This is a genomic window from Pseudomonas asplenii, assembly GCF_001293465.1.
In the GTDB taxonomy this organism is placed as follows: Bacteria; Pseudomonadota; Gammaproteobacteria; order Pseudomonadales; family Pseudomonadaceae; genus Aquipseudomonas; species Aquipseudomonas fuscovaginae_B.
In genome coordinates this window covers 1-50,356 of sequence record NZ_JSYZ01000034.1, presented here as the reverse complement: position 1 = coordinate 50,356, position 50,356 = coordinate 1, and the positions used below count along the sequence as shown (strand labels likewise).

Here is a 50,356-nt window from a genome sequence, read left to right as displayed (position 1 = left end):
AAGTAGTCATTGTCATCGAACATCCCCAAGAAGACGTCGGCATTGAAACCAAGCATCGACAGCGCTTTCTTGATCGCATCTGTCAGCGACTTCTTCGGTGCCTCGCCGTCAGTTGTCATGCCGTACTTTGTCTTGTACTGGTACCGCGTGCAGCCGTACTGCTCGATTTCGCCGCGCTGATCGCCACGCATGAACCAGAGAACGATCTTCACGGTGTGCCCGATCTCGCGCCCGATACAGCTACGCTTTTCGCCTTCACCGATGAAGATTTCGTGGCCTTCATCAAATCGTTCTTCAACAACCCGCCAGCCCCAGCCAATCCCGACAGGACCAAACACCTCGGTCGCCTTCATGACGACCGCTGTTCCGTTCAGGCTGGTGATCTTCTGGCCGTTTACCTCGGCAGCTTTGGTGTACCTGGTGTCTGTCTTGGCGACTTGATCCCAGATCTGCATGTTCGTAGACATGAGGATTCCTTGCCGCGTCTAGCGCAGCGATAGAAAGGGTTGGTTACTGGGTGACGCGATCAGCGAGAGCGCTGAGCAGCATCAGGAATGTGAAGAGGGCGATGGCGGGGAAAGAACCGCGCCAGATTAGAAGGCGCCGGCGGCGCTGAGCCTGAGTCATTTCTGCGCCTGAACAGATGGAAATTGCCGAGGCTCGCCGTTTTCTCGGAACAGGCTGTACTGCGTCAGCGCAACCACAAGCCCCCAGGCAATGACCCACCAGAAGACTTTCATTGCGATCTCCGGTATGCAGTGGGCATGAAGACGAAGTGGTCTGGGATGTCTCTGATCACGCACCAATTCCCGCTGACGAGACGATCCATCAGTTCAGCGAACGTGTAGTGGCGAGTTTTCACAGTGATCTTTCTCATGCCTTCACCTCGTATGCGACGGTCCACTCACCGCACAGGCATGCCCGGCGACTCCATGCGTGGACGTTTTCGATGCCGGCGTCGTAAGCAAGCGACAGTGCGCCAAGCCAAGATTTGTGGGTGAACGCCAGGATCATGCTGTTCATGCGCCATCCTTGAGCGTCATCAGGCGCTCGCCCAGGAGCTGCAGGGTGCGAATGCGGCCCTTGTGCACGCAGACGATTTCGGCCGTCTCGCGCACCGAAACCCCTTCGCTGCGCAGCTTGGCAACGCGCTTTGCCAGGGCCTCTGCGCGTTTGTCTGCTCCAGATCCGCTCATGCCGCCTCCTTGCGCCACTGGGCAATCATCAGGCGCTTGCAGTAGTGATTGAACTCGTCGGCGGTTATCGCACCGTCGGTGAACAGCTTGGTGATCAGGCGCTGTACCGTAATGTCGCAGTCCGTCTTGCTGGACGGATCAGAGAAGCCCTCAAGGGCTTCGTCGATGAGAATGTGAGGGCTCATAGATCACCGTCGACGTCGTCTTCCTGGGCTTCGCGCTCGGCAGCAACTGCGTCGGCTGCGTAAGGCCTGAGAAGATCCCTAGCGATTCGCTCAGCGGCTTCGATGGGGTGCTGCTGACCGATCAGGTCCGCTGCATGGGTGCGGCACTCGCTTTGACTGCCGACGATCGAAGACAGGAAAAGACGTGCGAGCGAGTCACGCTCGTCCAGGCCGTCTTCCTGCCGCTTGTTCAAATGACCTTGAAGGTAGGTGCAGTACTGATCTGCGGTCACCTTCTTGATCTGGCCGTAGCGGCGCTTCCAAGTGACATCGTTACCGCACACCAGCTGTTCAGCCGCATGCTCAAGCCACTCAGCCTCCGCTGAGTCATCGTTGACCGGCGGTGGCAACTGCGCGTCGTACATCGCTTGGCAAATCTTCAGTGCTGCGTTCATGTTGACCTCCAAGATTGCTGGTCACCTGTATTCGTCAACGCTCACTCACGGCTGTCTGCCGGTGGGCGCCGGGGAGCGCTGACGAATAGAGGCGAAAAAGAAAGCCCCGCTGGACGTCGGGGCTTTCACCGTGTGTAACCAATGCATGTCGTTACAGATTTTGGGCGGGGCCTTCAGCGCCAGAACACCGGGACCCCGATTCGCAATCGAGGTTTTTCGCGGACTCTGGTCGGCCGATCGGCTGGCAAGCGCTCTTCAGTTGGCGGTTCTGGCCGCACATGACTGAGCGCTGCGCCGATCAGGATTAAGATGAGCATGATTTTCTCCGATCTTGTGACTGATGCGGATTGCATCGACCGGGAACTCCCAGTCCTTCTGCTTTCTGCATCGGGGTGTGATCTGGCCGGCGCTGATCTCCGGCTTAGTCTGTTAATCCGGATGTCGTTCCGGAACCGATATGTCCACCGCCTCACTACGGCGCAGGGGTTTCACCTGCATTCGGGCGCATCAGCCTGCGCATTCAGATCACACTCCGATTCAGCCTGCGCTTCGGCACGCAGGTGACCGGGCCGGTCTTTCCCGGCTGTCAGGGAAATCGAATTAAAGGAATGAATTACTGAATGAGTAATCTGCGGACGGGGCGGACACGGAACTCGTCGTACTTGCCGTGGTTGAGCTGAAAGCCACCTCCGAAACCCAGAATGAATGCGTTGATGGCGGAGCGCTGCGAAGATGACCAGACCCACCCAAAGTCGTTGCTCCCCAGGTTCAGCCATGCTTCGTACAGCTCGGCGGCGGCCGGCAGATAGAAGTCGGCATGACCATCGGCTTTGTGCTCGTACGCGGCTACGGCGGCAGGGTAATTGGCATCGGATTCGACCATGGCCTGGGTGTTCGCCAGGCCGTCGATCATGCTCTTGGCCGGCGAATCCTCGCCGTAAGGGCCCCATTCGAAGCGGCCCAGCTCGTCACCAATGATCAGGTGATATGCCTGGGCGCCGTTGCGCGCAGGAACGATGCCGGCGTAGATGCCGCCCTGGCCCTGCCAGATTTCGCCGATTGCTGGGGGAGTCAGTTTCTGTTGTTCGGTCATTGCAGTGTTCCTATGTCGGGTTGATTTCCCGATTGGCCCTCAACCTCGAAGGCCAAGCAGTGAAATCTGTTCTCCTCCCCATGCGCGGCGCCGGAGTCCTCTCTCTGGCCGGGTCACACATTTCGTGGACGGTGTTCTTCCCGACTGGCTTGCATGGTTTGGCGTACCTCAATGAGTGAGGTCCGGCAGGTTCCAGAGCCTGCATGGGGATCGAAATTTGTGTTTCGCGCTGTACCTGGTTCCAGGGATCGATCCGCGAAGATTTCAGGTTTTTAAAGAGCGGTGGCCTTGAGGGCCTGGCGAGGGGCTGTGTAGCGCCTCGTTGAATCAAAATATAGGGTAGCCTTTATTTGGAGTCAACAGGTTTGCCTTTATTTTTTTAAAGGCACCTATGCGATGGCGAATTGAGGGAAGGGAAATCGGCTCAGGAGGGGCGGCGCAGGTCTGCGCCTGCAATGATGGGCGTCAGGCTCTGGGAAGGATGGGGAGGGCGGAAACAAAAAGCCCGGCGCTGGGCCGGGCTATGGATTCCTATCAATCAGCTTGTGGGTTCCGACGTTTCGCATGATTGCTTTGTCAGACGACATTTCAAAACTGATTTTGTGGGAGTTGTTCCCTGTAAAGTGAATCGTATAGATATCTGGACGCTTGTAGCCCTTGAGCTTCTCCAGCTTGAGATATCCAGGCTGAGGGTGCTTCAGCAAGTCCTTCAGGGCCTGCTTGGCCTGAGCCTTTATGCCTTCAGGGAGCTTTCCCAAGGCCTTCTTGAACCTATCGCTTGAAACGTCCAATGCTCTGATTATTAGATTCACAGGTTGCTGAACAGATCATCAATGTCTTCGTCAGTGGTCAGCAATTTTGATTCTTGGCGACCTTCCATGTCTGCGTTGTGCTCCAGGATATTCCAGCGGAGCTGCTCTATCGCGGCGTTATAGCTCAAAATAGAATTGATGGCTTGCGCATAAGCATCATCTACACCGTCCTCGGAACGCAGTTCAGGAGCTTTCCTAGCGGCGACCAGGCGTTGCTCAAGGTCTGAGTGGATTTTTGCCAAAATCTCTTGAGCCTGCTCAAGGGATGGAATGATCTCTTCTTCTTTAAAGAAGCAATTTTTTGCGCTCAAGACTGTCGCGTTCAGGCTTTGAATTGCCTCGTGGAAAGCGTCCATTTGTCGGCGCATGAGGACCAGTGCTTCGATAGTCCCGTCGATTTGGCGCAGCAGATCAAGCGATCTAACGGCTTCGCCTCTCAGGTAGTCACTCATCCGCTCCATGCGGTCATTCTGAGTGATGATGTGCATCAGCTTTTCCTCCCTCCTTAGGACCTTGCCGCCTCGGAATTAAGTGCGGCTCGCGATTATGGTCTGCACCATATGGTTGTCAAATGAATTCTCGCGCCACGAAATCCGAAATTACAAAACGTGGCGCGCAACGTCACTATAGATCAGACGAACCCAGATCGCGCAGGTTCAGTCATGCTATCGGTCAATAGCACGGATTGCTGAAATCAATTTCAGAAAAATAGTCGGAAACGCAGGCTAATCAGAGCAGAACCGAGTACCAGAACACCTTGCCCAGCACGCTGATCGACTTCTCGGCCAGGTCATCGGCGGTGTATTCCTCGTCTGGGTGCTCATCCTGGTTGAAGCTGCGAAAACGCAGTCCCCCGCCAGGGATGCGGTAGAGCGTCTTCACTCGCAACTCGCCGCCGTGGTCGATCGCATACATCTTGCCGTCCTTCACCGCGGTGCACGATCGATCAACGCCGACGGTGCTTCCGTCAGGAAGGACCGGCTCCATCGAGTTGCCATGGACTGTGACGCATACGGCCTGGTCGGCCTGAACGCCCTGGTTGCGCAATGTCTGCTTGCCGAACCTCAGCTTCCTACTGCTTGACTCCTGGATCACCGTCCGGCCCGAGCCGGCCGACAACTCGACTTCCTTCAAGAACGGCACATAGACCTCATCGTCATCCAGCGGTGTGTCGTCGTCCCAGACTGAGATCGGGCCCAGCATCGTTGCATTGCTTGCTGGTCGAGTGGGTTCAGGCGCTCCAGTCCCTTCGGAGAGCCAAACGGGGTCAACGCCGCAAACCTGGGCCAGCTGGACCAGGTACCCGCTTGTCCGTGTAAGCCCGCGCTCGATCTCAGAAACCGAGGCCTGTTTGATGCCGACACGGTCTGCAAGCTCGGCCTGAGTAAGGCCGGCGTCTTTTCTTGCCTTCTTGAGGCGATCTTTGAGTTCCATGGTCGCCAATTTAAAGGTCAGCCTTTGTTGTTGCAAAAAGGTGTTCCTTTCAACTAGCATAAAGGCATCCCTTTATATGGGCGGATAATCATGAACAAACACTTTGACGCGCTGGTGAAGCATTTCGGCTCACAGCAGGCCACCGCAGAAGCCCTTGGCGTAAAGCAGGGGACCGTAAGCGGCTGGGTTCGCGGCCTTCATGGCTGCACTGCGGAGATCGCAATCAAGGCAGAGATCGCCACCAAAGGCGCGATCAAGGCCCGCGATCTGCGCCCAAGCATCCCTCAACAAGCTGCCTAATCCACTTTTACAGCCACAAAGGAAACCTTGCATGTACATGGACCCAAGCCAAAAGCGCGCCATCCCAGTGAAGGTGCGATTCGAGCCTGTTCTCGACCGAATCCTGCGTAAGGCAGCGAGCAAGACCCGCATGCAGCATGCGACCTACCTCTACGAAATCATCGAGTGGGCAGTGGCGAATGGCGTTATCGAGGAGCTGATGCAGGACAAGCAGGAAGATATCGCGGGCTGAAGCCCCTTTGGAGGGCCGAATGCAGTTTGAAATCGAGAAGTTGTCGCCCGAAGCCAGGCGACAGGTTGAGGCCCTGATGAGGGCCAACGGAATGACGCTCAGCCAGGGCGTGAACCTGATCACGGAAGCATCGATTGCCGAAGGTGCTTTGTCGGCAGTAGGCCGGAAGAAGGCCCAGGTCCTTCAGTTGGTTACCCCAATGAGGGCCTCAGGCAGGGACTCTTAAGGGACACCCAGAGGGACTCTGCCGAATTACAGGCACAAAAAAGCCGACGGACGAGGTCGGCGATTTCGTTACAGCAACATGTGAGGAAAATCATGACAAAAATCGTCTCCATTGACAAGTCCAGGGGGTTCACCCGAATGGACAATTCCGTTATGGAGGCGCTTTCCACAGTAGATCTGCCGGCCCGTGAGTTGCGGGTTGTGATGGCTATCGCCCGTCAAACCATTGGGTACCAGGTCGAAACGAAGCGCCTTACCGCCGATGATCTCGGCAAACTGACAAACATGCGCAGGGACGTCACGTCGAAGGCTATCAGCCATTTGCTGGAGCGCCGGGTTATCTACCGGATAGGTGGCAGTCGCGGCGACATCGGTATATCGCCCGTGTCGGAGTGGATTTTCTTTGAGGAAAAACCAAAGAATCTCACTGAGACCAAATCATCTCACTCAGCCCAAATTGTCTCACTGAGAAAAGATCCGAGTGAGACCGAAACGGCAACTTCCCTTCTCTATTCAAAGAAAGAAACCCCCTATGTAAATCTTCCTTCGGAAGATGTTACATGCCCCCCCAAGGTTCAGGCCGATCCGGTTTCCGAGCCAAAGGCTGATCGCAAGACCCCGTTCGGACTGGCCCAGTTGCTCGCCGACAACCCGCACCAGGTGCCAGAGCAATTGCTGGCCGACTGGCTGGCCCAGCGCAAGGCGAAGAAGGCCGCTGTCACCGCGACAGTCTGGTCGACCGTGAATTCCGAACTCACCAAGTGCGCCGAGGCTGGTATCTCCGCATCCGACGCAATCACCGAGGCGCTGTCCGCCGGCTGGCAGGGCTTCAAGGCGCAGTGGGTGATCAACCGCATCCGTGATAGCCGCTCGCAGCCAGTCACGAACTCCCGCCACCACGGTTTCGACTTGATCGACTACGCCCGTGGACGCACCCAGAACGAGGACGGTTCGTATGATTTCTAACGCCATCGACTTGGAAGTGAACGACATCGAGCGCCGCCTGGGCGTGATCGCCAAGCAGCCTGGCAAGTGCGACAAGCACGGCGAGTTCGCGGTGATAATCCGCAAGAGCGGGCAGAGCGGGTGCCCTGAATGCTCCCGCGAGGTCCGTGAGGCCCAGGACTTGATCGATCAGCAGGAAGCCCAAGGGCGAATGGCGGCAGCGCGCCTGGAGCGCAGGCTGGGGGCTTCCCTGATCCCTCGCCGGTTCATGGACAAGACCTTCGCCAACTACCGGACAGAAACCGAGAACCAGCGTCACAACCTGGCCCGGTGCAAGCAGTACGCCGAGAACTTCCGCCAGCACCGTGACGATGGTCGTTGCGTCGTCATGACCGGCACCCCGGGCACTGGCAAAACCCACCTGGCCGCCGCCATCGCCGGCTCGATCATGATCACCACCGGCATGACCGCCGTGTACCGCACCGTTGCAGGAATGCTCCAGTACATCAAGGGCAGCTACGGCGATAAGGCCGAGTACAGCGAGGCTCAGGCGTTCGCCAGCCTGGTCGACCCTGACCTGCTGATCATCGACGAAGTAGGTGCAACCAAGCCCAGCGAGTACGAGTTGGCGACCCTGTTCACCGTGATCAACGGCCGCTACGAGGACAAGCGCCCGACCATCGTGATCTCCAACCTGGATTTCGACCGCCTGGGCGAAGTGCTTGGCGAGCGATCGGTAGACCGTCTGCGGGAAGGTCGCGGTATCGGGCTTGTGTTCACTGGTGAATCGGCGCGGCTGCGCAAGGATGGTGTGTGATGTCAAGGCCAGCAAAAGCAATCGCAGCCGGTACACCAGATGATCTGGTCCGCCTGCGGGACGAGATCGCTATGACCGCTCTGAACGCGATGGTCATCTCTCGTGGGTGGGGCTGCAAGGATGAGGATGGGAATCACCGCGCCTACCGGAACATGAAAGAGTACTCCGAAGCGGCATACGAGTTCGCAGACATCATGCTTGAAGCGCGGGAGGCCCGCTGATGGTCGAGAAAATCAGACTAAACCAGATCAGCGACCTTGCCGAACTGCAGGCCGCCATCCGGAAGAAGGGCTTTCCCTGCAATGTGGCGATCACCGGCGCCGGCCGGAGCCTTCCGCAGAACGCCCTGTTCCACAAGTGGTGCGAGGAGGCCGCCCAGTTCTTCGTGCGCATGGGCAAGACCACCTTCGCCACCGGTGCACCCATGAACATGGAGAACATGAAGCGCAACCTGAAGCAGACGTTCCTGGGCGAGGAGGTGATCCGCGACATCAATCTCAAGACAGGCGAGATCACCGAGCGCTACGAGCTGCGCCACACCAGCGAGCTGGACAAGGGGGCCATGCACAACTTCATGACCTGCGTCGACATGTGGGCCAACGAGCACGGGATCTACCTATCCCACCCTGAGGACAGTGAGTACATGAAGATGCGCTGCAACATGGGGGAGGCGGCATGAGTATCTACAGCGAAGACATTCAGAAATGGATCAAGCGCAGCAACCGCAAGTGCGCGAAGCTCATCCGCGCCGAAAGTGGAAAGCACCACATCGTCTACTTCGACAAAGGGAAGGCTCGCGTAGGGGTTGTGGTCGACGGCATGTATTGCCGCTACGGAATCTCTTGCCGTGGCGCCATGCATAACACTGACCCCATGAGCCTATGGCAGGCCGGACCGGGTGCATGCACGCAAGCTGATGTGCAGATCATGGTCGACTACCTGAACGATGCAAGCACGCTACCCGATTTCGATTTCGGCTCGATCAAGGAGATGAAATGGTGATCGCTGCCAAAAAGCCACGCCCGAAAAAGTGCAAGAACTCCGCATGCGGGGTCTCATTCGTCCCGCAGCGCCTCGGTCAGGCGGTGTGCAGTCCAAAGTGCGCACTCGCCACGGCTAGCACGAATCAGGAAAAGGCCCGCAAGTCCCTGGCCCAGGTCGAGCGGAAAGAGATCAAGGTCCGCAAGGAAAGGCTGAAGTCCCGCGGCGACCACATGCGCGAAGCCCAGCAGGCGTTCAATGAGTACATCCGCGCCCGTGATCAGGCTGCCGGCCACCTCTGCATCTCCAGCGGGAAGCCACTGGACTGGAGCGGCAATGCGGTGGATGCAGGCCACTATCGCAGCGTCGGCTCCGCGCCGCACTTGCGATTCGATGAGCGCAACTGCCACGCACAGAGTAAGCAAGACAATCGCTTCCTGTCCGGCAATGCCGTGGACTACCGGATTGGGCTGATTGCCAGGATTGGTCTTGCAGCAGTTGAAGCGCTCGAAGCTGACCAGAGCGTGCGCAAGTACACCGTCGATGATCTCAAAGCCATCAAGGCCACTTACCGGGCCAAGATCCGCAAACTGAAGAGTGCTGCAGCATGATGAAACTCAACTCGGCCCGCTTGGCCTGGCACGACGCTTACTACACCGCCAGGGACAGCCAGGGCGCGGTCATGCAGGAAATGGGGTTGCTGGGCTGCATGGTGCAGCGCACGGAGCGCGGGAAGACTGCAAGCCACGCAGCGCACCAGGCTATCGCCGGCCGGGTGCAGCAGGCCGTCGACACGCTGCCGGCCCACCTGAAGGCATTCGGCAATCACATGTACAGCCCGGTTGCTACCGATGACGACCGGGAGGAAGCAGAGGAGGCCCTATTCAGGACTGCCTACGCCATGGGCCAGCGCATGTACGCGAAGAAGTTCGAGAAAGCACAGCTTGTCTCCAGGGGGGTGCTGTTCCGGTACCGCCGGATGCACCAAGGCGGGCAGAGTGAAGGGGTTGATCCGTGCCCGACACCGGAAGCGTTCCGCGGCTGGCTGCTGAACTGGCTAGGACTGGAGCTTTCGTCTGAGCAATGGGCCAGGGAGTGGGAAGGGTTCATCGACGCATGCTTTGCGGCGTGCAATGATCTCGATAAGGCAGCACTTATTCCTGTGTCCAAGTGTTTGAGTATCATGAAGGAAGCAGCATGACGACTGAGCGTGAACTGATCCCAGGACGATTTTATTGGGCTATTCCTGTATTTGATGTGGATGCTAATGAAGACTGGGTGAATGATCCCCAGCCGGCTAGATATGTTGGCAGCGATGCGTGGCAATGGATTGGTTCGGAAAATGATGAATGGCCCGCGCGATGGGTAGGTGAAGAAATCGAATTTCCGAGACCTTGAATGCCTAAAAACAAAATAGCGAAAATGCTTCTTGACCAAATGTCCGGCTGAAGGCATCATTTCGCCATAGTGATAATTTTGCCTTCGGCAAATACCCAATTCAGAACCCGGCCACCGCGCCGGGTTTTTCATTTTCAGGGCCTCAATAGCCCCTCAGATCCATCAGCGCTCCTAACTGCGCCTTTGCCCGTGCACACCGGGCTTTTTTATTCCGGAGAAACCCATGGCAGAACCAGCCAGCTCAACTGCTGTCGGTGTGCTGTTGGTGAAGTATGGGGTATTCCTTGGCGCCTTCGGTGGCGCAATCCTTTCGCTGACTTTCCTGCAGGGCCTGACCCGCAAGCAGGCAATCGCGGCATTCTTCACTGGCTTCGCATCTGCAATCTTCTGTACGCCTCTCGCCATCAGCTTCTTCAAGCTGGAGCCTGGGGGCGAGACTCAATATGGCGTTGCATTCCTGATCGGCCTCCTGGCCATGAACATCATCCCAGGCCTCAAGGCTTTGGCAGGAAGGTTCGGCGCTACAGGAGCGGCGTGACATGAACTCAACCCTGAACTCGGCCCTTGTGGCCTTCGACGTTTTTTTGTGCGCGCTGGTCGTTGCAGCGGCCTGCGACTACCTGAGGAAGGTTCGACCGATCGATCAGCCTCTGTTGAGTGCAGCGTTCTACCTGGTTGCCATAGGTGCAGCAGGGGAGTTCGTGACAGCAATCCAGGGGCATTGGGTGAACCCGTTCGGCGTAATGCTTCACGCTGGCATCGTTGCCTATGCGTGGGTGCGTAGAAACTACCTATTCGAGGATCATGGTCATGGCCAAGCCTGACGAAGCGGCACCGCAAGAAACCACTCAGGCTGCCAGCGCGCCTGCAGCTCACACATCAACGGTCGACGGCATTGCCATTGACGGCAGCAATCACTTCAAGGCCAAGGAGCTCTTTGCATCCCTCCTGGCTCACGCCGAGGAAGATGTGAAGGTTATCGCCCGCGAGATCGGGAGCCTGCTTCATCTGCATACCGCCGCATCTGGCCAAGCTGATACCACTGGCGACTACAAAGCTGGCGACGTTGCTAAATGAAAGTTCTTGAGTTCAGTCGAGAGGGCTGGCGCGACGCCGCCAAGACGCTGCGCAAGATCGCCGATGACCTGGATGCCGGCGAGCACCCGGAGTGCACTGTTGGCGCTCTGACCATTATCGGCCCGAAAGGCGAGGTCACGGTATTTGGCCTTGGCCCCAAGTGCGACGACCTGCAATGCCTTGGTGCGATGCGCCTGGGTGAGCAGAAACTGATTGATGTACTGCTAGATACAGGCCCATTGTAAGGATTCTCCATGACTGCAAAGCAACCAGACTGGGAGCGAATCGAACAGCTCTACCGGGCTGGCCTGCTCTCGGTGCGGGAAATTGCATCAGCTTGTGGCGTCTCCCATACGGCCATCAACAAGCGTGCAAAGCAGCAAGGCTGGGACAGAGATCTGCAGGCGAAGATCAAGGCGAAGGCCGATTCGCTGGTTTCCAAAGCAGAGGTTTCCACAAAGGTTTCCAAGGAAGCACTGGAAACCGAGCGCGTGGTTGTCGAGGCAAATGCCCAGGTAATCGCTGACATTCGTATGGCTCACCGGGCAGACATTGGCCGGGCCAGAAGGCTGGCGAATTTGCTGTTCGATGAACTCGAAGGCCTAACCGAGGAGCAGGGCACGATCAAGGAGTTGATTGCGCAGCTGCGTGATGATGACGAGGGCGGCGACATGGGCGACGTGCTTGCACTTGCCCAGAAGATGTCGAGCCTGCCAAGTCGAACCAAGACTATGAAGGAGCTGGGCGAAACGCTGAAGAACCTGGTACTGCTCGAGCGCCAGGCGTATGGCATTGATGCCGCGCCGGATGAGGGCGAGAAGGTTCCGGCCGGCCTCGGTCATTTCTATGGTGGCTCCAACCCTTAACCCAGCACTGCGTGATTTCTGGCAGGCTCCGGCGCGAAACCGGGTTCTTCATGGCGGTAGGGGGTCGTCGAAGTCTTGGGACGCTGCCGGCTTTGCGGTTTACCTGGCATCAAACTACAAGCTCAAGTTCCTCTGCACTCGACAGTTCCAGAACAAGATCGAGGAATCGGTATACAGCCTTCTCAAAGGGCAGATTGACCGTTTCGGCTTGTCCTCTCAGTTCAAGGTGCTTGAGAACAAGATAATTCACCGCCGCACTGGCAGTGAATTCCTGTTCTATGGATTGTGGCGTCACATCGGCGAGATCAAATCGCTCGAGGGCGTGGATGTTTGCTGGATCGAAGAGGCTCACAACCTCACCGAAGATCAGTGGGAGATTCTGGAACCCACTATCCGGAAAGAGCACAGCCAGTTCTGGATCACCTTCAACCCAAAGCTTGCGACAGATTTCGTCTACAAGCGGTTCGTGGTCAATCCGCCGCCGAGCACCGTCGTTCGCCAGATCAACTACCTGGAGAACCCTTTCCTTTCTCAGACCATGCTCGACGTGATTGCGCATGCCAAGGAAGAGGATGAGGACGACTATGCCCATGTGTATCTGGGAGTTCCTCGAGCAGACGATGATGGAGTGATCATCAAGCGCAGCTGGATTCAGGCTGCAATCGACGCTCACAAGGTGCTGGGTTTCAAGGCCTCCGGCTTCAAGCGAATCGGGTTCGACGTGGCCGACAGCGGCAACGACCTATGCGCCAACGTCGCGGCCCACGGCTCTGTGGTTGAGTGGGCTGACGAATGGAAGGCCCAGGAAGATGAACTGCTCAAGTCCTGCACGCGCACCTATGCGGCTGCAAGGGAGCGTGGCGCGTCGATTCTCTACGACTCCATAGGCGTCGGAGCAACCGCCGGCGCTAAGTTCAAGGAGCTGAACGACGGGAATCCCAACCCCATCCGCTACGAGAAATTCAACGCGGGCGCGGCTGTGCACATGCCCGAGAAGCTCTATCAGAAGCCCGACATTACCAACGGCGACATGTTCGCCAACATAAAGGCTCAGACCTGGTGGCTGGTGGCCGACCGCTTCCGAAACACGTTCAACGCCATCCGCAACGGCGAAAAGTTCCGGGATGACGAGTTGATCAGCATATCGAGCGACTGCCCGAAGCTGGACAAGCTCATAGACGAGCTATCGACTCCTCGGCGGGACTACGACGGTAACGGCCGGGTAAAGGTAGAGAGCAAGAAGGACCTGGCCAAGCCAAACCGCGAAGGTGGCGCTGTTCCATCGCCAAACCTGGCTGATGCCTTCGTCATGTGCTTCAGCCCAACACACAAAGCGCCTATGCGCATTTCCGATGACCTACTGAGGCGCGCCTGATGTTCTGGAAAAAAAAGGTGGCGCCTGAGCCTGTTGAGCCGGTACTGAGCGAGCCAGAACGCGCGTCGATGAAAATCAACGCTTCGCTGCTGGCTGAGGCTACCGCCAAGCCAGTGCCAGCTGAGTTCGCCAAGTACGAGCCGCCGCCTGGGGTAGTGCCCGCTGACCAGAAGGCCAGTCTCATGGCCATGGATAGCGCGCCTTACGAGTTCCTGAATGCCGTCGGCTACCAATACGGATATCAGGCATTCCCAGGCTATCCATACCTTGCCCAGCTTGCGCTGATGCCCGAATACCGCAAGATGGTCGCAACCATCGCCGAGGAGATGACGCGCAAGTGGATCAGCCTCCGCTGCATTGGTGACGACGACAAGACTGATCGACTGGACCAGCTTGACGCTGAGTTGAAGCGGCTGAATACCCGTGAGGTGTTCCGACTGGCGGCTGAAAATGATGGCTACTTCGGTCGGGGGCAGATCTACACCGAGATGAAGAAGCCAGGTGGTGCGCTGGCGTCAGAAGATCCGGTTGAGCTGAACTCAGCTCTGTTCCTCGATGCAGCCAAGGTGCCCAAAGGGTCATTGGTCGCGCTGCGTTCGGTAGAGCCGGTGTGGACCTATCCGACCACCTACAACGCCGACAACCCGCTGTCGCCGACCTTCTACAAGCCAGACGGTTGGTACGTCATGGCCAAGATGGTGCACAAGTCGCGCATGCTTACCTTCATCTCCCGGCCGGTGCCGGACATGCTGAAGGCGGCATACAACTTCGGCGGCCTGTCACTGATTCAGATCGCTGAGCCGTACGTTAACAACTGGCTGCGCACGCGAAACAGCGTGGGCGACATGGTGCACTCGTTTTCTACCTCCGGCCTGGCGATTGACATGGCGTCGGCACTGTCGGGCGACAATGCCACAGACATCTTCAAGCGTGCTGAACTGTTCAACAAGATGCGCGACAACCGCGGCGTCATGATGACGGACAAGACGAGTGAAGAGTTTTTCCAGTTCAACACGCCATTGAGCGGTCTGGATGCTCTTCAGGCGCAGTCCCAAGAGCAGATGGCGTCGATTAGCAGCATCCCGCTGGTCAAGCTGCTGGGGATCACCCCGAACGGCCTGAACGCCTCCAGCGACGGCGAGATACGCGTCTTCTACGACAGCATCCACGCCATGCAGGAGAACCTGTTCCGTGCGCCTCTCAAGCGTGTGATAGATCTTGCTCAGTTGTCTTTGTTCGGCGACATCGATCCGGACATCGATTTCGTGTTCGAGCCGCTTTACCAGATGTCCGAGCTTGAGCAGGCGAACGTCAGGAAGATCGAGGCTGAAACCGATGCTGTTTTGATCGGATCTTCTGTTATCTCGACCGATGAGTCTCGTGAGCGCTTGGCTGCTGATCCAGATAGCCCTTATCAGTCCCTCGAACTGAACGAGGAGATTGATAACGACCTGGAGATCGACGATGACGATCCAACCGACGATCCTTCGTCCGGTAAGGCCTAACGCAGGCACGCAGGCCTGGTACCGAAAACGGCTGGATGCTGCCATCAAGGAAATGCAGGACTCGTTGGTATTCTGGCTCAAGGCCAACTACCGGGCTGCGGGTCTCGCTGATGGCCTGGCCCAGGACGATAGTCCTGCCATGATGATGCGCAAGGCCATGAACAAGCTCGCCAGGCGCTGGCAGAGCAAGTTCGACGACCTAGCCGACACTCTGAGCAAGAAATTTGCCGATCGAGCGCTGGGCAACTCTGATGTCTCGCTTCGTAACGCCATGGAAGCGGCCGGCGCCACGGTGAAGTTCACCATGACGCCAGAGATGAACGACGTATACCAGGGGTGTATCGGCGAGCAAGTGGGCTTGATCAAGTCCATTGCTAGCGAACATCTGACGGAGGTTCAGGGTCTTGTGATGCGATCGGTTCAGCGCGGTCGTGACCTGGGGAGCCTTACGAAAGATCTGGAGAGGCGCTACGGCATAACCCAGCGCCGCGCCGCACTGATAGCTCGCGACCAGAACAACAAGGCCACCTCGGCAATGCAAAGCGCAAGGCAGCAGGCCTTAGGCATCAAGGAAGGCATCTGGCGGCACAGTGGTGGTGGAAAAGAGCCGCGTCACTCGCACGTCAAGGCAAATGGCAAGAAGTTCGACCTGGCCAAGGGCATGTTCATCGATGACGAATGGATCATGCCAGGCGAGAAGATCAACTGCCGCTGCACCTGGTCCCCGGTCATCCCCGGCTTCGACTGATATACTTCGTGAAACCGGAGGATTCATCGTTATGGCTGAGCGAATATTTTTGCCTATTGAGGATGAGAGTGACGACCTGATCATGCGGCTGACCGACGCAGAGGCGCGTGCTCTGTACTCGCTTCTATCCACGCTTACGCTAAAAGAAATGATGGAGAAAGGCCTGACGGAAGAGCAGGCTGGCCATGTTTGCAGGATTATTCACGTCACCTACTGATTCTCATAGCGATATCCCAAAGCCCGCCAAGTGCGGGTTTTTTATTGCCCGCAATCCGGGAAATCAACACATGAACCTCGAAAAACTGGCATTCGACCGGGCCACCATGCGCCTGATCGACGTCGACGGGCGGCTGCACGTCAAGGTCAGCAATATCAGCAAGGCCGCCGTGAACCCCTACTACGGTCGGGAGATCCCTAACAGTGAGGCGCTTGGCCTTGAGCCGGAGCGCATCTACCAACTGCTGCGTGACCCCAAAGAAATGGCGTTGGCAGTCGCCACGTTCAACAACATCCCGCTCCTGAACAAGCACATCCCAGTCAGCGCCGAGAAGCCACAGAAGGAGTCAGTGGTTGGCTCGACGGGCACCGATGCGACCTTCTCCGACCCCTATCTCACCAACAGCCTGGTCATCTGGGATGCCGAAGCAATTGCCGGCATCAACACCAATGAGCAGCGAGAACTGTCATCGGCGTATCGCTACGTCGCGGACATGACGCCCGGCGTTTATGAGGGCGTGCCGTACGACGGTCGCATGACCGAAATCGTGGGCAATCATGTGGCTCTGGTCCCCGTGGGCCGTGCCGGTGCTGACGTTGTTGTCAGCGATTCACTACCTGAGGAACTACACCCCATGAAAAAGAGCCAAGCCGCCGCCGCACGCGCGGCACTCGGTGCCCACCTGCAGCCGCAGCTTGCTCAGGATGGCGCTCTCCCAGCGTTCCGTGCGCTGTTTTCCAAGCCGACCACTGTCAAGAAGCTGGCCGAGGATGCCGCCAAGGCATTTCCGGAAGCCAAGCTTGACGTAGCAGCCCTGGGGAAGGTGCTGCAGTTCGCCTTGGACGAAGCCGAAGAGAAGGACCCCAAGGACAAGCCGGCCGAGGATGAGGATGACGACAAGGACGAAGACAAAAAGGACAAGCCTGCTGAAGACAAGGACGACGAGGACGACGACAAGCAGGCTGCTGACGAAGACGACGAAAAGGATGACAAAGTCGACAGGAAGGCCATGGACTCCGCCCTCAAGGCCGTCGAGCGCAACACCATCAAGCGCATGAACGACATCCGCGCTGCTGAGGAAGAAGTTCGCCCCCTGATCGGCGCCGTGGTCGCCCAGGACTCGGCAGAGGCTGTGTACAAGCTGGCGCTGGACGCTGCTGGCGTGGACGTCACTGGCGTACACCCTTCGGCGTATCGCGCACTGGTTCGCATGCACGCCAATACCGCAACAGCTAAGCCGGCTTTGCGCTTCGCGCTTGACGCCAAAGCCGACGAAGACTTCGCCACCCGGTTCCCAACCGCCGGCAAACTGAAGAAGGGGTACTAAGCCATGGGCTTCCAAACCGTAATCAACCAGACCCCGGCCCCAGCGGTCGAGGGTGACTTCGCAAGCGCCAACCCCTACGCCTCTGTCGTTGCCGGTGAGGGCGCCCTTGTTGCTGGCGCATCTGGCGTAACCGTCGGCCGCTTTGCTTGGGCTACTGCCGCTGGCGTCGTATCCAACGTGCAGACCTCCGGGGCGCCGACTGGCTTCGTGCATCGCCACCAGCAGGCAGTAATCACCGCCTGGCTGGGCGCCAGTTCGATGCTGATCCCTGCTGGCCTGCAGATGGGCCTGATGTCTGCCGGTGACTTTTGGGGGCGATCGACCACTGCGGCCACCATCGGCCAGAAGGTATTCGCCTCGATCACTGACGGAACCATCGCCACTGGTGCAGCCGGAGCAACCGTCACCGGCTTCGTCGAGACCAAATTCTTCGTCCAGAGCGCAGCCGCTGCTGGCGAGCTCATCAAATTCGGCACCTGGAGCTGATCATGGAAAAAGACTTCATCAAGGTTGCGCACGAGTATGGCGTACACCTGCCCCAGGGCGCGGCTTATCTCAAGCCAGAGTTCGCCCGTGACTTCAACCTGGCCATGGACGCCCAGCCGACCATGGTTACCGTCAGCAACGCCGGGATCCCGGCCTATCTGGCCAACTACGTCGACCCTGAACTGATCCGTGTGGTCGTCACCCCGATGAAGGCTGCCGCCATCTTCGGCGAGACCAAGAAGGGCGACTGGACCACTCTGACCGCGCAATTCCCGATCGTTGAAGCGACCGGCGAGGTCAGTTCGTACGACGACTACAGCAACAACGGGTCGATCAACGCGAACGTGAACTGGGATCCTCGCCAAAGCTACGGCTACCAGACCGTAACCCGCTGGGGCGAGAAAGAGCTGGAAATGTACGGCCTGGCCCGTATCGGCTATGCCGCCGAGCTGAGCGTGTCCAGCGCACTGACGCTGAACAAGTTCCAGAACAAGTCGTACTTCTTCGGCATCGCAGGCCTGCAGAACTATGGCCTGTTGAACGACCCAAGCCTGAGCGCGCCCGTTACGCCAGGCGCCACCGGCACTGGCAGCGGCACCACTTGGGCCACCAAGGACGGCGCGGCCATCTACGCCGATATCAGCGGGCTGCTGTACGCCAAGCTGATCAGCCAGACCAAAGGCCTGGTCGAGCGCGACTCGCCGATGAAGCTGTGCATGTCGCCTTCGTCCGAAGTCAACCTGACCAAGACCAACCAGTACAATGTGAACGTCACCGACCAGCTGAAGAAGAACTTCCCGAACCTGGTCGTCGAGACTGCCGTGGAGTACAGCACCGCATCGGGCGAGCTGGTTCAACTGATCGTCGACAACATCGACGGCCAGGACACCGGATATTGCGCCTTCACCGAGAAGATGCGCGCCCATCCCGTGGTCACCGACCTGTCGGCCTGGAAGCAGAAGAAGTCGGGCGGCACCTGGGGCGCCATCATCAAACAGCCTCTGGCTATCGCGCAAATGTTGGGGGTCTGAACCATGGCTGACACTGTAATCGTGGGCTGCAAGCTGCCCCATGGCCTGGAAACGGTCATGGGCGGCAAGACTGTCGTACTGAACGGCAACAACTCCACCGAACTGGTAGGAGGCTACGGACTCACTCGGGACGTGGACAAGGCTGCATTCGAACAGTGGCTGGTGGACTTCGCCCAGTTCGAGCCAGTCAAGCGCGGCCTGATCTTCGCCAATACCAGCGAAACGAAGGTCAAAGCCGAGGCTGCCGAAAAGGCCGATGAAAAAACCGGACTGGAAGGTCTGAACCCCGACGCGCCTGCACCCGGCATCAAGCCTGCCGACAAGGAGTAATCCATGGGTATCGTCGTCTTCGACGTGGCGAGCTTCCGGGTTCGCTACCCGGAGTTCGCGACGGTATCTGATGCATTGCTCCAGGCCTACTTCGATGAGGCCACCATCTACCTCAACAACACCGAGTGCAGCCTCGTCACTGACGTAGCCAAGCGCGCGCTGCTGCTGAATATGTTGGTGGCCCACATCTCGGCTCTGAATGCCGGAGTGAACGGTGAGGCCGCATCTCCTCTGGTAGGAAGGATCAACAGCGCAACCGAAGGCTCCGTGTCTGTCACGACTGACATGGGCGCTGTTTCTGGATCGGCCGCCTGGTTCATGCAGACCAAATACGGTGCTGCTTATTGGCAGGCGACCATCAATCTCCGCAGCTTCCGGTATATCCCTGGCCGGTCGTATCCAGCATGAGGCGAACTCCATGTCTGATTCGAGTTTTTCTGGCGGAGAGGCTCTGCAGCGTTACCTGGCTGGGATAGCCGAGAGTATTTCCAGTGGTACCGGCCTGAAAGTTGGATTTCTTGAGGGTTCTACCTATCCGGATGGCACTTCGGTGCCAATGGTGGCCGCTGTCAACGAGTTCGGCGGCACGATCGACATGCCAGAGCGGACCCAGACCCTCTATTTCAGGATGAATGAGCGAACTGGAGACGTCAGCCATCGATTCGTGAGGGCCCAGCGGTCGAACTTCGCTCAGGAAGTGGTGGTACCTGCGCATCAGGTGACCATTGCTGCCAGACCGTTTTTCCGCAACATGATTGCTGAGAAGTCGCCCAAATGGGGCGATGACTTCGGAAAGATACTGAAGGCCAACGATTACGACGCAGAAGCTTCGCTGGCCCTTATGGGTGAGCGCATAAAAGGACAGCTTCAAAAGTCGATCATTGACCTGAAGGACCCGCCAAACAGGCCTTCAACGCTGAAGCAAAAAGCCGGCACCAACCCGCTGGTTGATACTGGTCACATGCTTGATAGCGTTGACTACGAGGTTGGATCATGAATCTGCACGGGATTGTTTCCGGCACCATCGGCGCGATCAACCCCTTCGTGGCCGGCACCATGCTGGTCAGCACCGGCTACACGACCTCAGGGTCTGGCAGTCGGACGCCAACCTACAGCGAAACCAGCGTGAGCGTTCAACTGCAGGCCCTGGGTTACAAGGATCTCCAGCAGATCGATGGGCTCAACCTGCAAGGCGTCGTCAAGGCCGCCTATGTGAAGGGCAATTTCAACGGCGTCAATCGCCCGAAGCAGCAAGGTGGCGACATGCTGATCATAGGCGCCGATACCTGGCTCATCGTCCAACCCTTGGAGGAATGGCCCGACTGGTGCAAGTTCGTGATCAATCTGCAGGTGCCTAATCCATGATCTCCGCGGATGTCTCAGAGGACGACCTTTTGACCGCCTTGCGCGGTTTTTTGTTGCCCATCGTGGGCGGTGAGGTGGTTCAGGCGCAAGAGAATGGTGTGCCCATGCCAAAAGGTCAGTTCGTGACCATGACCACGCTTCGCATCGAGGGCATTTCTACCAACAAGACGATCTGGGCAGATACCGGAAGTTCGGCAACCAGTCAGATCAAGAACACGCGATCAAGCCAGTGGACGGTGCAGATCGACGTGTACGGACAGGGCGCCATGGATCGAGCTAATGCTCTTGCCGAGCTTGTGCGCACCGATTACGCGTGCACGCAGTTCGCAGAGGCAGCGATCGATATCCAGCCGCTGTACGCAACCGAGCCCCACCAGACCACCATGATCAACGGCGAGCAGCAGTATGAGCCTCGCTGGACGTTCGACTTTGTCGCGCAGTTCAACCCCGTTATCGCAACCCCCATGCAGTACGCCGACAGCATTCAAATCGAAATGGCCGAAGTGGCCACAACGTTTCCACCCCGAGGATAGACTCAATGACCATTCCAGCCTCGCAGATTGCCCAGGTCATTCCTGGGGTGCTCTCTGCTGCCGGTGCCGCCATCAACCTCAACGGGCTGATTCTCACGCACAACACCTACGTGCCGATCGGTACCATCCCAGGCTTCGCGATTGCGGACGATGTGGCCAGCTATTTTGGATCGGCTTCGCTCGAAGCATCGTTGGCGACCATCTATTTCAACGGCTACGAGAACAGCACCAAGAAGCCCGGCAAGCTGTACTTTGCTCAGTATCCATCCGCGCCAGTTGCGGCCTATCTGCGCAGCGGATCACTCGCTTCGACGACCCTGGCGCAAATCAAGGCCGTTACCGGCTCTCTGTCCATTGTCATTGATGGCACGGCCAAGACAGCGGCTAGCATTGACCTGTCCACCGCCACCAGTTTCAGCTCCGCTGCGGCGCTGCTCTCTACCGCACTGAGCGTTCCAGTTACGTTCGACTCGATCAAGTCCGCCTTTATCGTCAGCTCTTCGACTACCGGCGTAACCTCCACCATCGACTTCGCTACGGGTACCGCTGCTGCTGGCCTTTTGCTGACGAACGCCACTGGCGCAGTGACGTCGCAGGGCGCTGTCGCTGGCGTGCCAGGCACCTTCATGGACGCTCTGGTGGCGAAAACTCAGAACTGGTTCGGATTTACTACGACCTGGGAACCGGTCACAGCTGACAAGAATCTGTTTTCGGCCTGGGCCAACGGCAAGGCAGACCGCTTTGCCTATGCCGGCTACGACAGCGACGTAAACGCCAGCGCCATTGGCAATACCACGACCTGGGGCTACTACCTGCAGTCCACAAAGTCGAGCGGCACGATTCCGATCTTCGGAGATGTCACGCACGCCGTGTTCGCGCTTTCGTGGGCCGCCTGTCTGGATTTTGACCGTCTCAACGGTCGCGCGACCCTGGCGTTCCGGTATCAAAGCGGCCTGGCCGCCTCGGTCACTGATGCGACTATCGCATCAAATCTGAAGGCTAACGGGTATAACTTCTACGGTGCCTATGCCAATGCCACCGAAGACTTCCTGTTCATGTACCCGGGCTCAATCTCCGGGAAGTGGGCATGGGCTGACTCTTTCGCCAACCAGGTGTGGATGAACGCCAACTTCCAGGCCGACCTGATCAAGCTGGCGATGTCGCTGGGGACCATCCCATACAACGCCGATGGCTATGGCCTGATCGAGGCATCAATTGCCGGTACCCGCGCAGAAGCACTCAACTTCGGCGCAATCCGCACGGGTACTACCCTGGATCCGCTTCAGGTGGCTGCAATCACCAACGCGGTCGGCTCTGATGTGAGTCCAACGATCATCGAATCGGGCTCTTACTTCCAGGTGGTACCGGCAACTGCTGCTGTCCGGGCGGCACGCACCACTCCGTCGATCACCTTCTACTACGCCGACGGGGGCAGCATCCAGCAGTTCACCGTAGCCTCGATTGAAATCCAATAAGGGGAGTTCGAGATGGGAACTATCACTTCCGCGAACTCTACCTTCGCGATCGCCATCACCAACCTGTTTCCAGTGCCGCAGAGTGTGCAGGGGTACTCTTCTGACTCCATGTTCGCCATGGATGCAGTCGATATCGCCGAGGTGGTGATGGGGGCTGACGGAAAGATGTCGGCCGGCTACATCTTCAACCCGCAGAAGCAGACCGTCACGATCATGCCGGACTCTCCGTCCTACAGCATGTTCCTGCTGTGGGCGAACACCATGAAAGCCGCGCGCGATGTGTACTGGGCGAATGCCACGATCATCATGCCGGCGATCAAGAAGAAGTTCACGCTGAAGAACGGCGTCATGGCCAATTTCAAGGCCATGCCCGACGCCAAGAAGACGCTCCAGGCCGCAGAGTTCCACCTGACCTGGGAATCTGTGACCTCTGAAGACTACAACGGGTAATTCTGATGGCTCGCAAAGTCCTGCAGTACACCGTGCAAAACGAAGGCCGTGACTTCGGCAAGGTCTTCAAGATCACCGAGATGCCCAGCAGCCAGGCGGAGAAATGGGCTGCACGGGTAATCCTGGCAATGATCAAGGGCGGCATTGAGCTGCCGGAAGGGTTCGAGAGCGCCGGATTCGCCGGCATCGCCCAAATGGGTCTCGGCGCACTCGGCAAGCTTCCGTTCGAGACGGCTGAGCTGCTGATGAACGAGATGATGGCGTGCGTCCAAGTCTGCCCGAACCCGAATGACCGCGGGATTGCTCGCGATCTGATCGAGGACGACATCGAGGAAGTGGCTACCCGCATCAAGCTGCGCCTGGAGATCTGGAAGCTTCACGTGGGTTTTTCAGCCGCCGCCGCGCCCTCGACCTCGGCCCAAGCGTAGGCGGCGACCGGCCTTATGGTTCGGTCGAATACCTGAACCTTCCACGCACCATCGCCACCTGCGTCTCCTCAAGGCTGGCCACCCTGCACGAACTCGATACGGTCTACGGCCTTGAGGACATGTGGGGGCTGCTCGAAGTCAACACCGTCGATGTCCATAACGAGAACCTGGCCAACAGGCCCAAGGAATAGCCGTGCCTACGATTATTGACGCCCTGGTGGTGACTCTTGGCCTTGACCCCAGCAACTACAAAAAAGGCCAGAAAGAGGTCGATGAGGGCCTTGGCCGGCTGAAGGAGAATGCCGGGAGCACTGCAAAGGAGATGGAGGCGCGCGGCAAGCAGGCCGCCGCTTTCGTCAGCTCCATCAAGTCCGAGCTGATCGGCCTGTTCGCCGTCGTCACCGCCGGGAAGGGCCTGACAAGCTTCATCTCAGACTCTATCTCCGGCACCGCGGCGCTTGGCCGTTTCGCCGCTAACCTCAACATGTCGGCTCGCGAGCTTGATGGTTGGGGGAAGGCTGCAGAGAGTTTTGGCGGGACTGCGGATGGTGTTCGCGCCTCTTTGCAAAACATTGCTGGGAGCATTCAGGAATATGCTGCGACCGGGAACACGGCAGTTCTTCCGTTCTTCAGGTCAATGGATATTGCGCTCGCTGATGGCCAGGGGCGCGCGAAGAAGTACACCGATATCATTCTTGAGGTGGCCGACAAATTTAAGGGCATGACTGCTCAGCAGGCCCTGTACTACGGAAGAAACATCGGCATCCAGGACACCGGCCTCATCAATATGATGAGGGAGGGAGGGGCTAGCACAAGGGATCTGGTAAACCGGTTTACAAAGGCCTCCGGAATCACTGAAGAGAGCGTTCGCAACTCCCAGCAGATCCAGAAGCAGCTGGCTCTGGTTAGGCAGCAGTTCGAAGGCGTTGGGCAGTCGATCTATGAATCGCTCGGCCCGGCGCTGGACCTGCTCTCCCAGGACCTGCTGAAGTTTTCCACCTGGGTTTCCGAGCATAGGGAGGATATCCAGGCGTTCTTCGTCGGCTTGGTGAAGGGCGTAGAAAAGCTGGTTCAAACCTTCAAGGATCTCGACAAGGCCACCGACGGCAACAGCACCAAGATCATCGCCGCCACGGCTGCAATCTGGGCCATGTCTTCAGCTATTGGTGCGCTGAGCGCCGGCATGCGAGGCGTGATCGGGCTGGGAGCGAGCTTTGGCTCTGCCCTGGCGGTAGGCGCTGCTGGATACGGCGGCTGGGAGATCGGTAGCTACATCAGCAAGAACTACGTTCAGAACGACCCCGAGCTGAGTGACGCAATTGGCGAGAAGGTCGCCCAAGTCCTGGCATTTTTCGGAAACAAGGAAGCCCAGCAAGCCCTGGACATCAACAAAAATGGTGTGACACCAACTGTGTCGACCGGATCTTCCGGTACCACTGGAGGTTCGCAGACTCGCGGCATCCGCAACAACAACCCGGGCAACCTGAACTTCGTGGGCCAAGCCGGCGCTAGTCTGGAGCGGCCCGGAGGACGATTCGCCAAGTTCCAGACGATGGAGGAGGGGCTGGGGGCGCTGGTTAAGCAGTTGCGTCGATATGCGGCTCGGGGAATCAAATCCATCCGCGATATCGTCAACACCTACGCCCCTGCATCTGACGGAAACGATACGGGCGCCTATATGCGCGCCCTGTCGAAAGCGCTCGGCATTGGGATCGATGATCAGGTGGACCTGAGCAACAACGCCCAAGTAGCCGCCCTGGTTCGCGGTATCACTGCGCACGAAAACAAGGGCTACCAGCTCACTGACGATCAGGTAAACGCCGGCGTTCGTCTCGGGTCTGGCGCTCGAGCCTCAAGCACAGTCAACAACCAGGCCAGCACCAGCACCTCGGAAACCAACATCGGCAAGATCGAGGTGGTGACCCAGGCAACTGACGCCAAGGGCATCGCCCGCGATATCGGCGGCGCACTGGGCGGAAGCCTTGCCTACCAACCAGCAACAGGTGATAGCTGATGTCGCTGATCGACTTCCCGAACGTTCCGCCGCTGCCTGGGATCCCTGACCTGCGCCGGAGCACGTTTGGCGTGCTGGCGCAGACCGGCCTGCTCGGAAAGCTGCAGGGGCTCGACATATTCGGGCTACTGGATGCATTCCTGAACCCGACTTGGCAGCTTGTAAGCTATGAGACTGGCAAGCTGATCATCGAGCCCGACTCGGTGATCGGATTTGAGTTTCGGGCAGATGCGCGCGTGGCCGGGTATCCAATGGAGCAGGGGGCATTCGCAAGTTACAACAAGGTAGTTTTGCCAAATGAATGCCGCATGCGTGTCACTTGCGGGGGCAATGGGAAAATGGACCGCGGGAAGTTCCTGGTCACACTGGAACGCCTGAAGGATTCCGTGGAGAAATTCCAGATTGTCACACCTGACCGGACATATCCGGTAGTAACTCTTGCAGCCTTCGACTACAAACGTACCGCTACAAACGGCATCACGCTGTTGACTGTGGACCTGCTGATGCAAGAGGTGCGCGAGACCGCTGGTGTTGTATTCGGCCCCGTGAAGGAGCCTGCTGCCGCAGACCCAGCCAGCATGAGTTGCCTGAAACCGCTCGACCCCACAACTGCACAGGCCTCCGATTACGACGGTCACGCCATAGCCTAGGAGGGCGCTTGAAGATCATCCCTATCTCCGCCACGCCCTCCCAGGTGTTCAGCATCGTCCTCGGGACGCAGAACTGTACGATTAAGGTCTACCAGAAGAGCACCGGCACGTTCCTTGACCTGGCCCTGGCCGGCACGCCGCTGCTGACCGGCGTGCTGTGCCAGGATCGCGTGAGGCTCGTCCGGCAGGCCTACCTGGGCTTCTCCGGCGACCTCGCCTTCATGGACACGCAAGGCTTTGACGTCCCGCAGTATCAGGGCCTCGGAAGTCGCTGGCAGTTGATGTATCTTGAGCCTTCAGACCTTTGACTCAGGGATAGATCATGAATAAATCGAGTTGCGTTGCTGCTGTTTTGATTTTCTCTTCTTCGTTTTTTATAAATAATGTTCTGGCTGACACGATAAGTGACTGTTACTTTCAGGCTAAGTTTCTTGAGAGAACAGTAATAGCTTATCAGGGGCACTATATGGGCACTGGCCAGATATACCAAGAGGCAATAACTGCATTTCGTGGAAACCCTTCGGAGAACGAAAAATCTTGGGCAAAAAGAATAATCAGTCTCGTATATAACAATCCTGAAAACCAGTTTGTTAACTCTACTGCTGTGGCAGATGAGTATATGGGTAACTGTTTGATGTATCCCGAGAAGTATTTAATAAAGAGGTGATCAATAATGACCTTTCTGAAAAGAGATATCGATGTTTCATTCAAGCTTCAGAAGGGTGGGTTTGGTAGTGGTTTCGAGGACACTGCGACGTATTCGGGGCTACGTTGTGAGGTGTCAGTAAATAATGTATCAGGTGCATCCCTTAACTCGCTCCAGATGCGCGTTTATGGAATGCAAGAAAGCTCTATGAACAAGCTTTCAACGCTCGGCGTAAGCGTTATGGAGACTGATAGAAACATAATTACAGTTACCGCTAGTAATTCATTTGGCGGAATGACCCAGGTGTTTCAGGGTACGATAGTTAAGGCCTGGATCGATTACAGGGGGGCGCCTGAGGTTTCCCTCAATGTTGAGGCTGCAGCCGGCTACTATGAGCAGGTCAAGGCTGTAGGAGTGAATAGCTACAAGGGGTCAACTGACGTAGCCACAATAATAGAATCCCTTGCTAAATCCATAGATTTTGCGTTTACCAATAACGGGGTGTCTGCAAAACTTGATAGCCCATACCTCGCTGGCTCTGCGATAACTCAGATCAAGAGTTGCGCTCAGCATGCCGGAATTGCTTACGATATAAGCAATGGTTCTGTCCAGATATGGCCTAGCGGCGAAAGCAAGGACGACGTTAGCCTGATGTTGTCACCGGAAACCGGATTGGTTGGGTATCCTGTTTTTTCAAATATAGGAATCGATGTACAATCAGAATTTAATGCCGACATTTCCTTAGGTCGAAGAATTCAAGTTAGAAGCTCTATTCCCCAGGCTTGCGGGGATGAGTGGTTTTGCAAAGTAGTAAGGCATGAGCTTGCATCGCAAGTGGTAAATGGCCCATGGTTCACTTACGCCCAGCTGGCGAAGAAGGGGTGGTATGTCGCAAAGTAATAACTACTCAGCATCTGGAGTCGTTAATCTTTTCTCGGGAGGTGATCCTTTTTCAGATATATCGTTCGTCATAGCTCAGGCTTTATCTTCTGTGCGAACCAACACCCTGGTGCAAGTGCTTTCCTGCACGAACGATGGTGGCGTGTCTCCGGTCGGCCTGGTTGATGTGAAGGTGCTGGTTCAGCGCATGGACGGCGCCGGCAACGTGATTGACGCTGGAACGGTGTTCAGAGTCCCGTACGTCCGCGTTCAAGGCGGCACTGACGCCGTGATCATGGATCCCAAGGTAGGTGATATTGGTATTGCCGCAATCGCTGATCGCGATCTTTCCGTCATCAAGGCAAGTAAGGCCGCTGGAGCGCCAGGCTCGTCCCGCAAGCACGACATGGCCGACGCTCTGTACATTGGCGGAGTGCTCAACGGAACGCCGACCCAGTACGTCCAGTTCACCGACGGCGGCATCAACCTTGTGTCCCCAACGAAGGTGACGATCCAGGCGCCGGCCATTGAGCTGGACGGTCCGGTCACCACCACCAGCACGGTGAATGTGGCTGACACCCTGACCGCTGCAGTCGACGTGATCGGTGGTGGCATCAAGCTGAAGACGCACACTCACACGGGTGTAACGCCTGGTTCTGGGTCTACTGGCGTACCAAGCTCTTAACTTTCGTCCTTCTGCTTGGCGGCTGCGATACGGGCGGCGAAGTCAGCTTTGAATTTTTCATCGCCTTCAGCCAGCTTCTTTTTTGCGAAATCAATGCTGAGGAGGATCAACTCCTCAACTGAGTGCCCAGTGCTCTCAGCGATTTCTTGTAGTCTTTCAGACTGTTCTTCGGTGAAGGAAATACTTATCTCCTTCGTCTTATTTTTGAGCTCAGGCGCTAAGTCATAGGCATCTACGCCCAAGACGTGCCCCAAGCGTATGGCGCTCCGAAGGCGAGGAGAGGCCTTTCCGCTTTCGTAGCGATTTATTTGAGGAACGCTGATGCCGCTTTTCTCCGCCAGTTCCTTCTGGGACATACCGGCCTTCGACCGGGCCCAGAGCAGGCGTTCAGAGAATGCTTTCTTGTCGACCATCGGGCCTCCGTATTGTGGGCATGATGGAAAATCATATCAGATATAAAAAGATATCAAGAGATTTGGTTGACAAGAGATTTGGTAAGAGCTAAAAAGATATGGAAGGATATCGAAGTGGAGGTTTCGCAATGAAGGAAAAAAAGGTCAAGGTTCTGATTAGCCTGCCAGAGAGCATCAAGGCATGGCTGGATAGGACTTCTACGGTGAATGACAGGACCGCAAGCGGCGAGATTACTCGCTTGTTGAGGCGAACGATGGAGCAGGAGATGCAGGATGAACAAAAGCAGCGGGCATAAAAAAGCCCCGGTCGCGCCAACGACCAGGGCCCTTGAATCCAACGCAGTCAACGATCAGGAAAACAGCGTCATGACGAATCATAGCACAGCAGTGTCGAATGTCATCCCGTTCCGCCAGGCAAAGCTACTGCTGGTTGATCAGGATGGTGAGCCGTTCGTGCCCATGAAACCTATAGTAGAGGGTATGGGCCTCGCTTGGCAGACTCAGCACCGCAAGTTGGTGGAGGGCCGGTTTGCTTCAACTATCACCATAATGGTGATAGTTGCGGAGGACGGGAAAAATCGGGAAATGGCCTGCCTTCCCTTGAAAAAGCTTCCTGGGTGGTTGATGTCCATTCATGCCAGTAAGGTCCGCAAAGACCTTCGTGATGACGTCCTGGCATTCCAGAACGAATGCGATGACGTGCTATGGGCTTACTGGAATGAAGGCCATGCAGTGAACCACCGGCCTCAAGGTCAGAGCATGACGTTGATCGGCCAGACAATAGGAACCGACGGTTTTCACTGCCTCGGTGCGCTGCTCGACGGCAAAGTTCGCCAGCTTCCAGCGAAGACTCGTCAGCGCGCAAAGATGCACGTCTGGTCACAGGTCCACAAAGCCTTCAGCGTGGTATCTGCGCAGGATATTCCTGCCGACCAACTCGACAGCGCTCGCAACTTCATCGCTGCCTACGCTTTGGAAGGCGAATGGATTGGCAAGGAAGAAGAGTCCACCAGCAAGGTCAAATGGCCTGCCAGGCGCTGGCTGGAGGAAGAAAAGCCTCACACCAAGAACCGCATGACCGACTTCCAGGGTCGCGGGAACATGATGCTGGCATATGACATGCTTTACGGTCCGGAGTCGATGTCACCCACGTTCCAGGCAATCGCTGAGCTTGAGAAGCAGGGGCACGACCTTGAGGCATGCCGCTTCGAGGTAAGCGCCCTGAAGTTCCACCTGAAGGACGCCCGCTGCATCATCGACACCCTGCGGAAGCTGATCGAGAACAGCGAAGGGAAGGGCATTCGATTTGCCGTAGGCGTACAAGAGGGTGCCGCATGAGCATGGAGATTTTGACGCTAAAGATCAGCGGGGCATCGCCATTAATGATGCATAGCGATAAGTTTGCCAACCCTCTGAATCCGGCGACTAAGGCGCACAAGGAGCTGACCTCGAAGCGCAAAAAAACGGACGACGATCATCTGGCAATCGCTCGCTCTGAGTTCATTGCAGGCGCTTACTTCGAAGAGTCGTGTGGCTTCTTCGTTCCGGGCGTCAACTTCGATGCCACCTTTCTGGCTGGTGCCAAGCTTCAAAAGATGGGTACGCATTGGAAGCGCGGCGCCGTAGTAATGACTGACCGTGCGCCGCTATTGTTCTCAGGCCCGGAAACTCCCGAGGATCTGTGGGAAGACCCGAGATTTGTGGACTGTCGCGGCGTCAAAGTGGGGCAGGCGAAAATCATGCGCTATCGACCGATCTTTCTCGAGTGGGCGACAGAGTTGGTGGTAGCCATCAACACAGACGTTATGGACGTGGAAGAGGCGAGAAAGGCCATTGAAGATGCTGGCAAGCTGATCGGCGTATGCGAGTACCGTCCTCGTTTCGGTCGCTTCGAGGTGGCCTATGTCTGAAGTAACCAAGTACCCGGGCTACAAGCAAGCCGTTGAGGACTTCCTCAGGCAGTTCAAGTATGGAGACTTGGTAGATCATCAGTGGTTGGAAGCGCGCTTCGGAATGCCCTCTATTGCAGACTCGAAATCGCTCACCGTAGAAGAATTCCGCGAGCGGCAGTTCGAGTGGCTGGCCAACGTCGAGGCATTCAAGTCTGATCTACTCAAGCTGCATCAGGTATGTCTGCAGTCCGTTCGGGGCAAAGGTTATCGCTGGGTGCCTCCCCATGAACAGACAGGCGTGGCAGTTGGTGAAATGGGCCGAAAAATCCGGAAGGCTTTCCGTGATGGTGGCGACCAACTCAGGAATCTGCGAATAGCAGAACTGACCTCTGATCAGCGTCGCGAGAACCTGGACGCGGTGGCGAAGATTGCTGCACTGAGCAATATGACCAAGAAGGAGCTTAGCTAAAGCAGCGTCATGCCCTTTCGCTGGAAAGGGCATCTCGGTGCGGAAGCACTGCCAGGCTCGGCTAGGTTGGGAATGGTTGGGTACGGCTTGATTTGGTTAGGTGTGGCGAGGCTTGGCATGGGCTGAAAACAGCGTAATGCCGATTGGTAACAGTCGGCATTGCGGTGCATAGCACCACCCGGCTGGGCATGCTCGGGCAGGGCTAGGCGGAGTACGGCTTGGCTAGGTGCGGTGTGGGCTGAAAACAGCGTAATGCTCCTTCTATTGAGGGGGCATTGCAGTGTTGGATCCTCTCTATGTTGTGAAATCCGACTGATAATTTTTTAAACCAAGAAACCCCGCTCCGGCGGGGTTTTTTATGCCCAGAAAAAGGCCGACCCATGCCAAAGACCCTCCTACTGGACCAGACGGCCTGGGACTTGATCCTTGATGCCTCTGGGAACATCGCCTTGGCCGATGAGCCCTATGCGATTGCCCAGGACGTGTCGACAGCCGTCAGGACGTTCCTGGCTGAGTGCTGGTACGACACGTCCCTGGGGCTGCCGTACTTCGAGAACGTGCTGGGCCAGACACCGTCACCCTCGTTCCTTCGCCAGAAGATGATCGACGCCGCCATGACTGTGCCGAACGTGGCGAACGTCGAGGTGGTGTTTGTGAGTTTTGAGGGTCGTGCCATGACGGCCCAAATGAAAATCATCGACACCGCCGGGGTCGAGTCTGGAGTTACCTTTCAATGACGATCGCAACCAGCGTTCCTTCGCTGACCATTGACGCGACTGGGGTGACTATCCCGGATGAATCTGCGGTCCTGGCCGGCGTGCAGGCAGACATCAACACCGCATTCGGCGGTGGCGTAAACCCAGGCCTTACGACGCCGCAGGGGCAGTTGTCACAAAGCCTGACCGCCATCATTGGCAACTGCAATGACCAGGTGGCTCAGGTCATCAACCTGGTCGACCCCGACAAGGCGGAAGGCCGCTGGCAGGACGCGATCGCCAGGATTTACTTCATCGACCGCAACCCAGCAACCGGCACCGTTGTCAGCGCCACCTGCACAGGGTTGATTGGCACTGTGATCCCAGCAGGGTCACTGGCCCAAGACGTGAACGGGCGCATTTATGCATCCGTGGCTGACGGCACTATCTCTGCCACTGGCGCCGTAATGATCGACTTCCAGTGCCAGATAGTTGGCCCAATAGCCTGTCCCATAGGCTCGCTAACTCGGATCTACCAGCAGGTGGTCGGGTGGGACACCATCAGCAACACCCAAGCTGGTGTAGAGGGGGCGCTTGAGGAGAGCAGGGCAGACTTCGAGTACCGCCGGAAGATGTCGGTTGCTGCTAATGCCGTCAACTCGGTGCAGTCGATCTATGCTCGAGTCCTTGCGGTATCTGGGGTAATCGACGCATACGTCATCGACAACCCCACCGGAGCCACAGTCAATACCGGCGCAACCAGCTATCCGGTCATCCCTCACTCGGTCTATATCGCTGTCACCGGTGGTGCCGCCGACGATATCGCTGCGGCGATCTGGGGCAAGAAGTCAAACGGATGTGACTACAACGGCACGACGACTGCGACCGTTCAGGACATGAAATATTCGCCGCCTCGTCCAACGTACACCGTGAAATGGGTAACTCCCACGCCGACTCCGGTTTTCTTCTCTGTGCAGCTCGTGAACAGCCCTTCGCTCCCGGCGAACATAATCACTTTGGTCAAGGACGCCATTGTTGATGCGTTCAACGGTGCCGATGGCGGGGCCAGAGCCAGAATTGCATCGGCGATCTATGCGGGGCGCTTCTATGCCGGAGTGTCAGCCACGAACTCAAACGTGCAGATCCTCTCGATCCTACTCGGGCTGACCTCACCAGGAACTGGAACGGCAGTGACCATGGGCATCGACCAGCGGCCAACGATTGATGCCTCAAACATCACTGTGACGCTGGTGTAGCCATGGAAAACTACAAGCAAACGGTGCTGTCGCAGTTTGCGAACAGCCCAACGATCATGGCCCTGATCGACTTTTTCAATCAGTGGCTTGACCCTTCATCAGATATCGACGCTTTCTACAAAACCGTGTGGGACGTCAGTCAGGCCCAGGGTGTCGGCTTGGATATATGGGGGAGGATCGTAAACGTTAAGCGTGAACTCCAGATCGCTACAACGCCGGCTTACCTTGGATTTGACGAAGCATTCACCACCGTTACTGCCTCGACCGGCCCCCAACCATTCGGCCAGGCGCCGATGTACAACGGCCCGCTGGCCACCTCGACATTTACGCTGCTCGATGATGCCTATCGCAAGCTGATCATGGTGAAGGCGCTCGCCAACATCACCGACTGCACGTCTCCATCACTCAACGCACTGCTCCGATATCTGTTCGCGGATGAGGGGCGATGCTATGTCGTTGATACCGGTGGTATGCAGGTCCGTTACGTCTTCGAGTTCACCCTGTCTCCAGTCGAACTGGCAATCATGCTCAACTCAGGCGCCATACCGCGATCTGCAGGCGTACTTGTTTCTGTCATGCAGGTAGATCCTGCCACCACCTTTGGTTTCGCCGAGGCTGGTCTACAGCCTTTTGGCCAGGGCGTCTTCTTTTCCACATCGGGAATTCAAAATGCAAACTAGCGGACTTCCAACTCGCGTGCCTGTTCCTTTCGCAGACAGTGGTACGAAGAACGTAATCCCTGTCACCGCCAGCTCTACGCCTGGCCTTGCCTCATACACCACCGGGTTTCCGCCGCTCACGATGACCCCCATTGTGTCCGGAGGCATTCCTCCGGCCGGTCAGGACTTCAACGGCATCCTCAATGCGATCACCAATGCGATTCGCTGGGGAAACGCTGGCGGCCAGTATCCCTATGATGCGACGTTCTCTTCGGCGATCGGAGGCTACCCAAAGGGTGCTCTTCTTGCTCGGTCCGGGTTCGATGGGTACTGGGTGAGCCAAGTCGAAAACAACACCACCAATCCGGACACAGGTGGCGCTGGCTGGGCGGCACTGTCTTTTCAAGGCTCTGATTACGGAGTCGATATCGGGACAGCCAATGCTTATGCAGTGACCTTTGCTCCGGCCGTCGTGTCTCTTCGCGATGGCATGACGCTCAAGTTCAAGGCTTTGAACGCCAACACGGGGGCCAGCACTTTCAGCCCAAGCGGGATCACTGCTGCGCCAATCGTTGGTGGTGCGCATTCCTCCCTGCAGGGCGGCGAGATATCTCCCAATGGAGATGTCTGGGTTCAGTGGAACAGCTCGATCGGTACTGGGTCCTGGGTTCTCATTGAAAATACTGGTGGTGCGCTGCAGGTTGCCTCAGCAACAAGGAGTCAGCACGCACCGAACGCCGGCCAGATCCAGTCCCAGAGCCTGACCGCTTTCACGACCGCCGGCACTGCGCCGGCCTTCACGCTGAACCCGTCGCCAGCAATCACTGCGCTCGCCGCCGGCCAGCGCTTCCGTGCCAGCTTCAACGCAGCCGGGACGACCGGTTCGAACACGCTGAACGTGAACGGCCTCGGCGCGAAGAACCTGGTTCAGTACGACTCAACTGGTGCTTTGGTATCGGCGATCATCTCCAGCGGACTGCTCACGGACGTGGAGTACAACGGCACCAGTTGGGTTGTGCTTGATCCACTTCCTGGGCAGGTGAACAACCTCGTCGGGATTCAGGGGGCATTCAAGAACCTTGCAGTTTCAGCCACTGGAACCAGCGCGGTCGTTTCGATCACTGCTGACGAGATCGTTCTTGAAAGCGCCTCAAACACTTACCAAACCGTTCGAAACGTTGCGGTTAACCCGAGCCTTGCCAGCAGCGGAATCAGCGGCCTGGACACGGGGACTGTTGCCGCGAACACCTGGTACAGCGTATGGGTTGTATGGAACAGCACCAATGGGGCTGCCGGATTGCTTTCGCTTAGCGCCACAGCTCCGACACTTCCTGGAGGCTGGACGCACAAAGCCAGGGTCGGCTGGGTGCGCACGGACGGCACCGCCAACAGATACCCGCTGAATTTCCTGCAGTCTGGCCGGCGTGCGCAATATCGTGTTGGATCTGGCACAAACGTAACTGCTCTCCCTGTTATCGCGAATGCGAGCTCTCCTATCGCACTATGGACAGCAATCGCTGTGGCTGCATTTGTGCCACCGACAGCAGGCGCAATTGACGTGGGTGTGATATCGCAGTCGGCGGCGTCGCAGCTGGCGTGGGCGTATGTTGTGCCAAACAACTCGTACTCAACTACTCCTTCCGCGACGGCCCCGGTCGGGATTGCATCTGGCTCATATAACACGTCTCTGACTGCGTCGAGGACGCTGATGGCACTTGAGTCCGGAAACATCTATTGGGGGACTCAGACGTCAAGCGGTGGATCAATGGGGGTTTACTGTGCTGGCTGGGAGGACAATTTATGAGTTACGCACTGAAAATTGATCGTTCAAGTTATCGAGCCGTAGCGGGTCCGGAGAAGCGGTCTGAAGAGTTTCCGGCCGGCTTGACCGAAGACGAAGTGTATTGCGACGAAGTTCCAACGATCATTTCTCCGCCACCAACCGCTGCCGGAGTTCTTTCAGAGCGTGATGCGCGCCTGGGTATCGCTTCATTGCGAATCGCGCCGCTACAGGACGCCGTTGACTTGGGTGATGCGACTGAATCTGAAAAGTCAGAACTGAAGCTTTGGAAGCAGTACAGGGTTAGCGTGAACCGAGTTACCGAGCAGGAAGGTTTTCCATCTGCGGTTGAGTGGCCTGAAGCGCCAGGCGGTGAGAAATGAGTCTGATATATAGGTGTTTCGGAACGGTCGGGACCGCGAATTTTTATTGCTCATACTACGAGGAGGACTATGTTCCTCCGGAAGGTCAGGTAGAGGTGGCGGGATGGCCTCCGACTACTGGGCCTGACAGATTCGGAGCTTGGATTGTTCAGGCGGACGGCACATTTGTATGGCAAAAATACCCGGACCCCCCATTCAACGTCGTGTATCACGAAGGCAAGCTGAAGAACTCGGACACACTGCTTGAGCTTGATCCGTCGACGCTACCGGGGCAAGTGGCCGCCAGGCTGAATGACGCAGAGGCAACTCTCGGCAGTATCGCCGACGTCATGGCCGCTGAAGTTCTTTCGGCACACGACTACGCACAGCAGGCCCTCCAGTCCGCGAATGCCGCTGGACAATCCAAGACTGCAGTTGATAACGCCTTGGCAGCACTCCCTGCCCCGACCCAGTTCGAGGTCGTGAGCGTCACGCTTGGTGCCGGCGGCACTGGAACCGCGACGTTCGCCAAGACATACGCAACGGCGCCAATCGTAATCCCATTCACTCGATTCGTCGGGCAGCAGTCATTCACCGCTGTTCCTGGAAATCCGACGAAGACCAGTGTGACGGTTACTGGCCGGCGCTCCCGAGGGACTCTGCTGCTGTCAGCCGGACCGTTCGAGGATGCTGTCGCCGGCGATGTTGTTCAACTGTTCGTAATCGGGAGGTGACAATGCCGATCACACAACAACAGCTCTTGCAGATCCTCCCCAACGCCGGCGCCAAAGCCGGCGTTTTTGTTCCTGCGCTCAACACAGCAATGGGCAAGTACGGAATAGTCGGGCGCCTGCGGGTCGCCGCATTCATCGCACAGATCGGGCACGAGTCCGGCCAGTTGCGCTGGGTCCGCGAGATATGGGGTCCGACTGCCGTTCAGCTTGGGTATGAGGGGCGCCAGGACCTGGGCAACACGCAGCCGGGAGACGGTTCGAAATACCGCGGCCGGGGACTGATTCAGATCACTGGCCGAGCGAACTATGCCGCATGCGGTGAAGCCCTGGCCCTGGATCTGATCGCCCAGCCTGAATTGTTGGAGCAGCCGGCGAATGCCTGCATGTCGGCGGCATGGTTCTGGTCGAGCAAGGGACTGAACACCCTGGCCGATGCCGGGCAGTTCACGAAGATCACCAGCAGGATCAATGGCGGTCAGAATGGCGCCGCCGATCGCCAAGCGCTGTATGACCTGGCGCTGAAGGTGCTGCCATGAATCTGGTCGAGCGGATTGCCCCCTACCTTGCTGTTCTGCTGCTCGTGGCCGGCGCGCTGTTCGGCGCCTATCACTTCGGTGGCAGCGTGGCCGATGAGCGCTGGCAGGCCCGCTGGAACAGCCGGGACGCCGCCGATCTGGCGGCAAAGGAACTCAACGAGAGCACCGAGCGAGCCAAGGAACAGGCGCGCCAGGCTTCTATTAATAAGGTGGTGGAAAATGGTCAGGTCCTGGTCGACACGGCAAATGCTGCTGTCACTGCTGCTAATCGTGAGTCTGGCCGGCTGCGCGATGTCGCCGACGGCCTTGCCGACCGACTCGCAGCCAGTGAAGCCCGCGGCAATTCCTGCACTGCCGCCGCAGGCAAGGCAGCTGCCCACACCGCAAGAGTGCTTGCCGACGTGCTCAAGCTGGCTGACGAAGCAGCGGGAAAGCTGGCAGCAACTGCTGACCAGGCCAGAGCCCGGGGCGTGAGCTGCGAGGCTGCGTATCGGGCGTTGGGCAACTGATCAGCGCAGGTTGCGCGCTGGTCCGACGGGGATCTGCCGACGCAGGTCCTCGTTCGTCCGCTCCAGGTACTTGCAGCGATGCTCAAGGTCGATTGCCTTATTCCGTGACTCTGTGGCGATTGCCGCCTGGGCCCGCAGGCGTGCAAGCGCGCTCTCGCGATCCTGGGTTACCTGCTGAAGCATCTGTGTCAGCTTGAAGATCGATTCGCGGGCGGCACGCAGTTGCGTGTTGAGCTCGGCGATTTCGTGCTCAAGCAAGGCCGCTTGCTGCTTCCATATTTCTGTGGGCGAGGGGAGACCCAGGAAGTCGAGGTCTTCCTCTAGCGTATCGGTCATGGGGGTGCCATCTTTTTACTGGATGCGCATACAGTATTTGATGACTTTCGATTCTGCGAGTGCCAGCCGACGAGGTGCTATGAGGGATTGTGTTCGTTCGGCAGGACGCCGAGGGAAGAGTAGGTAGGACGCCCATTCTCTGTGCTGTCAGAATTTTCCCACCTATTTGCTTAATTTTTGCTACAGCAAAAGTTAAAGCGTCATCAAGCTATTGAAAAATATAGACTTTCTGACTTTATCTAACCGATCCATCATCGGTGCAACGCTGAAGCGGCGAGAGGGCTCAGGCCTTGTGTTATGTGGCTTTGAGCTTGGTTTTGCGGTGTTTTCGTTCAACGTGTTTCTTACCGATTTTTGGGGGTTTTGGGGCATTTTTACCAAGTGGTTGGTACAATGTACCAATCGACAACGGACGTGTACCAATTCAAACATGGCAACAATCAGAACACGCAAAAAGGCCGACGGTACCCTGAGCTACCTCGTCCAGATCCGCATCAATCGCGACAAGGTTACAGTCTACCAAGAGAGCCAAACCTTCGCCCGCAAACAGGCTGCTCAGGCCTGGGCAAAACGACGGGAAACCGAGTTGGCGGAGCCAGGTGCAATCGAGCGGGCCAGCCGCACGGGTCACACGGTCAAGCAGATGATCGACCGCTATCTGATCGAGGCTGAGAAAGCTCGGCCGCTGGGAGAGACCAAGCAGAGGACGCTCAACGCCATCAAGAACAGCTACCTGGGTGAGCAGGTCGACTCCGGCATCACACAGCAAGTACTGGTGGATTATGCGCTATGGCGCATGGGACCCGAGGGCGGCTCGGTCAAGCCTCAGACAGCTGGCAATGACATGGCTCACCTGGGCTCGGTATTGTCCCTGGCTCGGGCTGCTTGGGGGTATGAGATCGATCCGCAGGCGATGCCTGATGCTCGTCTCGTGCTGAAGCGGTTCGGCTACAACATGAGGAGCCGCGAGCGAGATCGGCGCCCTACGCTAGATGAGCTTAACAAGGTGCTGGAGCACTTCTTCGATGTATTAAAGCGCCGACCTACCGCGATTCACATGCCCAAGGTCATGGCGTTTGCGATCTTCTCTACTCGGCGTATGGACGAGATCACTCGCATAGTCTGGGATGATCTGGACGAACACCGGCAGGCGGTAAAAGTGCGGGACATGAAGAACCCCGGGCAGAAGATCGGAAATGATGTCTGGTGCCATCTTCCGGACGAGGCCTGGCAGATTGTGCAGAGCATGCCGCGAGAGTGCCCCGAGATCTTCCCCTACAATACGGACTCAATCGGCACTGCTTGGTCCAAGGCATGCAAGATGGTTGGAATCGGGGATCTGCACTTTCATGATTTGCGTCATGAAGGGGTGAGCCGACTGTTTGAAATGGACTGGGATATTCCGAGGGTTTCAAGTGTGTCTGGCCATCGGGATTGGAACTCGTTGCGACGTTATACCCATTTGCGTGGTCGTGGGGACCGATACATCGGTTGGAAGTGGTTGGAGCAGATAGTCCGAGCGCCAGTAGCTCTTGGCGCCCGGGTACATAGTTAGCTTGCTCGGAGGAAGTTGTTTAACTGTGCGCACTCTTTGCGAGCGGCTTCCCGTTGTTGATCTAGATATTGAGCCAGGTCTGAGAGATGAACGCCCCTAGCACTTTTCTGGCTTGGCTCTAGCCGCGTAATTGGTATTTTGATTTGTCCGTTCATTACCTTCCGCTGAAACATGTCTGGCGTGAGGTGAGTGAAGTAATCCTTGCAGATCCGCTCCAAAGGAATGATGGCTTGGCCGTCGTACTGGGCCATTAGTATGAAGGCCGTGTTCATGCTGCCTCCCGCATTTCTGCTTCGGGGAATAGTGGGTTAGCCTCGAGTAGCGCTCGATAGGGCATCGGTGATACCGAGTTGCCGCACATCCTGACTTTGGCCTTGTTGGAGAACCGCCGGCCGTCGTGCCCGAAGTCGATCTGATAGTCAGGCGGGAAGCCCTGGATCAGGTACAGTTCGCGCGGTGTCAGCATCCGCATGCCGATGTCGACGATCACGTACGGGTTGCCTTTGATGGTCACTGTCACCAGAGCCAGACGGTCCCTGGTGGTGATGGTGGCTGCCGGATCCCGGGCGTCGTAGGTGTTGTCGCTGCCGTAGTAGCCCATCAGGAACGCTGCCACACGTTCGGCTCCCACCTGGTGCTCTGGAGACAAGGTGCACTCCACGACCGCTAAGTGCGTTCCGCCGGCAGTGATTGCTGGGGCTTGGTCGCGCAGATCTTCGCCGACGCTGTTGTTTCGCAGGGTTACTAGGCTCGCGGTGACGACGTTCTGCTGGCTGCCGGTCGTAGTCAGTGCAGTCGATGGCTCGGTTGGGTGCCGGCCGGCTGTTTGGTTGTAACCCCCATTATGCTGGGCAATGTAGGCAACGGTCTGGTTCTCGGCATGCTCGACGCCGCCGGCACTCACCATGGTTGCAGCCACAACGGCAAAATGTCCGCCTTTCACCTCGCTACAGATCGTCCGGCCCGGCTCGTCCGCCGGCATGTTTCGTTGATTGCTGGAGTTGGCATGCTCGGTGATGAAGGGGGCGACGACTGGTTGCGCCAGTGCGAAGCCGTGACCGCCCGTGATTGTCGCGGCAGGTGTTATCGTTGATTGCCCTCTGAAGTCGCTGCCGCCGTGGTTGACGCTGACGATAAAAGGGTTCGGGTGATCCAGCAGGTAGCGACGAATGCCTTTGCGTACCCGCTCCATGGTCTTGGGTTTCAGCGGGCGCCGTACCTTGGCGGCTTTGCCTTCTGCAGCGTCGAGGAAGATGGACGGGCAGGGCAGGCTCCAGTCGATGCAACTCGCGATCGGTTGCCACGGTAGCTGGCCAGGGCCTGGTACTTTGGCATGGGTGGCTACCGGCCAGTTCAGCTTGACCCCATCGCGTCGGGCGATGAAGAACAGGCGCTCCCGTGTGGTGGCTGCACCGAAGTCGGCGGCAACGAGTTTGTCATAGTGGTACTCGTAGCCGAGGTCGCGCAGGAGGTGTAGGAAGCGTGCCCATGTCCGGCCTTTCCGCTTGGGGTCGGGCACCAGGTACTGGCGCTGGACAGGCACGCGCTCACCTGGCTCGGCAACGCGGTTCAAGGGCTTCCCGGTGATGGGGTGTGGCACCACGTCAAGGGTGATCACTCGGCCGGTTTTCGTGCAGCGTTTGGCGACCAGTGGACACCATTGGAGGATCTGCATCACGTTCTCCATTGTGAGCATCAGTGGGCGGGTCTGGCCGACCCACTTGATGACCATCCATGAGAGGGCGCGGCTTTCTTTGCTGCGTGGTTGGCCTCCGGCTGCTTGGCTGTGGTGGGTGCACTCGGGGCTTGCATGCAGGCGCCCCACGGGGAGGCCCTTGGTAGCCTCGAGTGGCTGGACTTTCCGGATGTCCTCTCGGTAGTGGGTCGCCTGGCGATGGTTGGTAATGTGCATGCTGACGGCGTCGTCATCATGATTGACGGCGATGTCAACGTGCTCGCCTGTTGCCTGCTCCATTGCTGTGGAGGCGCCGCCGCCGCCGCCGGCGAACAGGTCGATGTTCAAATATGGCCGGAGGTTGAGGGACAGTTGCCCGTAATAGACTGCCTCGGCGAGGTTGTGCTTGCGGAAGGCGGTCATGGGGTCACCACCTTGGCCTTGGCGACACACTGGGTGGCCTCGATGCCCAGGGCCCTGGTCAGGACCTGGTCGAATTCCTCGGTGGTCAGCCGCAGACGGCTCTGACCCGGGGTAATCAGGTCGTGATACCACTTGACCCCGTGGTAGCTCACCTGCAGTAGCGTGTCGTCGATCGTCAGTGCGCATCGCTTGCCACTGGCCGCCGTGTTCTCCATTGCTTCTCGCAGCGATGAGGCCTGAAGGCAGTCGGGCTGCTGGTTTTGCTTGCTGATCTCCAGTTCGGCGATCCGCCCCTCCAGTTGGCTCCGAACGTGGTCGAATGCACCGTGAGTGACCCACTCGCCCAGTTCATGCTCTTCCATGCCCTGGTCGGATGCTATGTACCGATTAACGTTGATTCCCTTAGCCTCTGCGGGGCTTTGGTCGTGTTGCGTCAGGATGCGTTCCAGTTCATCCGCTACGTCCTGCATGCCAACTGCAGCTGCGGCATCAAGGGCCCGATCCAGTAGTTCGTATGGCACCCTGAGCACGGACTGTTCTTGTGCTGTAGGTGCGAAGAGGGGTAGGTGCGTATACCCCTTGGCAGGCTGCGCGGGCGGGCGATTCAGAGCTATCAGCGATGCTTCGGGTATGGCTGCCTCGCGCAGCTTTTCGTGGGGTACAAGACCCTCGGTGGTGGTGCTGAGAGGGGCAATAATGCTGGCTGCTTCGCAGCCGCAGTCTGTTACAGGCGTGGCGATCCCGCTTTCGTTGCGGAGCAAAGCGGCCTGGGCTTGTGTGATGTCCTGTGCGTGCGTCATGCCGCTTTCCTCCGGTGTTCGATAGCGAGTTGATCCATCAGGCGCTGGTGAAACGTGAGCCGGGCTTCGGTGGCCGACCACGGGCGGATCCGCTCGGCCGGGGGCTCGATGTTGCTCAAGGCATCGCTAATGGCCGTCTCAGGTGGCAGCAGGTCGCGGTGTTCCGTTGCCAGTGCCACCTGGTCGGGGTGCTTTAGGATTCGCGACATCAGGCGGCCCTCTTCTTCAGGTCGACCAGCAGCAGGGCGTTCTCGGTTGCCTTGTGCAGTCGGCGCAGGGCGTCCGGGCCGATCAGCTCCTTGAGCTGGCGGTCGAATTCCTTGTTGTGGCGGAGCAGCGCGGCCAGCTCGGTGGTGGCCTTGTCGTGCTGCTGTTGCAGTTGGCCGGCAGCCTCTGGGGTGAGTCGCAGCAGTGGGATGGGCCGCTTCATGCTGCAGTCTCCTGCTGGGCCTGCTCCAGTAGCTCTGCCATCGCCAGGATCTTGGTTCGTAGTGCCCGAGCCGTTGAGGCCTTGGTCGGGGCCTTCAGTGCGAGGAAGGTGTCAGCCGCGAGCTGTAGCTGCTTGGCCGTGGCGAGTAGGGTGGTGCGGTCGTCGGCGCCGAGCTTCGACGCCTGCAGAGCGCGCTGATAGTGGGTGTACAGTTTGTCGTAGTTCTGCTGGGCTTGTTCGCGTAGCAGTTTCAGGTCGCGAATCAACCCCGATGTATCGGACCGTTGAATGGCTCTACCTTCGTCGATACCTTCGATTTGCCCTGCTGCGCGGCCGTCGAGCAGGCCGCTCCGATAGCCGGCCCAGTAGGTCAGGCCGATGAACAGGATGGCGATGATCAGTGCGCAGATCTGCGTGGTAGTCATGTGGTGTGCTCCTGGTAGTTTGCTGGCGGGTGGTGGCCGCCGTTGGGTTACAGGTCTTGCTCGGGTGCTTCGGTTCTCTGTTGTGCCTGGTCCTCGTCGGCCTTGTATGCGCGGATGTCGATCAGGGCTGCGACGTGCTTGATGTGCACGAACTTCGGCGCCTTGCGGCTGTTGTCCAGGGTGGTGACGGGCAATTGAATCCGGCCGTTCTGGATCTCGGCGGCGAATGTCTGCTCGTTCAGGTTGCGGAAATACTGCACGCGCAGCTTTTCCAGCGGGATCAGCACGTCGCCGAAGGTGCGGTAGAGCAGCTCGACGGTGGCCGTCTCCGGTGCCGGCATGAGCCGAAGCGGGGATTGGTTGGTTTCCTTCATGTGCTGCTCTGCTTCCTTTTGGGGTGGTTCCAGTAGTTCAGGCAGTGGCGCTTGGTCAGCTCGCGCAGATGTTCCGGCACGTCGAGCAGTGCGGCGTTGCGCTGCTCGCGTGTCGGAAGGGCTACGATCTGGCGGGCATACTCCCTAGGCCACGTCACGGCGATCTGCCGGGACGGCAGGGAGTTCGAGGCCAAGCTGCTTGGCCAGCCACGGGATGCCGGCTTGCCGGACCCGGGTGGACTGGCTGTACTGCATGCCAAAGGTGTCGTGGTACCAACTGCTGTCCTTGACGCGCAGATACTCGCGGTCGCGGACGGGGAAGGCCGGCAGGTTCTTCTCTGTGAGCAGGCCTTTCTCGCGCATCAGCTCGATCAGCTTTGGACGGGTAGTGCCGAAGTACCTTGCGGTTTTCTGGAGGTCGCGGTCCATGTCGTCCCCCTTAAGCCGCATGCGCGGCCGGCGTAGCGGCGGCGGCGAGGTGGTCGAGGGATTGGATCAGGCGCTTGTAGATCTCGATGTCGCTACCGCAAACCGTGAAGCACTTGGTGCGCGGGCGCGAGTTGCCGATGCTCATGATCGTGGTGACGCCGGTACGGGTCTGGTTGCGGTGTACGGCGACGTTGATCGGCAGTGCGAAGCCGAGGTCGAGGCTCGCCGATCCGCCGCGGCTGATCAGTTCGAACACCTGTTGCTTGTGTTCGATCTCAAAGTTGCCGTATTCGCGTTCCGCGTGGGGCAGCTCGGCCGGCGTGACAGTCTCGGTCGGGCCGTTGACGATCTCTTCAATGAAGTCGGCCAGCTTGAGGTGCATCTTCGGGCTGTTGGGCAGGGTCAGCGTGTGATGTTCGCTGCCGAGCATGACGCCGAAAGTGGTGTTGGCCTCGTTGTGTTCAACGGCGAGGCGGAACGACACCACTTGGCGTTTCGGCTCAGACCTGAGCGTGTGAGTGAATGTCTCGGTCAGGCATGACTGGGCCTTCAGCAAGGACAGCGTGCGGTTGTTCAGTTTGAACTTCATGCTGCACGGCCTCCGTCGTTGGGGTCGAACGGAGCATGCACCGAACGGGTCGGGCGCTTGTGTTTGCTGGCGATGAAGGTACAGCCGTGCTCGCGGGCTAGGTGACGAACCTCGAATACGCGGATGGGTTTGCAAGCCGGGTGGGCGTGTACTGTGGCAATGACGCTGCTTGCGCCGTTCGATTTACCCAGGAAGCGATGGTCTGCGGTGGCAGATCCTGTCGGAAGGGTATGGAGTGTTGCAGTGATGTGCATGGTGACGCCTCGCTCTGTGGTGGAAGAGTGAGGCGAAAATAACCTAGGTTTTAATTTGTGGCAACAACCTAGGGTGTAATTTGTGGGGGCAGTCTCTGGGCTAGAGTGACGCGACCTCACGATGGAGCTGTGTGACCACGATTTCCAGGAGCCCTGGGAAGGTCTCCTCGTAGAATCGAGGCTCAGTTTTAAGTGGGTGCATTGTCGATTTGTTTGTGCCGAACTGCATGCCTGGTTCTGTCAATCGCTTGAAAGATTTCATCTGGCCGCTACCCGTAGTGCTCGCATACTCAAAATTCTCAGCATGGCCCGATTTTATGAGAGCATTCAATATAGTGTTTGCGTCGAAGGATACGTCGTGATCTGCGATTAAGGATTTCAGGGTTTTGGCTTGCATGAGTAATCCTTTACTTATCTTGGTGGTTAAAGTAGCGAGGAATTTGCAGGGTTTAGTGTTGACCACCAGAAAACCCTGCCAATGATCTGGATTCGTTGTTCCATAACTTGGTCGAAGTTGTACTCTTCGTCTTGGTACTCGTCACGGTTGAAGCTGCGAAGCTTGATTGCTCCACCTGGCAGACGATACAGGAACTTCACGCGCAGCAGGCCGTCATGGTCGAGCGCATAGAGTTGGCCGTCGATGATTCGCGTCATTCCCTTGTCGATCCCTATGGTGGCCTTATCCAGGATCAGGGGATGATTAGAGTTTCCGCTGTTGGTCGCACACGCCGCATTTCGAGGATCGATGCCTGCTTTTCTTAGTGTGTAGCTTGAGAAGCGGACTTTTCGACCGTCATCTATTTGCACTGTAGAACGCCCAATTCCGGATGCAATTTCGACTTCCTTGTAGAGCGGTAGGGCAACTTCGTCTTCGTCAAGCGGTGTTGAGTCGTCCCACGTTGAAAGCTCACCCAAAACAATTGGTGATCCATCAACTGTTTTTTTAGATGCTGCAGTCGGTAATGTTCCCAGCTCAAGCCAGTCAACATCTACTTGTAACGCTCTGGCAATCGCCGCGATAAATCGACTTTTTTTGCTTTTACCAGATGTAAGCTTCTGGACAGTGGTCTGCGTGCACCCGGCGGCAGCCGCCAGCCGGTCCTGCACCATCTTACGTTGCTCCATGGCATAGGTCAGTCGGTCGGAGAGTTCGGGAAGCGCTGTGGAGTCAAGGTAGTTCATAGGAGCATGCTAAAACCAAGGTTATAGATTGTCCAACAACCTAGGGTGTTGACATGTTATTCCTTAGGTTGTAATTTGGCACCGACATTAAGGAGGAGTCATTTTGAAAACCGTACACGCATCGGAAACCGGCACTGAATGTAGACCTTTATCGCTTCTGGCTCTTAATCGGGCGTTGCTTGCTTGTGGTAACAATCAGTCGGAGCTGGCTCGTCGCTGTGGTGTAAAGCAGCCGCACGTCTGGAAGTGGCTCAAGGCGGGGCGTGTTCCAACCGAGCGGGTCTTGGCTGTTTCCCGAGCCACTGCCGGGGCTGTCCGTCCACATGAGTTGCGGCCTGATCTTCCAGATATTTTCCCTGTGCCAATAGACGCAGCTTCGGCCGCTTAGAAAAAAGGCGACCCAAGGGCCGCCCAGTTCCTCCCGACACGCACCACCACAGCGCTGTCGGGTCGCAGAAAAAGGTAGGCAGGCACACCACATGCAAACCGCCTCCTTTTAACTGCGCTTTCAAGGCACGGATGCCTTGGGTTGCTGCTCTCTCCACCACAGATCGGGCAGCTGTTGCGCCAGGGGTGAGCGACGGATCGCTTGCCTCGGCACTGTGCCGGTTTTGATCTTGCGGATCTGGCCGGCTTTTGGGCCCTTTCAAGCCACGCGGCAAATGTATCACCACTACATGTCGCGCGGCACTGGCAACTTACAAGGATTAATGCCATGAGCCGTATTGCTCTCAGTTGCGTTGACCGAGCCAAGCGGGAAGTCTTGCCGCTCGACCTCGCGCTTTACCATGCCGTTCGGGAGTACCCCGGCGGCGCCGCTGCAATTGCTGCAACCACCGGCCGCAACGCGACTACCCTGCAGCACAAGCTGTCTCCGACCCATCCAAGCCACTCAGTCAACATTCAAGAGTTCGGCGAGATCCTCGAGCTGACCAAGGACAGTCGCATCCTCGACGCGGTGCATGCTTTGGTCGGTGACACTATCTGGCAAGACCTTTCCGATACGTACACGGGTGATATGCCCGAGACGTTGACCACCGGCATTGCTACCTACTTCCGTCATGTCGCCGATCTCGCCGACACCTGGGCCAAGAGCATTGGCGATGGTGTGGTCAGCGATCAGGAACTGGCCGAGATCCGCCTACAGGTGTTTCGTGGCATTCAGAACCTGCTCGGGCTTTTCAACCGTGCTTCCTACGTGAACCAGACGACGCGTGGGGTGACCCGTGGTTGATATTGCTGACTTCGCAAACGATCTGGTGCAGGAGGGGCTGGACCGTGCGCTTGCCGATCGCCGCGCTAAGGCACCCGTTTTAGCGGCTCATTCCTTCATGTTCTGTGAGTGCTGCGACGATCCGATCCCTGAGGCCCGTCGCCTTGCTATTCGTGGCTGCACCTTCTGCGTGATCTGCCAGGGCGTCAACGAGCTGAATGAGGCCCGCCATGCTCGATGAGGTTCTGAACCAGTTTTCCGACTACGGTCTGGACCCCAAGTTGCCCCTGGTGTTCGGCAAGCTGACCCGCTGCAAGTCTGGTGCTGACAAGGGCACGGAAAAGAACGGCTGGTACGTGGTGCATGAGCACCGCACGGAGAAGGGCGAGACGCTAATCTTCGGCAGCTTCGGTGACTGGCGCTCGGGTGAGACGCAGAAGATCAAGGTCAAGGCCGGCAAGATGAGCGCCGAGGACCGAGAGGTCTTGCGCGCCCGTCAGGAGGAGGCCAAGCGCAAGGCGGCTGAGGTAGCGGCCAACGCGGCGCGCCGAGCGGCTAGCCGTGCTGCTGGTATGTTCAAGCGTATGCCTGAGAATGGGCGCAGTGCTTATCTTGATCGGAAGCAAATCGTCGGTTTTCGTGTTCGCTATGCACCACGTTCGGGGGCGGTGCTGGTTCCGATGTGCAACGCCCGCGACCAGATCGTCGGCCTGCAGGTGATTTACCCCGAGAAACAGGAAAGCACCGGGCGGGATAAGTCCTACTGGCCGGCCGGCATGTCAAAGGAGGGGGCTTTCCACCTTATAGGCCCGGACCCAAACCCTGGCGAGCCGATACTTGTGTGTGAAGGCTATGCGACCGGCGCGAGCCTGCATATGGCGACCTCCTTGACGGTCGCCATTGCCTTTGATGCGGGAAACCTCATGGCTGTTTGCAAGGCTATGCGTGAGCGCAGGCCAGGCCGCCCAATCATCATTTGTCGCGATGACGACTGGAAGACCAAGCGCCCCAACGGCGAGCCCTGGAACCCAGGCGAGGAGAAGGCCAACAACGCCGCTACGGTTGTCGGTGGTCAGGTGGTGCCTCCGGTGTTCTCCGGCGATCGCGAGGACAAGTGGACTGACTTCAACGACCTGCACTGCTCCGAAGGGCTGGACGCTGTCCGCCGCCAGGTGCTTGCGGTCGTTCGTCCACCAGCAGCTGGTGGCTGGAAAGACCAGCTGGCCAGGACCGAGACCGGCATGCTGATCGCTCACATGCAGAACGTCGAGCTGATCCTCGGCAACGACGAGCGCTGGGCCGGTGTGATCGGCTTCAGCTCGTTCAGTTCGAAGATCGTGAAGCTGCGGGCGGCACCTTACGGTGGTGGCACTGGCGATTGGGCCGACATCGACGACATGCTGGTGATGAAGTGGCTCGCGCAGCAGTACAACCTGCGCGTAAAAGCCAGCAGCGTGATCGAGGCTGTCAGCGTCGTTGCCCATGACCACAAATTCCACCCTGTCCGTGACTACCTCAATAAGCTGGAATGGGACCGCGTGCCGCGTCTCAGCACCTGGTTGACTGACATCATGGGTGTGGCACCCACGGACTACAGCTCCAAGGTCGGCAAACGCTGGATGATCTCGGCAGTCGGCCGCGTCATGAAGCCCGGCTGCAAGGCCGACTCCGTGATGATCCTCGAAGGCGCCCAGGGCGCGGGTAAGTCGACCGCAATGTCGGTGCTTGGCGGCGAGTGGTTCATGGATACCCCCTTTGCTCTCGGTGACAAGGACGGTTTCCAGGCGATCCGTGGCAAGTGGATCGTCGAGCTGGGGGAGTTGGACAGCTTCAACAAGGCCGAATCGACCAAGGCCAAGCAGTTCTTCTCGGCCTCGACCGACACCTACCGCGAGAGCTATGGCCGCAGAACGATGGACGTGCCACGCCAGTGTGTTTTCGTGGGTACGACCAACCAAGACGAGTACCTCAAGGACGCTACCGGCAACCGGCGCTATTGGCCCGTGGCCTGTACCAAGGTCGATCTGGATCAGTTGCGGGAGGTCCGCGACCAGCTGTGGGCCGAGGCGATGTATTGCTACATGGCTGGCGACGTCTGGTGGGTCAATCGTGATGAGTCCCCGCTGTTCGCCGAGGCTCAGGAAGAACGGTTCGTGGTCGACGAGTGGGAAGGGCCCATTCTGAAATGGCTCGAGGAGTCGCAGGTCGGTGAAACCACCACCGGCAGTGAGATCCTGCAGGGTGCCCTCAAGCTGGACTTCGGCCATTGGGGCAAGCCCGAACAGATGCGGGTGGGGGCGATCATGCACCGTTTCGGATGGCGCAAGGTTCGTCAGGCAGCACTGCCCAAGAGCGGCGTTCGCCCATGGGCCTACAAGAAGCCGGACGGCTGGGGGCGTAACTCGCAGTTGGTTGTCGAGCGATTCGAGGAGCCTTGCTTTGATTAGGGAGATCGACGCGCTGCTGCGGGCATGGGCGCAGGAGCTGCACAGCGAGTTCTCCAAGGGCGGGCTGGCCGGCGGCAACATGGTCGCGATGATGATGGAGAGCAACGGTCAACTGATCCGAGGGCGCCGGGCTTTCCGGGCCCCGTTGGAGGGCTCGCTGGATGTTGAACTGATCGTGACCAAGCACTTGCCCCAGCACCTGGTGACAGTTGTGTACGAGCACTACTGCAACTTCGAGGCAGACATGCGGCTTCGCTACGCCCATTGCGGCTGCGGCCGCGACACTTACTATGATCGTTTGCATGATGCGCACCTGCTCATCTGGGCGAAACTGCACGGGCAGGTGGCTGCTTGATCAGCACCTGCGCTCCGGCTGCCACTGTCCTACTGGCCCGACCTGTCCAACTGCAATTCAATGCAGCAGGACTGGCGCGGGCCGCGCTGTTTCTGGCCCGTCCTACTGTCCAACCTTCCTGCGTGTCACGCACACATGAGCGCAGCGCAGATGCATACGCGCAGTCGCGCGCACGCGTGTTTTAAAGTTTTCCTCTTTACGCGAGAAAAGGATAAATAAGGTAGGACAGTTGGGCGAAGCCCCGTATTTAGGCGCCTGTAGCTGTCCTACTTCGACAGGAACAGGTTAGGCAGCATGGACAGCGCCGCAGGCGCTGGAAGCCGGAATTGAGATATTCACCGACATTGCCGGGACGTTCACCAGACATTCACCGGGTGGCATTAAAACGGGGTTGCTGCCACCGGAATCGACCTGTAAAAAGTAGT

The 50,356-nt window shown here is 57.8% G+C and carries 77 protein-coding genes (1 of these 77 cut by a window edge); 55 read left to right on the top strand and 22 right to left on the bottom strand.

Translation table 11 applies throughout. The features are described 5' to 3' along the window. The 9 genes from PF66_RS30515 to PF66_RS30485 all read right to left on the bottom strand — a co-directional run. On the bottom strand, nucleotides 1-467 hold the 5' portion of the coding sequence (locus tag PF66_RS30515; RefSeq protein WP_054064752.1) for a Rad52/Rad22 family DNA repair protein. 277 nt of this gene lie to the left of the window's left edge; only the first 467 of its 744 coding nucleotides appear in the window; its start codon is at nucleotides 465-467; its stop codon lies beyond the left edge, outside the window. A 406-nt stretch (nucleotides 468-873) separates the two neighbouring features. After that, nucleotides 874-1,023, bottom strand: coding sequence for a hypothetical protein (locus PF66_RS33255; protein ID WP_193394244.1), 150 nt, complete (start codon nucleotides 1,021-1,023; stop codon nucleotides 874-876). Continuing rightward, nucleotides 1,020-1,196 (bottom strand): hypothetical protein, encoded by a 177-nt coding sequence (locus PF66_RS33090; protein ID WP_160320677.1) that lies wholly within the window; start codon nucleotides 1,194-1,196, stop codon nucleotides 1,020-1,022. The genes PF66_RS33255 and PF66_RS33090 overlap by 4 nt, the downstream gene beginning before the upstream one ends. Next, the gene (locus PF66_RS30510; protein ID WP_054064751.1) at nucleotides 1,193-1,381 is read right to left on the bottom strand and encodes a hypothetical protein; all 189 of its coding nucleotides are present in this window, start codon (nucleotides 1,379-1,381) and stop codon (nucleotides 1,193-1,195) included. The genes PF66_RS33090 and PF66_RS30510 overlap by 4 nt, the downstream gene beginning before the upstream one ends. After that, nucleotides 1,378-1,815, bottom strand: coding sequence for a hypothetical protein (locus tag PF66_RS30505; protein ID WP_054064750.1), 438 nt, complete (start codon nucleotides 1,813-1,815; stop codon nucleotides 1,378-1,380). Before PF66_RS30505 ends, PF66_RS30510 begins: the two co-directional genes overlap by 4 nt. 613 nt (nucleotides 1,816-2,428) lie before the next feature. After that, nucleotides 2,429-2,908: a hypothetical protein gene (locus PF66_RS30500; RefSeq protein ID WP_054064749.1), complete on the bottom strand. Its 480-nt coding sequence runs from the start codon at nucleotides 2,906-2,908 to the stop codon at nucleotides 2,429-2,431. Nucleotides 2,909-3,429: 521 nt separating this feature from the next. Beyond that, nucleotides 3,430-3,666: a hypothetical protein gene (locus PF66_RS33085; RefSeq protein ID WP_160320676.1), complete on the bottom strand. Its 237-nt coding sequence runs from the start codon at nucleotides 3,664-3,666 to the stop codon at nucleotides 3,430-3,432. 50 nt (nucleotides 3,667-3,716) lie between these two features. Continuing rightward, a complete protein-coding gene (locus tag PF66_RS30490) occupies nucleotides 3,717-4,208 on the bottom strand; it encodes a hypothetical protein (protein ID WP_054064747.1) in 492 nt (163 codons plus the stop codon). 241 nt (nucleotides 4,209-4,449) lie between these two features. Then, complete coding sequence (locus PF66_RS30485) at nucleotides 4,450-5,154, bottom strand: XRE family transcriptional regulator (RefSeq protein WP_054064762.1); 705 nt, start codon at nucleotides 5,152-5,154, stop codon at nucleotides 4,450-4,452. A gap of 90 nt (nucleotides 5,155-5,244) precedes the next feature. Here PF66_RS30485 and PF66_RS30480 point away from each other — a divergent pair, with 90 nt between their 5' ends. From PF66_RS30480 to PF66_RS30310, 37 genes are all read left to right on the top strand, one after another. Continuing rightward, nucleotides 5,245-5,454, top strand: coding sequence for a transcriptional regulator (locus PF66_RS30480; RefSeq protein ID WP_054064746.1), 210 nt, complete (start codon nucleotides 5,245-5,247; stop codon nucleotides 5,452-5,454). 31 nt (nucleotides 5,455-5,485) lie between these two features. Next, nucleotides 5,486-5,686 (top strand): hypothetical protein, encoded by a 201-nt coding sequence (locus tag PF66_RS30475; protein WP_054064745.1) that lies wholly within the window; start codon nucleotides 5,486-5,488, stop codon nucleotides 5,684-5,686. A gap of 19 nt (nucleotides 5,687-5,705) precedes the next feature. Continuing rightward, nucleotides 5,706-5,912 carry a hypothetical protein gene (locus tag PF66_RS30470; protein WP_054064744.1) on the top strand — a complete coding sequence of 69 codons (207 nt, stop codon included), beginning with the start codon at nucleotides 5,706-5,708 and terminating at the stop codon, nucleotides 5,910-5,912. Between the two features lie 92 nt (nucleotides 5,913-6,004). Further along, nucleotides 6,005-6,877 carry a replication protein gene (locus PF66_RS30465; protein ID WP_054064743.1) on the top strand — a complete coding sequence of 291 codons (873 nt, stop codon included), beginning with the start codon at nucleotides 6,005-6,007 and terminating at the stop codon, nucleotides 6,875-6,877. Beyond that, a complete protein-coding gene (locus PF66_RS30460; RefSeq protein ID WP_054064742.1) occupies nucleotides 6,867-7,673 on the top strand; it encodes an ATP-binding protein in 807 nt (268 codons plus the stop codon). The genes PF66_RS30465 and PF66_RS30460 overlap by 11 nt, the downstream gene beginning before the upstream one ends. Then, complete coding sequence (locus tag PF66_RS30455; protein ID WP_054064741.1) at nucleotides 7,673-7,894, top strand: hypothetical protein; 222 nt, start codon at nucleotides 7,673-7,675, stop codon at nucleotides 7,892-7,894. Before PF66_RS30460 ends, PF66_RS30455 begins: the two co-directional genes overlap by 1 nt. Next, nucleotides 7,894-8,352, top strand: coding sequence for a recombination protein NinB (locus PF66_RS30450; RefSeq protein WP_054064740.1), 459 nt, complete (start codon nucleotides 7,894-7,896; stop codon nucleotides 8,350-8,352). Before PF66_RS30455 ends, PF66_RS30450 begins: the two co-directional genes overlap by 1 nt. Beyond that, on the top strand, nucleotides 8,349-8,675 hold the full coding sequence (locus PF66_RS30445; RefSeq protein ID WP_054064739.1) for a hypothetical protein: 327 nt from the start codon (nucleotides 8,349-8,351) through the stop codon (nucleotides 8,673-8,675). The genes PF66_RS30450 and PF66_RS30445 overlap by 4 nt, the downstream gene beginning before the upstream one ends. Beyond that, complete coding sequence (locus tag PF66_RS30440; protein ID WP_054064738.1) at nucleotides 8,669-9,265, top strand: recombination protein NinG; 597 nt, start codon at nucleotides 8,669-8,671, stop codon at nucleotides 9,263-9,265. The genes PF66_RS30445 and PF66_RS30440 overlap by 7 nt, the downstream gene beginning before the upstream one ends. Beyond that, complete coding sequence (locus PF66_RS30435) at nucleotides 9,262-9,855, top strand: hypothetical protein (RefSeq protein WP_081009951.1); 594 nt, start codon at nucleotides 9,262-9,264, stop codon at nucleotides 9,853-9,855. The genes PF66_RS30440 and PF66_RS30435 overlap by 4 nt, the downstream gene beginning before the upstream one ends. Beyond that, the gene (locus tag PF66_RS32930; RefSeq protein ID WP_152973118.1) at nucleotides 9,852-10,052 is read left to right on the top strand and encodes a hypothetical protein; all 201 of its coding nucleotides are present in this window, start codon (nucleotides 9,852-9,854) and stop codon (nucleotides 10,050-10,052) included. Before PF66_RS30435 ends, PF66_RS32930 begins: the two co-directional genes overlap by 4 nt. Before the next feature lie 223 nt (nucleotides 10,053-10,275). Continuing rightward, nucleotides 10,276-10,590: a hypothetical protein gene (locus PF66_RS30430; RefSeq protein ID WP_054064737.1), complete on the top strand. Its 315-nt coding sequence runs from the start codon at nucleotides 10,276-10,278 to the stop codon at nucleotides 10,588-10,590. A 1-nt stretch (nucleotide 10,591) separates the two neighbouring features. Then, entirely contained in the window at nucleotides 10,592-10,876 is a 285-nt protein-coding gene (locus PF66_RS30425) for a hypothetical protein (protein WP_054064736.1), read from the top strand. Continuing rightward, entirely contained in the window at nucleotides 10,863-11,129 is a 267-nt protein-coding gene (locus PF66_RS30420; RefSeq protein WP_054064735.1) for a hypothetical protein, read from the top strand. The genes PF66_RS30425 and PF66_RS30420 overlap by 14 nt, the downstream gene beginning before the upstream one ends. Further along, nucleotides 11,126-11,374 carry a hypothetical protein gene (locus tag PF66_RS30415; RefSeq protein ID WP_054064734.1) on the top strand — a complete coding sequence of 83 codons (249 nt, stop codon included), beginning with the start codon at nucleotides 11,126-11,128 and terminating at the stop codon, nucleotides 11,372-11,374. Before PF66_RS30420 ends, PF66_RS30415 begins: the two co-directional genes overlap by 4 nt. Before the next feature lie 9 nt (nucleotides 11,375-11,383). Then, nucleotides 11,384-11,995 (top strand): helix-turn-helix domain-containing protein, encoded by a 612-nt coding sequence (locus PF66_RS30410; protein ID WP_054064733.1) that lies wholly within the window; start codon nucleotides 11,384-11,386, stop codon nucleotides 11,993-11,995. Further along, on the top strand, nucleotides 11,976-13,370 hold the full coding sequence (locus tag PF66_RS30405) for a PBSX family phage terminase large subunit (RefSeq protein ID WP_152973117.1): 1,395 nt from the start codon (nucleotides 11,976-11,978) through the stop codon (nucleotides 13,368-13,370). The genes PF66_RS30410 and PF66_RS30405 overlap by 20 nt, the downstream gene beginning before the upstream one ends. Beyond that, entirely contained in the window at nucleotides 13,370-14,875 is a 1,506-nt protein-coding gene (locus PF66_RS30400; RefSeq protein WP_054064731.1) for a DUF1073 domain-containing protein, read from the top strand. Before PF66_RS30405 ends, PF66_RS30400 begins: the two co-directional genes overlap by 1 nt. Continuing rightward, nucleotides 14,835-15,623, top strand: a complete 789-nt coding sequence (locus PF66_RS30395; protein ID WP_081009949.1) for a phage minor head protein — start codon at nucleotides 14,835-14,837, stop codon at nucleotides 15,621-15,623. The genes PF66_RS30400 and PF66_RS30395 overlap by 41 nt, the downstream gene beginning before the upstream one ends. Nucleotides 15,624-15,654: 31 nt before the next feature. After that, entirely contained in the window at nucleotides 15,655-15,840 is a 186-nt protein-coding gene (locus PF66_RS30390) for a hypothetical protein (RefSeq protein ID WP_054064730.1), read from the top strand. A gap of 70 nt (nucleotides 15,841-15,910) precedes the next feature. Further along, nucleotides 15,911-17,167, top strand: coding sequence for a DUF2213 domain-containing protein (locus tag PF66_RS30385; protein ID WP_054064729.1), 1,257 nt, complete (start codon nucleotides 15,911-15,913; stop codon nucleotides 17,165-17,167). Between the two features lie 3 nt (nucleotides 17,168-17,170). Beyond that, on the top strand, nucleotides 17,171-17,653 hold the full coding sequence (locus PF66_RS30380; RefSeq protein ID WP_054064728.1) for a structural cement protein Gp24: 483 nt from the start codon (nucleotides 17,171-17,173) through the stop codon (nucleotides 17,651-17,653). A 2-nt stretch (nucleotides 17,654-17,655) separates the two neighbouring features. Beyond that, nucleotides 17,656-18,684, top strand: a complete 1,029-nt coding sequence (locus PF66_RS30375) for a hypothetical protein (protein WP_054064727.1) — start codon at nucleotides 17,656-17,658, stop codon at nucleotides 18,682-18,684. 3 nt (nucleotides 18,685-18,687) lie between these two features. After that, on the top strand, nucleotides 18,688-19,014 hold the full coding sequence (locus PF66_RS30370) for a hypothetical protein (RefSeq protein WP_054064726.1): 327 nt from the start codon (nucleotides 18,688-18,690) through the stop codon (nucleotides 19,012-19,014). Between the two features lie 3 nt (nucleotides 19,015-19,017). After that, complete coding sequence (locus PF66_RS30365) at nucleotides 19,018-19,422, top strand: DUF4054 domain-containing protein (RefSeq protein WP_054064725.1); 405 nt, start codon at nucleotides 19,018-19,020, stop codon at nucleotides 19,420-19,422. 10 nt (nucleotides 19,423-19,432) lie between these two features. After that, complete coding sequence (locus tag PF66_RS30360) at nucleotides 19,433-20,011, top strand: hypothetical protein (protein WP_054064724.1); 579 nt, start codon at nucleotides 19,433-19,435, stop codon at nucleotides 20,009-20,011. Further along, a complete protein-coding gene (locus PF66_RS30355) occupies nucleotides 20,008-20,379 on the top strand; it encodes a hypothetical protein (RefSeq protein ID WP_054064723.1) in 372 nt (123 codons plus the stop codon). The genes PF66_RS30360 and PF66_RS30355 overlap by 4 nt, the downstream gene beginning before the upstream one ends. Next, nucleotides 20,376-20,912: a phage neck terminator protein gene (locus tag PF66_RS30350; RefSeq protein ID WP_054064722.1), complete on the top strand. Its 537-nt coding sequence runs from the start codon at nucleotides 20,376-20,378 to the stop codon at nucleotides 20,910-20,912. The genes PF66_RS30355 and PF66_RS30350 overlap by 4 nt, the downstream gene beginning before the upstream one ends. A gap of 5 nt (nucleotides 20,913-20,917) precedes the next feature. After that, complete coding sequence (locus PF66_RS30345) at nucleotides 20,918-22,387, top strand: DUF3383 domain-containing protein (protein WP_054064721.1); 1,470 nt, start codon at nucleotides 20,918-20,920, stop codon at nucleotides 22,385-22,387. 12 nt (nucleotides 22,388-22,399) lie between these two features. Beyond that, nucleotides 22,400-22,837, top strand: a complete 438-nt coding sequence (locus tag PF66_RS30340) for a phage tail fiber protein (protein WP_081009948.1) — start codon at nucleotides 22,400-22,402, stop codon at nucleotides 22,835-22,837. Nucleotides 22,838-22,842: 5 nt separating this feature from the next. Beyond that, on the top strand, nucleotides 22,843-23,265 hold the full coding sequence (locus PF66_RS30335) for a hypothetical protein (RefSeq protein WP_054064720.1): 423 nt from the start codon (nucleotides 22,843-22,845) through the stop codon (nucleotides 23,263-23,265). A 193-nt stretch (nucleotides 23,266-23,458) separates the two neighbouring features. Beyond that, complete coding sequence (locus PF66_RS30330; protein ID WP_054064719.1) at nucleotides 23,459-25,279, top strand: hypothetical protein; 1,821 nt, start codon at nucleotides 23,459-23,461, stop codon at nucleotides 25,277-25,279. Then, nucleotides 25,279-25,929 carry a phage baseplate protein gene (locus PF66_RS30325; protein ID WP_054064718.1) on the top strand — a complete coding sequence of 217 codons (651 nt, stop codon included), beginning with the start codon at nucleotides 25,279-25,281 and terminating at the stop codon, nucleotides 25,927-25,929. The genes PF66_RS30330 and PF66_RS30325 overlap by 1 nt, the downstream gene beginning before the upstream one ends. Before the next feature lie 8 nt (nucleotides 25,930-25,937). Then, entirely contained in the window at nucleotides 25,938-26,237 is a 300-nt protein-coding gene (locus PF66_RS30320) for a phage baseplate plug family protein (protein ID WP_054064717.1), read from the top strand. A 14-nt stretch (nucleotides 26,238-26,251) separates the two neighbouring features. After that, on the top strand, nucleotides 26,252-26,596 hold the full coding sequence (locus tag PF66_RS32925; RefSeq protein ID WP_152973116.1) for a hypothetical protein: 345 nt from the start codon (nucleotides 26,252-26,254) through the stop codon (nucleotides 26,594-26,596). A 6-nt stretch (nucleotides 26,597-26,602) separates the two neighbouring features. Beyond that, nucleotides 26,603-27,475, top strand: coding sequence for a baseplate hub protein (locus tag PF66_RS30315; protein ID WP_152973115.1), 873 nt, complete (start codon nucleotides 26,603-26,605; stop codon nucleotides 27,473-27,475). Continuing rightward, nucleotides 27,462-28,139, top strand: coding sequence for a Gp138 family membrane-puncturing spike protein (locus PF66_RS30310; protein ID WP_081009947.1), 678 nt, complete (start codon nucleotides 27,462-27,464; stop codon nucleotides 28,137-28,139). Before PF66_RS30315 ends, PF66_RS30310 begins: the two co-directional genes overlap by 14 nt. Here the strand turns inward: PF66_RS30310 and PF66_RS30305 are convergent. Beyond that, nucleotides 28,136-28,552: a helix-turn-helix domain-containing protein gene (locus PF66_RS30305; RefSeq protein WP_054064714.1), complete on the bottom strand. Its 417-nt coding sequence runs from the start codon at nucleotides 28,550-28,552 to the stop codon at nucleotides 28,136-28,138. The two genes, PF66_RS30310 and PF66_RS30305, sit on opposite strands and share 4 nt — an antisense overlap. Before the next feature lie 128 nt (nucleotides 28,553-28,680). Here PF66_RS30305 and PF66_RS33080 point away from each other — a divergent pair, with 128 nt between their 5' ends. The 12 genes from PF66_RS33080 to PF66_RS30255 all read left to right on the top strand — a co-directional run bounded on the left by PF66_RS33080 (nucleotide 28,681) and on the right by PF66_RS30255 (nucleotide 37,444). Next, nucleotides 28,681-28,848, top strand: a complete 168-nt coding sequence (locus PF66_RS33080; protein WP_160320675.1) for a hypothetical protein — start codon at nucleotides 28,681-28,683, stop codon at nucleotides 28,846-28,848. After that, nucleotides 28,826-29,890, top strand: coding sequence for a phage antirepressor N-terminal domain-containing protein (locus PF66_RS30300; protein WP_081009946.1), 1,065 nt, complete (start codon nucleotides 28,826-28,828; stop codon nucleotides 29,888-29,890). The genes PF66_RS33080 and PF66_RS30300 overlap by 23 nt, the downstream gene beginning before the upstream one ends. Continuing rightward, nucleotides 29,887-30,462, top strand: a complete 576-nt coding sequence (locus PF66_RS30295) for a hypothetical protein (protein WP_054064712.1) — start codon at nucleotides 29,887-29,889, stop codon at nucleotides 30,460-30,462. Before PF66_RS30300 ends, PF66_RS30295 begins: the two co-directional genes overlap by 4 nt. Next, entirely contained in the window at nucleotides 30,455-30,913 is a 459-nt protein-coding gene (locus PF66_RS30290; RefSeq protein WP_054064711.1) for a hypothetical protein, read from the top strand. Before PF66_RS30295 ends, PF66_RS30290 begins: the two co-directional genes overlap by 8 nt. 380 nt (nucleotides 30,914-31,293) lie before the next feature. Continuing rightward, nucleotides 31,294-31,650, top strand: a complete 357-nt coding sequence (locus PF66_RS30285; protein WP_054064710.1) for a hypothetical protein — start codon at nucleotides 31,294-31,296, stop codon at nucleotides 31,648-31,650. Then, entirely contained in the window at nucleotides 31,647-32,864 is a 1,218-nt protein-coding gene (locus tag PF66_RS30280) for a baseplate J/gp47 family protein (protein ID WP_054064709.1), read from the top strand. Before PF66_RS30285 ends, PF66_RS30280 begins: the two co-directional genes overlap by 4 nt. A gap of 2 nt (nucleotides 32,865-32,866) precedes the next feature. Beyond that, complete coding sequence (locus PF66_RS30275; protein ID WP_054064708.1) at nucleotides 32,867-33,544, top strand: DUF2612 domain-containing protein; 678 nt, start codon at nucleotides 32,867-32,869, stop codon at nucleotides 33,542-33,544. 121 nt (nucleotides 33,545-33,665) lie between these two features. Further along, nucleotides 33,666-35,327: a hypothetical protein gene (locus PF66_RS30270; RefSeq protein ID WP_152973114.1), complete on the top strand. Its 1,662-nt coding sequence runs from the start codon at nucleotides 33,666-33,668 to the stop codon at nucleotides 35,325-35,327. Continuing rightward, nucleotides 35,324-35,686 carry a tail fiber assembly protein gene (locus PF66_RS33720; RefSeq protein ID WP_081009945.1) on the top strand — a complete coding sequence of 121 codons (363 nt, stop codon included), beginning with the start codon at nucleotides 35,324-35,326 and terminating at the stop codon, nucleotides 35,684-35,686. The genes PF66_RS30270 and PF66_RS33720 overlap by 4 nt, the downstream gene beginning before the upstream one ends. Continuing rightward, nucleotides 35,683-36,399: a hypothetical protein gene (locus tag PF66_RS30265; protein ID WP_054064706.1), complete on the top strand. Its 717-nt coding sequence runs from the start codon at nucleotides 35,683-35,685 to the stop codon at nucleotides 36,397-36,399. Before PF66_RS33720 ends, PF66_RS30265 begins: the two co-directional genes overlap by 4 nt. Before the next feature lie 2 nt (nucleotides 36,400-36,401). Next, nucleotides 36,402-36,935, top strand: a complete 534-nt coding sequence (locus tag PF66_RS30260; protein WP_054064705.1) for a glycoside hydrolase family 19 protein — start codon at nucleotides 36,402-36,404, stop codon at nucleotides 36,933-36,935. Then, nucleotides 36,932-37,444 (top strand): DUF2514 family protein, encoded by a 513-nt coding sequence (locus PF66_RS30255; protein WP_054064704.1) that lies wholly within the window; start codon nucleotides 36,932-36,934, stop codon nucleotides 37,442-37,444. The genes PF66_RS30260 and PF66_RS30255 overlap by 4 nt, the downstream gene beginning before the upstream one ends. On the opposite strand, the gene PF66_RS30250 is transcribed toward PF66_RS30255, so the two are convergent. After that, complete coding sequence (locus PF66_RS30250) at nucleotides 37,445-37,780, bottom strand: hypothetical protein (RefSeq protein WP_054064703.1); 336 nt, start codon at nucleotides 37,778-37,780, stop codon at nucleotides 37,445-37,447. A 430-nt stretch (nucleotides 37,781-38,210) separates the two neighbouring features. Here PF66_RS30250 and PF66_RS30245 point away from each other — a divergent pair, with 430 nt between their 5' ends. After that, the gene (locus PF66_RS30245; protein WP_054064702.1) at nucleotides 38,211-39,335 is read left to right on the top strand and encodes a site-specific integrase; all 1,125 of its coding nucleotides are present in this window, start codon (nucleotides 38,211-38,213) and stop codon (nucleotides 39,333-39,335) included. On the opposite strand, the gene PF66_RS30240 is transcribed toward PF66_RS30245, so the two are convergent. The 11 genes from PF66_RS30240 to PF66_RS30190 all read right to left on the bottom strand — a co-directional run bounded on the left by PF66_RS30240 (nucleotide 39,332) and on the right by PF66_RS30190 (nucleotide 45,916). Continuing rightward, on the bottom strand, nucleotides 39,332-39,607 hold the full coding sequence (locus tag PF66_RS30240) for a pyocin activator PrtN family protein (RefSeq protein ID WP_054064701.1): 276 nt from the start codon (nucleotides 39,605-39,607) through the stop codon (nucleotides 39,332-39,334). The genes PF66_RS30245 and PF66_RS30240 overlap by 4 nt on opposite strands. Next, on the bottom strand, nucleotides 39,604-41,433 hold the full coding sequence (locus tag PF66_RS30235) for a DNA cytosine methyltransferase (RefSeq protein ID WP_054064700.1): 1,830 nt from the start codon (nucleotides 41,431-41,433) through the stop codon (nucleotides 39,604-39,606). The genes PF66_RS30240 and PF66_RS30235 overlap by 4 nt, the downstream gene beginning before the upstream one ends. Next, nucleotides 41,430-42,233, bottom strand: coding sequence for a hypothetical protein (locus tag PF66_RS33250; protein WP_193394243.1), 804 nt, complete (start codon nucleotides 42,231-42,233; stop codon nucleotides 41,430-41,432). The genes PF66_RS30235 and PF66_RS33250 overlap by 4 nt, the downstream gene beginning before the upstream one ends. Continuing rightward, a complete protein-coding gene (locus PF66_RS30225) occupies nucleotides 42,230-42,442 on the bottom strand; it encodes a hypothetical protein (RefSeq protein WP_054064699.1) in 213 nt (70 codons plus the stop codon). The genes PF66_RS33250 and PF66_RS30225 overlap by 4 nt, the downstream gene beginning before the upstream one ends. Then, entirely contained in the window at nucleotides 42,442-42,663 is a 222-nt protein-coding gene (locus PF66_RS30220; RefSeq protein WP_054064698.1) for a hypothetical protein, read from the bottom strand. The genes PF66_RS30225 and PF66_RS30220 overlap by 1 nt, the downstream gene beginning before the upstream one ends. Continuing rightward, entirely contained in the window at nucleotides 42,660-43,088 is a 429-nt protein-coding gene (locus PF66_RS30215) for a hypothetical protein (protein WP_054064697.1), read from the bottom strand. Before PF66_RS30215 ends, PF66_RS30220 begins: the two co-directional genes overlap by 4 nt. Nucleotides 43,089-43,135: 47 nt before the next feature. Then, nucleotides 43,136-43,462: a pyocin activator PrtN family protein gene (locus PF66_RS30210; RefSeq protein ID WP_054064696.1), complete on the bottom strand. Its 327-nt coding sequence runs from the start codon at nucleotides 43,460-43,462 to the stop codon at nucleotides 43,136-43,138. Next, nucleotides 43,459-43,620 carry a hypothetical protein gene (locus tag PF66_RS32450; RefSeq protein ID WP_162491359.1) on the bottom strand — a complete coding sequence of 54 codons (162 nt, stop codon included), beginning with the start codon at nucleotides 43,618-43,620 and terminating at the stop codon, nucleotides 43,459-43,461. The genes PF66_RS30210 and PF66_RS32450 overlap by 4 nt, the downstream gene beginning before the upstream one ends. Then, a complete protein-coding gene (locus PF66_RS30205; RefSeq protein WP_054064758.1) occupies nucleotides 43,607-43,891 on the bottom strand; it encodes a phage antirepressor KilAC domain-containing protein in 285 nt (94 codons plus the stop codon). The genes PF66_RS32450 and PF66_RS30205 overlap by 14 nt, the downstream gene beginning before the upstream one ends. A gap of 10 nt (nucleotides 43,892-43,901) precedes the next feature. Then, on the bottom strand, nucleotides 43,902-44,480 hold the full coding sequence (locus tag PF66_RS30200) for a hypothetical protein (protein ID WP_054064695.1): 579 nt from the start codon (nucleotides 44,478-44,480) through the stop codon (nucleotides 43,902-43,904). Between the two features lie 677 nt (nucleotides 44,481-45,157). Next, nucleotides 45,158-45,916, bottom strand: a complete 759-nt coding sequence (locus tag PF66_RS30190) for an XRE family transcriptional regulator (RefSeq protein WP_054064693.1) — start codon at nucleotides 45,914-45,916, stop codon at nucleotides 45,158-45,160. 103 nt (nucleotides 45,917-46,019) lie between these two features. Between PF66_RS30190 and PF66_RS32440 the strand changes: the two genes are divergently transcribed. The 5 genes from PF66_RS32440 (at nucleotide 46,020) to PF66_RS30175 (ending at nucleotide 49,931) form a co-directional block, all read left to right on the top strand. Continuing rightward, nucleotides 46,020-46,304 (top strand): YdaS family helix-turn-helix protein, encoded by a 285-nt coding sequence (locus PF66_RS32440; RefSeq protein WP_425357926.1) that lies wholly within the window; start codon nucleotides 46,020-46,022, stop codon nucleotides 46,302-46,304. Between the two features lie 327 nt (nucleotides 46,305-46,631). Beyond that, on the top strand, nucleotides 46,632-47,150 hold the full coding sequence (locus PF66_RS30185; protein ID WP_054064692.1) for a phage regulatory CII family protein: 519 nt from the start codon (nucleotides 46,632-46,634) through the stop codon (nucleotides 47,148-47,150). Beyond that, nucleotides 47,143-47,370 carry a TraR/DksA C4-type zinc finger protein gene (locus PF66_RS32435; protein WP_081009943.1) on the top strand — a complete coding sequence of 76 codons (228 nt, stop codon included), beginning with the start codon at nucleotides 47,143-47,145 and terminating at the stop codon, nucleotides 47,368-47,370. Before PF66_RS30185 ends, PF66_RS32435 begins: the two co-directional genes overlap by 8 nt. Then, a complete protein-coding gene (locus PF66_RS30180; protein ID WP_054064691.1) occupies nucleotides 47,360-49,576 on the top strand; it encodes a VapE domain-containing protein in 2,217 nt (738 codons plus the stop codon). Before PF66_RS32435 ends, PF66_RS30180 begins: the two co-directional genes overlap by 11 nt. Beyond that, nucleotides 49,569-49,931 carry a hypothetical protein gene (locus tag PF66_RS30175; RefSeq protein WP_054064690.1) on the top strand — a complete coding sequence of 121 codons (363 nt, stop codon included), beginning with the start codon at nucleotides 49,569-49,571 and terminating at the stop codon, nucleotides 49,929-49,931. The genes PF66_RS30180 and PF66_RS30175 overlap by 8 nt, the downstream gene beginning before the upstream one ends. Nucleotides 49,932-50,356: the final 425 nt, after the last annotated feature.

Excerpts from the sequence above, each read along its gene's own strand:
- PF66_RS33255 (WP_193394244.1), bottom strand. The coding sequence starts at position 1,023 with ATGAACAGCATGATCCTGGCGTTCACCCACAAATCTTGGCTTGGCGCA.
- PF66_RS33090 (WP_160320677.1), bottom strand. The coding sequence starts at position 1,196 with ATGAGCGGATCTGGAGCAGACAAACGCGCAGAGGCCCTGGCAAAGCGC.
- PF66_RS30510 (WP_054064751.1), bottom strand. The coding sequence starts at position 1,381 with ATGAGCCCTCACATTCTCATCGACGAAGCCCTTGAGGGCTTCTCTGAT.
- PF66_RS30505 (WP_054064750.1), bottom strand. The coding sequence starts at position 1,815 with ATGAACGCAGCACTGAAGATTTGCCAAGCGATGTACGACGCGCAGTTG.
- PF66_RS30500 (WP_054064749.1), bottom strand. The coding sequence starts at position 2,908 with ATGACCGAACAACAGAAACTGACTCCCCCAGCAATCGGCGAAATCTGG.
- PF66_RS30490 (WP_054064747.1), bottom strand. The coding sequence starts at position 4,208 with ATGCACATCATCACTCAGAATGACCGCATGGAGCGGATGAGTGACTAC.
- PF66_RS30485 (WP_054064762.1), bottom strand. The coding sequence starts at position 5,154 with ATGGAACTCAAAGATCGCCTCAAGAAGGCAAGAAAAGACGCCGGCCTT.
- PF66_RS30480 (WP_054064746.1), top strand. The coding sequence starts at position 5,245 with ATGAACAAACACTTTGACGCGCTGGTGAAGCATTTCGGCTCACAGCAG.
- PF66_RS30475 (WP_054064745.1), top strand. The coding sequence starts at position 5,486 with ATGTACATGGACCCAAGCCAAAAGCGCGCCATCCCAGTGAAGGTGCGA.
- PF66_RS30470 (WP_054064744.1), top strand. The coding sequence starts at position 5,706 with ATGCAGTTTGAAATCGAGAAGTTGTCGCCCGAAGCCAGGCGACAGGTT.
- PF66_RS30465 (WP_054064743.1), top strand. The coding sequence starts at position 6,005 with ATGACAAAAATCGTCTCCATTGACAAGTCCAGGGGGTTCACCCGAATG.
- PF66_RS30460 (WP_054064742.1), top strand. The coding sequence starts at position 6,867 with ATGATTTCTAACGCCATCGACTTGGAAGTGAACGACATCGAGCGCCGC.
- PF66_RS30455 (WP_054064741.1), top strand. The coding sequence starts at position 7,673 with ATGTCAAGGCCAGCAAAAGCAATCGCAGCCGGTACACCAGATGATCTG.
- PF66_RS30450 (WP_054064740.1), top strand. The coding sequence starts at position 7,894 with ATGGTCGAGAAAATCAGACTAAACCAGATCAGCGACCTTGCCGAACTG.
- PF66_RS30445 (WP_054064739.1), top strand. The coding sequence starts at position 8,349 with ATGAGTATCTACAGCGAAGACATTCAGAAATGGATCAAGCGCAGCAAC.
- PF66_RS30440 (WP_054064738.1), top strand. The coding sequence starts at position 8,669 with ATGGTGATCGCTGCCAAAAAGCCACGCCCGAAAAAGTGCAAGAACTCC.
- PF66_RS30435 (WP_081009951.1), top strand. The coding sequence starts at position 9,262 with ATGATGAAACTCAACTCGGCCCGCTTGGCCTGGCACGACGCTTACTAC.
- PF66_RS32930 (WP_152973118.1), top strand. The coding sequence starts at position 9,852 with ATGACGACTGAGCGTGAACTGATCCCAGGACGATTTTATTGGGCTATT.
- PF66_RS30430 (WP_054064737.1), top strand. The coding sequence starts at position 10,276 with ATGGCAGAACCAGCCAGCTCAACTGCTGTCGGTGTGCTGTTGGTGAAG.
- PF66_RS30425 (WP_054064736.1), top strand. The coding sequence starts at position 10,592 with ATGAACTCAACCCTGAACTCGGCCCTTGTGGCCTTCGACGTTTTTTTG.
- PF66_RS30420 (WP_054064735.1), top strand. The coding sequence starts at position 10,863 with ATGGCCAAGCCTGACGAAGCGGCACCGCAAGAAACCACTCAGGCTGCC.
- PF66_RS30415 (WP_054064734.1), top strand. The coding sequence starts at position 11,126 with ATGAAAGTTCTTGAGTTCAGTCGAGAGGGCTGGCGCGACGCCGCCAAG.
- PF66_RS30410 (WP_054064733.1), top strand. The coding sequence starts at position 11,384 with ATGACTGCAAAGCAACCAGACTGGGAGCGAATCGAACAGCTCTACCGG.
- PF66_RS30405 (WP_152973117.1), top strand. The coding sequence starts at position 11,976 with ATGGTGGCTCCAACCCTTAACCCAGCACTGCGTGATTTCTGGCAGGCT.
- PF66_RS30400 (WP_054064731.1), top strand. The coding sequence starts at position 13,370 with ATGTTCTGGAAAAAAAAGGTGGCGCCTGAGCCTGTTGAGCCGGTACTG.
- PF66_RS30395 (WP_081009949.1), top strand. The coding sequence starts at position 14,835 with ATGACGATCCAACCGACGATCCTTCGTCCGGTAAGGCCTAACGCAGGC.
- PF66_RS30390 (WP_054064730.1), top strand. The coding sequence starts at position 15,655 with ATGGCTGAGCGAATATTTTTGCCTATTGAGGATGAGAGTGACGACCTG.
- PF66_RS30385 (WP_054064729.1), top strand. The coding sequence starts at position 15,911 with ATGAACCTCGAAAAACTGGCATTCGACCGGGCCACCATGCGCCTGATC.
- PF66_RS30380 (WP_054064728.1), top strand. The coding sequence starts at position 17,171 with ATGGGCTTCCAAACCGTAATCAACCAGACCCCGGCCCCAGCGGTCGAG.
- PF66_RS30375 (WP_054064727.1), top strand. The coding sequence starts at position 17,656 with ATGGAAAAAGACTTCATCAAGGTTGCGCACGAGTATGGCGTACACCTG.
- PF66_RS30370 (WP_054064726.1), top strand. The coding sequence starts at position 18,688 with ATGGCTGACACTGTAATCGTGGGCTGCAAGCTGCCCCATGGCCTGGAA.
- PF66_RS30365 (WP_054064725.1), top strand. The coding sequence starts at position 19,018 with ATGGGTATCGTCGTCTTCGACGTGGCGAGCTTCCGGGTTCGCTACCCG.
- PF66_RS30360 (WP_054064724.1), top strand. The coding sequence starts at position 19,433 with ATGTCTGATTCGAGTTTTTCTGGCGGAGAGGCTCTGCAGCGTTACCTG.
- PF66_RS30355 (WP_054064723.1), top strand. The coding sequence starts at position 20,008 with ATGAATCTGCACGGGATTGTTTCCGGCACCATCGGCGCGATCAACCCC.
- PF66_RS30350 (WP_054064722.1), top strand. The coding sequence starts at position 20,376 with ATGATCTCCGCGGATGTCTCAGAGGACGACCTTTTGACCGCCTTGCGC.
- PF66_RS30345 (WP_054064721.1), top strand. The coding sequence starts at position 20,918 with ATGACCATTCCAGCCTCGCAGATTGCCCAGGTCATTCCTGGGGTGCTC.
- PF66_RS30340 (WP_081009948.1), top strand. The coding sequence starts at position 22,400 with ATGGGAACTATCACTTCCGCGAACTCTACCTTCGCGATCGCCATCACC.
- PF66_RS30335 (WP_054064720.1), top strand. The coding sequence starts at position 22,843 with ATGGCTCGCAAAGTCCTGCAGTACACCGTGCAAAACGAAGGCCGTGAC.
- PF66_RS30325 (WP_054064718.1), top strand. The coding sequence starts at position 25,279 with ATGTCGCTGATCGACTTCCCGAACGTTCCGCCGCTGCCTGGGATCCCT.
- PF66_RS32925 (WP_152973116.1), top strand. The coding sequence starts at position 26,252 with ATGAATAAATCGAGTTGCGTTGCTGCTGTTTTGATTTTCTCTTCTTCG.
- PF66_RS30315 (WP_152973115.1), top strand. The coding sequence starts at position 26,603 with ATGACCTTTCTGAAAAGAGATATCGATGTTTCATTCAAGCTTCAGAAG.
- PF66_RS30310 (WP_081009947.1), top strand. The coding sequence starts at position 27,462 with ATGTCGCAAAGTAATAACTACTCAGCATCTGGAGTCGTTAATCTTTTC.
- PF66_RS30305 (WP_054064714.1), bottom strand. The coding sequence starts at position 28,552 with ATGGTCGACAAGAAAGCATTCTCTGAACGCCTGCTCTGGGCCCGGTCG.
- PF66_RS33080 (WP_160320675.1), top strand. The coding sequence starts at position 28,681 with ATGAAGGAAAAAAAGGTCAAGGTTCTGATTAGCCTGCCAGAGAGCATC.
- PF66_RS30300 (WP_081009946.1), top strand. The coding sequence starts at position 28,826 with ATGAACAAAAGCAGCGGGCATAAAAAAGCCCCGGTCGCGCCAACGACC.
- PF66_RS30295 (WP_054064712.1), top strand. The coding sequence starts at position 29,887 with ATGAGCATGGAGATTTTGACGCTAAAGATCAGCGGGGCATCGCCATTA.
- PF66_RS30290 (WP_054064711.1), top strand. The coding sequence starts at position 30,455 with ATGTCTGAAGTAACCAAGTACCCGGGCTACAAGCAAGCCGTTGAGGAC.
- PF66_RS30285 (WP_054064710.1), top strand. The coding sequence starts at position 31,294 with ATGCCAAAGACCCTCCTACTGGACCAGACGGCCTGGGACTTGATCCTT.
- PF66_RS30280 (WP_054064709.1), top strand. The coding sequence starts at position 31,647 with ATGACGATCGCAACCAGCGTTCCTTCGCTGACCATTGACGCGACTGGG.
- PF66_RS30275 (WP_054064708.1), top strand. The coding sequence starts at position 32,867 with ATGGAAAACTACAAGCAAACGGTGCTGTCGCAGTTTGCGAACAGCCCA.
- PF66_RS30270 (WP_152973114.1), top strand. The coding sequence starts at position 33,666 with ATGACCCCCATTGTGTCCGGAGGCATTCCTCCGGCCGGTCAGGACTTC.
- PF66_RS33720 (WP_081009945.1), top strand. The coding sequence starts at position 35,324 with ATGAGTTACGCACTGAAAATTGATCGTTCAAGTTATCGAGCCGTAGCG.
- PF66_RS30265 (WP_054064706.1), top strand. The coding sequence starts at position 35,683 with ATGAGTCTGATATATAGGTGTTTCGGAACGGTCGGGACCGCGAATTTT.
- PF66_RS30260 (WP_054064705.1), top strand. The coding sequence starts at position 36,402 with ATGCCGATCACACAACAACAGCTCTTGCAGATCCTCCCCAACGCCGGC.
- PF66_RS30255 (WP_054064704.1), top strand. The coding sequence starts at position 36,932 with ATGAATCTGGTCGAGCGGATTGCCCCCTACCTTGCTGTTCTGCTGCTC.
- PF66_RS30250 (WP_054064703.1), bottom strand. The coding sequence starts at position 37,780 with ATGACCGATACGCTAGAGGAAGACCTCGACTTCCTGGGTCTCCCCTCG.
- PF66_RS30245 (WP_054064702.1), top strand. The coding sequence starts at position 38,211 with ATGGCAACAATCAGAACACGCAAAAAGGCCGACGGTACCCTGAGCTAC.
- PF66_RS30240 (WP_054064701.1), bottom strand. The coding sequence starts at position 39,607 with ATGAACACGGCCTTCATACTAATGGCCCAGTACGACGGCCAAGCCATC.
- PF66_RS30235 (WP_054064700.1), bottom strand. The coding sequence starts at position 41,433 with ATGACCGCCTTCCGCAAGCACAACCTCGCCGAGGCAGTCTATTACGGG.
- PF66_RS33250 (WP_193394243.1), bottom strand. The coding sequence starts at position 42,233 with ATGACGCACGCACAGGACATCACACAAGCCCAGGCCGCTTTGCTCCGC.
- PF66_RS30225 (WP_054064699.1), bottom strand. The coding sequence starts at position 42,442 with ATGTCGCGAATCCTAAAGCACCCCGACCAGGTGGCACTGGCAACGGAA.
- PF66_RS30220 (WP_054064698.1), bottom strand. The coding sequence starts at position 42,663 with ATGAAGCGGCCCATCCCACTGCTGCGACTCACCCCAGAGGCTGCCGGC.
- PF66_RS30215 (WP_054064697.1), bottom strand. The coding sequence starts at position 43,088 with ATGACTACCACGCAGATCTGCGCACTGATCATCGCCATCCTGTTCATC.
- PF66_RS30210 (WP_054064696.1), bottom strand. The coding sequence starts at position 43,462 with ATGAAGGAAACCAACCAATCCCCGCTTCGGCTCATGCCGGCACCGGAG.
- PF66_RS30205 (WP_054064758.1), bottom strand. The coding sequence starts at position 43,891 with ATGGACCGCGACCTCCAGAAAACCGCAAGGTACTTCGGCACTACCCGT.
- PF66_RS30200 (WP_054064695.1), bottom strand. The coding sequence starts at position 44,480 with ATGAAGTTCAAACTGAACAACCGCACGCTGTCCTTGCTGAAGGCCCAG.
- PF66_RS30190 (WP_054064693.1), bottom strand. The coding sequence starts at position 45,916 with ATGAACTACCTTGACTCCACAGCGCTTCCCGAACTCTCCGACCGACTG.
- PF66_RS30185 (WP_054064692.1), top strand. The coding sequence starts at position 46,632 with ATGAGCCGTATTGCTCTCAGTTGCGTTGACCGAGCCAAGCGGGAAGTC.
- PF66_RS30180 (WP_054064691.1), top strand. The coding sequence starts at position 47,360 with ATGCTCGATGAGGTTCTGAACCAGTTTTCCGACTACGGTCTGGACCCC.